The 57,671-nt window shown below is 44.1% G+C and carries 50 protein-coding genes and 2 riboswitches (1 of these 52 running past the window's edge); of the genes, 14 read left to right on the top strand and 36 right to left on the bottom strand.

The window, feature by feature from the left end:
- Positions 1 to 149: the beginning of a MalY/PatB family protein gene (locus tag OCV70_RS15255; RefSeq protein WP_262579837.1), read on the bottom strand. 1,081 nt of this gene lie to the left of the window's left edge; 149 of the gene's 1,230 nt are visible here — the first part of the coding sequence; its start codon is at positions 147 to 149; its stop codon lies beyond the left edge, outside the window.
- 3 nt (positions 150 to 152) lie between these two features.
- Complete coding sequence (locus tag OCV70_RS15250) at positions 153 to 818, bottom strand: Crp/Fnr family transcriptional regulator (RefSeq protein WP_021925473.1); 666 nt, start codon at positions 816 to 818, stop codon at positions 153 to 155.
- Between the two features lie 183 nt (positions 819 to 1,001).
- On the opposite strand from OCV70_RS15250, the gene hcp reads away from it, so the two are divergent.
- Both hcp and OCV70_RS15240 read left to right on the top strand, forming a co-directional pair.
- Positions 1,002 to 2,597, top strand: coding sequence for a hydroxylamine reductase (gene hcp / locus OCV70_RS15245; protein WP_262579836.1), 1,596 nt, complete (start codon positions 1,002 to 1,004; stop codon positions 2,595 to 2,597).
- An 18-nt stretch (positions 2,598 to 2,615) separates the two neighbouring features.
- Positions 2,616 to 3,428 (top strand): 4Fe-4S binding protein, encoded by an 813-nt coding sequence (locus OCV70_RS15240; RefSeq protein WP_021925471.1) that lies wholly within the window; start codon positions 2,616 to 2,618, stop codon positions 3,426 to 3,428.
- A 206-nt stretch (positions 3,429 to 3,634) separates the two neighbouring features.
- Here OCV70_RS15240 and OCV70_RS15235 read toward each other — a convergent pair whose 3' ends face one another.
- The 7 genes from OCV70_RS15235 to OCV70_RS15205 form a co-directional block, all read right to left on the bottom strand.
- Positions 3,635 to 4,432: an HAD family hydrolase gene (locus OCV70_RS15235; protein WP_186901707.1), complete on the bottom strand. Its 798-nt coding sequence runs from the start codon at positions 4,430 to 4,432 to the stop codon at positions 3,635 to 3,637.
- 43 nt (positions 4,433 to 4,475) lie between these two features.
- Positions 4,476 to 5,225 (bottom strand): DeoR/GlpR family DNA-binding transcription regulator, encoded by a 750-nt coding sequence (locus OCV70_RS15230; protein WP_021925469.1) that lies wholly within the window; start codon positions 5,223 to 5,225, stop codon positions 4,476 to 4,478.
- The gene (ptsP, locus tag OCV70_RS15225; RefSeq protein WP_021925468.1) at positions 5,219 to 6,868 is read right to left on the bottom strand and encodes a phosphoenolpyruvate--protein phosphotransferase; all 1,650 of its coding nucleotides are present in this window, start codon (positions 6,866 to 6,868) and stop codon (positions 5,219 to 5,221) included. The genes OCV70_RS15230 and ptsP overlap by 7 nt, the downstream gene beginning before the upstream one ends.
- Positions 6,869 to 6,939: 71 nt before the next feature.
- Positions 6,940 to 7,197, bottom strand: a complete 258-nt coding sequence (locus OCV70_RS15220; protein WP_021925467.1) for an HPr family phosphocarrier protein — start codon at positions 7,195 to 7,197, stop codon at positions 6,940 to 6,942.
- Between the two features lie 139 nt (positions 7,198 to 7,336).
- Positions 7,337 to 9,250 (bottom strand): PTS fructose transporter subunit IIABC, encoded by a 1,914-nt coding sequence (locus tag OCV70_RS15215; RefSeq protein ID WP_262579835.1) that lies wholly within the window; start codon positions 9,248 to 9,250, stop codon positions 7,337 to 7,339.
- 20 nt (positions 9,251 to 9,270) lie between these two features.
- Entirely contained in the window at positions 9,271 to 10,179 is a 909-nt protein-coding gene (gene pfkB / locus OCV70_RS15210) for a 1-phosphofructokinase (protein ID WP_173765450.1), read from the bottom strand.
- A gap of 361 nt (positions 10,180 to 10,540) precedes the next feature.
- Positions 10,541 to 14,245 carry an ABC transporter ATP-binding protein/permease gene (locus OCV70_RS15205; RefSeq protein ID WP_262579834.1) on the bottom strand — a complete coding sequence of 1,235 codons (3,705 nt, stop codon included), beginning with the start codon at positions 14,243 to 14,245 and terminating at the stop codon, positions 10,541 to 10,543.
- Positions 14,246 to 14,592: 347 nt separating this feature from the next.
- Between OCV70_RS15205 and OCV70_RS15200 the strand changes: the two genes are divergently transcribed.
- Positions 14,593 to 15,159: a flavodoxin family protein gene (locus OCV70_RS15200; protein ID WP_021925463.1), complete on the top strand. Its 567-nt coding sequence runs from the start codon at positions 14,593 to 14,595 to the stop codon at positions 15,157 to 15,159.
- Positions 15,160 to 15,180: 21 nt separating this feature from the next.
- Entirely contained in the window at positions 15,181 to 16,578 is a 1,398-nt protein-coding gene (locus tag OCV70_RS15195) for an alanine/glycine:cation symporter family protein (RefSeq protein ID WP_117854190.1), read from the top strand.
- A gap of 118 nt (positions 16,579 to 16,696) precedes the next feature.
- Here OCV70_RS15195 and OCV70_RS15190 read toward each other — a convergent pair whose 3' ends face one another.
- Positions 16,697 to 17,284, bottom strand: a complete 588-nt coding sequence (locus tag OCV70_RS15190) for a hypothetical protein (RefSeq protein ID WP_243000313.1) — start codon at positions 17,282 to 17,284, stop codon at positions 16,697 to 16,699.
- A 51-nt stretch (positions 17,285 to 17,335) separates the two neighbouring features.
- Entirely contained in the window at positions 17,336 to 18,625 is a 1,290-nt protein-coding gene (locus OCV70_RS15185) for a sirohydrochlorin cobaltochelatase (RefSeq protein ID WP_262579833.1), read from the bottom strand.
- Between the two features lie 256 nt (positions 18,626 to 18,881).
- Positions 18,882 to 19,057: riboswitch (cobalamin riboswitch) on the bottom strand.
- Positions 19,058 to 19,339: 282 nt separating this feature from the next.
- Between OCV70_RS15185 and OCV70_RS15180 the strand changes: the two genes are divergently transcribed.
- The 3 genes from OCV70_RS15180 to OCV70_RS15170 all read left to right on the top strand — a co-directional run bounded on the left by OCV70_RS15180 (position 19,340) and on the right by OCV70_RS15170 (position 24,384).
- Positions 19,340 to 19,720: a metal-sensing transcriptional repressor gene (locus tag OCV70_RS15180; protein ID WP_262579832.1), complete on the top strand. Its 381-nt coding sequence runs from the start codon at positions 19,340 to 19,342 to the stop codon at positions 19,718 to 19,720.
- 248 nt (positions 19,721 to 19,968) lie between these two features.
- Positions 19,969 to 22,512, top strand: a complete 2,544-nt coding sequence (locus OCV70_RS15175; protein WP_262579831.1) for a heavy metal translocating P-type ATPase — start codon at positions 19,969 to 19,971, stop codon at positions 22,510 to 22,512.
- A gap of 288 nt (positions 22,513 to 22,800) precedes the next feature.
- On the top strand, positions 22,801 to 24,384 hold the full coding sequence (locus tag OCV70_RS15170) for a glucose-6-phosphate isomerase (protein WP_021925457.1): 1,584 nt from the start codon (positions 22,801 to 22,803) through the stop codon (positions 24,382 to 24,384).
- 93 nt (positions 24,385 to 24,477) lie between these two features.
- On the opposite strand, the gene eutJ is transcribed toward OCV70_RS15170, so the two are convergent.
- From eutJ to OCV70_RS15080, 18 genes are all read right to left on the bottom strand, one after another.
- A complete protein-coding gene (eutJ, locus tag OCV70_RS15165; RefSeq protein WP_186901699.1) occupies positions 24,478 to 25,326 on the bottom strand; it encodes an ethanolamine utilization protein EutJ in 849 nt (282 codons plus the stop codon).
- 107 nt (positions 25,327 to 25,433) lie between these two features.
- Positions 25,434 to 25,808, bottom strand: a complete 375-nt coding sequence (locus OCV70_RS15160; RefSeq protein WP_262579830.1) for a hypothetical protein — start codon at positions 25,806 to 25,808, stop codon at positions 25,434 to 25,436.
- Between the two features lie 341 nt (positions 25,809 to 26,149).
- The gene (locus tag OCV70_RS15155) at positions 26,150 to 26,569 is read right to left on the bottom strand and encodes a hypothetical protein (RefSeq protein ID WP_262579829.1); all 420 of its coding nucleotides are present in this window, start codon (positions 26,567 to 26,569) and stop codon (positions 26,150 to 26,152) included.
- Between the two features lie 20 nt (positions 26,570 to 26,589).
- Positions 26,590 to 27,219 carry a hypothetical protein gene (locus OCV70_RS15150; RefSeq protein WP_262579828.1) on the bottom strand — a complete coding sequence of 210 codons (630 nt, stop codon included), beginning with the start codon at positions 27,217 to 27,219 and terminating at the stop codon, positions 26,590 to 26,592.
- Complete coding sequence (locus OCV70_RS15145; protein ID WP_262579827.1) at positions 27,203 to 28,120, bottom strand: hypothetical protein; 918 nt, start codon at positions 28,118 to 28,120, stop codon at positions 27,203 to 27,205. The genes OCV70_RS15150 and OCV70_RS15145 overlap by 17 nt, the downstream gene beginning before the upstream one ends.
- Positions 28,113 to 28,835 carry a hypothetical protein gene (locus OCV70_RS15140; RefSeq protein WP_262579826.1) on the bottom strand — a complete coding sequence of 241 codons (723 nt, stop codon included), beginning with the start codon at positions 28,833 to 28,835 and terminating at the stop codon, positions 28,113 to 28,115. The genes OCV70_RS15145 and OCV70_RS15140 overlap by 8 nt, the downstream gene beginning before the upstream one ends.
- Positions 28,832 to 29,485, bottom strand: a complete 654-nt coding sequence (locus OCV70_RS15135; RefSeq protein ID WP_262579825.1) for a signal peptidase I — start codon at positions 29,483 to 29,485, stop codon at positions 28,832 to 28,834. The genes OCV70_RS15140 and OCV70_RS15135 overlap by 4 nt, the downstream gene beginning before the upstream one ends.
- Positions 29,486 to 29,755: 270 nt before the next feature.
- Complete coding sequence (locus OCV70_RS15130; RefSeq protein ID WP_262579824.1) at positions 29,756 to 30,916, bottom strand: LicD family protein; 1,161 nt, start codon at positions 30,914 to 30,916, stop codon at positions 29,756 to 29,758.
- 19 nt (positions 30,917 to 30,935) lie between these two features.
- The gene (locus OCV70_RS15125; protein ID WP_262579823.1) at positions 30,936 to 33,218 is read right to left on the bottom strand and encodes a LicD family protein; all 2,283 of its coding nucleotides are present in this window, start codon (positions 33,216 to 33,218) and stop codon (positions 30,936 to 30,938) included.
- Positions 33,219 to 33,288: 70 nt separating this feature from the next.
- Entirely contained in the window at positions 33,289 to 35,673 is a 2,385-nt protein-coding gene (locus tag OCV70_RS15120; RefSeq protein ID WP_262579822.1) for a glycosyltransferase, read from the bottom strand.
- Complete coding sequence (locus tag OCV70_RS15115; RefSeq protein WP_262579820.1) at positions 35,651 to 36,820, bottom strand: CDP-glycerol glycerophosphotransferase family protein; 1,170 nt, start codon at positions 36,818 to 36,820, stop codon at positions 35,651 to 35,653. The genes OCV70_RS15120 and OCV70_RS15115 overlap by 23 nt, the downstream gene beginning before the upstream one ends.
- A 14-nt stretch (positions 36,821 to 36,834) precedes the next feature.
- On the bottom strand, positions 36,835 to 37,929 hold the full coding sequence (locus OCV70_RS15110; RefSeq protein WP_117854168.1) for an acyltransferase family protein: 1,095 nt from the start codon (positions 37,927 to 37,929) through the stop codon (positions 36,835 to 36,837).
- Between the two features lie 15 nt (positions 37,930 to 37,944).
- Positions 37,945 to 39,675, bottom strand: coding sequence for a CDP-glycerol glycerophosphotransferase family protein (locus OCV70_RS15105; RefSeq protein WP_178105355.1), 1,731 nt, complete (start codon positions 39,673 to 39,675; stop codon positions 37,945 to 37,947).
- Positions 39,662 to 41,908, bottom strand: coding sequence for a CDP-glycerol glycerophosphotransferase family protein (locus OCV70_RS15100; RefSeq protein WP_262579819.1), 2,247 nt, complete (start codon positions 41,906 to 41,908; stop codon positions 39,662 to 39,664). The genes OCV70_RS15105 and OCV70_RS15100 overlap by 14 nt, the downstream gene beginning before the upstream one ends.
- A gap of 167 nt (positions 41,909 to 42,075) precedes the next feature.
- The gene (gene tagD, locus OCV70_RS15095; RefSeq protein WP_021925443.1) at positions 42,076 to 42,489 is read right to left on the bottom strand and encodes a glycerol-3-phosphate cytidylyltransferase; all 414 of its coding nucleotides are present in this window, start codon (positions 42,487 to 42,489) and stop codon (positions 42,076 to 42,078) included.
- Between the two features lie 45 nt (positions 42,490 to 42,534).
- Positions 42,535 to 43,635, bottom strand: coding sequence for a glycerol dehydrogenase (locus tag OCV70_RS15090; RefSeq protein ID WP_173765493.1), 1,101 nt, complete (start codon positions 43,633 to 43,635; stop codon positions 42,535 to 42,537).
- A gap of 150 nt (positions 43,636 to 43,785) precedes the next feature.
- The gene (locus OCV70_RS15085) at positions 43,786 to 43,962 is read right to left on the bottom strand and encodes a hypothetical protein (RefSeq protein ID WP_288217402.1); all 177 of its coding nucleotides are present in this window, start codon (positions 43,960 to 43,962) and stop codon (positions 43,786 to 43,788) included.
- Between the two features lie 28 nt (positions 43,963 to 43,990).
- Positions 43,991 to 44,266: a hypothetical protein gene (locus OCV70_RS15080; protein WP_334292270.1), complete on the bottom strand. Its 276-nt coding sequence runs from the start codon at positions 44,264 to 44,266 to the stop codon at positions 43,991 to 43,993.
- Between the two features lie 149 nt (positions 44,267 to 44,415).
- A riboswitch (THF riboswitch) is annotated at positions 44,416 to 44,513 on the top strand.
- A gap of 70 nt (positions 44,514 to 44,583) precedes the next feature.
- Between OCV70_RS15080 and OCV70_RS15075 the strand changes: the two genes are divergently transcribed.
- From OCV70_RS15075 to OCV70_RS15065, 3 genes are all read left to right on the top strand, one after another.
- Positions 44,584 to 45,150: a folate family ECF transporter S component gene (locus OCV70_RS15075; protein WP_117854164.1), complete on the top strand. Its 567-nt coding sequence runs from the start codon at positions 44,584 to 44,586 to the stop codon at positions 45,148 to 45,150.
- Positions 45,151 to 45,382: 232 nt separating this feature from the next.
- The gene (locus tag OCV70_RS15070) at positions 45,383 to 45,556 is read left to right on the top strand and encodes a hypothetical protein (protein WP_015541274.1); all 174 of its coding nucleotides are present in this window, start codon (positions 45,383 to 45,385) and stop codon (positions 45,554 to 45,556) included.
- Complete coding sequence (locus tag OCV70_RS15065; protein ID WP_117854163.1) at positions 45,543 to 45,881, top strand: type II toxin-antitoxin system RelE/ParE family toxin; 339 nt, start codon at positions 45,543 to 45,545, stop codon at positions 45,879 to 45,881. Before OCV70_RS15070 ends, OCV70_RS15065 begins: the two co-directional genes overlap by 14 nt.
- A gap of 171 nt (positions 45,882 to 46,052) precedes the next feature.
- Here OCV70_RS15065 and OCV70_RS15060 read toward each other — a convergent pair whose 3' ends face one another.
- Entirely contained in the window at positions 46,053 to 46,445 is a 393-nt protein-coding gene (locus OCV70_RS15060) for an MmcQ/YjbR family DNA-binding protein (protein ID WP_117854162.1), read from the bottom strand.
- Positions 46,446 to 46,844: 399 nt separating this feature from the next.
- On the opposite strand from OCV70_RS15060, the gene OCV70_RS15055 reads away from it, so the two are divergent.
- On the top strand, positions 46,845 to 47,186 hold the full coding sequence (locus tag OCV70_RS15055; RefSeq protein WP_173765497.1) for a plasmid mobilization protein: 342 nt from the start codon (positions 46,845 to 46,847) through the stop codon (positions 47,184 to 47,186).
- Positions 47,135 to 48,514, top strand: a complete 1,380-nt coding sequence (locus tag OCV70_RS15050) for a relaxase/mobilization nuclease domain-containing protein (RefSeq protein ID WP_262579815.1) — start codon at positions 47,135 to 47,137, stop codon at positions 48,512 to 48,514. The genes OCV70_RS15055 and OCV70_RS15050 overlap by 52 nt, the downstream gene beginning before the upstream one ends.
- Before the next feature lie 23 nt (positions 48,515 to 48,537).
- Here the strand turns inward: OCV70_RS15050 and OCV70_RS15045 are convergent, their stop codons facing one another.
- Complete coding sequence (locus tag OCV70_RS15045) at positions 48,538 to 48,951, bottom strand: winged helix-turn-helix domain-containing protein (protein WP_005426519.1); 414 nt, start codon at positions 48,949 to 48,951, stop codon at positions 48,538 to 48,540.
- Between the two features lie 118 nt (positions 48,952 to 49,069).
- Here OCV70_RS15045 and OCV70_RS15040 point away from each other — a divergent pair, with 118 nt between their 5' ends.
- Both OCV70_RS15040 and OCV70_RS15035 read left to right on the top strand, forming a co-directional pair.
- The gene (locus tag OCV70_RS15040; protein ID WP_092073165.1) at positions 49,070 to 49,444 is read left to right on the top strand and encodes a BlaI/MecI/CopY family transcriptional regulator; all 375 of its coding nucleotides are present in this window, start codon (positions 49,070 to 49,072) and stop codon (positions 49,442 to 49,444) included.
- Positions 49,445 to 49,454: 10 nt separating this feature from the next.
- Positions 49,455 to 51,251, top strand: coding sequence for a BlaR1 family beta-lactam sensor/signal transducer (locus OCV70_RS15035; protein ID WP_262579814.1), 1,797 nt, complete (start codon positions 49,455 to 49,457; stop codon positions 51,249 to 51,251).
- 27 nt (positions 51,252 to 51,278) lie between these two features.
- Here the strand turns inward: OCV70_RS15035 and OCV70_RS15030 are convergent, their stop codons facing one another.
- The 5 genes from OCV70_RS15030 to OCV70_RS15010 all read right to left on the bottom strand — a co-directional run bounded on the left by OCV70_RS15030 (position 51,279) and on the right by OCV70_RS15010 (position 57,574).
- Positions 51,279 to 52,526: a DUF6070 family protein gene (locus tag OCV70_RS15030; RefSeq protein WP_262579813.1), complete on the bottom strand. Its 1,248-nt coding sequence runs from the start codon at positions 52,524 to 52,526 to the stop codon at positions 51,279 to 51,281.
- Entirely contained in the window at positions 52,513 to 53,670 is a 1,158-nt protein-coding gene (locus tag OCV70_RS15025; RefSeq protein ID WP_118063462.1) for a DUF6070 family protein, read from the bottom strand. The genes OCV70_RS15030 and OCV70_RS15025 overlap by 14 nt, the downstream gene beginning before the upstream one ends.
- Positions 53,671 to 53,710: 40 nt before the next feature.
- Positions 53,711 to 55,813 carry a penicillin-binding transpeptidase domain-containing protein gene (locus OCV70_RS15020; RefSeq protein WP_262579812.1) on the bottom strand — a complete coding sequence of 701 codons (2,103 nt, stop codon included), beginning with the start codon at positions 55,811 to 55,813 and terminating at the stop codon, positions 53,711 to 53,713.
- A gap of 429 nt (positions 55,814 to 56,242) precedes the next feature.
- The gene (locus OCV70_RS15015) at positions 56,243 to 57,184 is read right to left on the bottom strand and encodes a DUF1848 domain-containing protein (RefSeq protein ID WP_117854156.1); all 942 of its coding nucleotides are present in this window, start codon (positions 57,182 to 57,184) and stop codon (positions 56,243 to 56,245) included.
- The gene (locus tag OCV70_RS15010; protein WP_147343027.1) at positions 57,185 to 57,574 is read right to left on the bottom strand and encodes a hypothetical protein; all 390 of its coding nucleotides are present in this window, start codon (positions 57,572 to 57,574) and stop codon (positions 57,185 to 57,187) included.
- Between the last annotated feature and the right edge of the window lie 97 nt (positions 57,575 to 57,671).

Here is a 57,671-nt window from a genome sequence, read left to right as displayed (position 1 = left end):
GCAACCCACATAGGGATCCAGTCCATCCCTTCTTTCAGTGTGGCAGCCGCAAAATACTCATGATTAAAGCAGCCCTCCACATAAGGAGCGTCCACTGCAATGGCATCCTTTCCCCTGCGGTCCAAAATACTTGTAAAATCGTACTTCATCTTTTAATCCTCCTGTTCCAGATAATGAATCTGGTTTCTGTTTACTTCAATCATGCCTTCTTTTCGCATTTTCCCAAGCTCATTGGACAGAGCACTTCTGTCCACTCCCAGATAATCCGCAAGCTCCTGCCGGTTAAAGGGAATAATAAACCGACTGCTGCCCTGCTGCACCATCTCCTGGGAAAAATAGGAGATCAGCCTTCCCCGGATGGATTTTGGCGCAGTGTGAAGGCTTCGTCTGGAAAGCTCCAGATTTTTTTTTGCCATGACCATCAGCATGTTGCGGATCAGCTTCTCGTGACAGGGACAGGTATCCGGGCAGGTGCGGAAAATTTTTCCCACTTCAAGGAACAAAATCTGGCAGTCCTCCGCAGCCGTCACCCCTACCAGCAGCTTTTCCCCGGGAATGCAGGCGTAAGTTTCCCCAAACACCTGACCCGGAGCGATCCGGTTCAGAATAGTTTTGTTTCCCATCATATCAATGCTCTCAATATGAACACTGCCTGACAGCACAAGTCCCATAGCTTTCATCTGGTCCCCAACCTGACAGATTACGCTTCCCTTAGGATAGCTTTTTGGCTCCGCATTCAGACAGGAAAGCATATGCTGAGTTTCCTCCGGACTGGTTCCCTGGAAAAGAAATGTTCTGGAAAGAAATTCAAAATTCATTTTTTCTCCTTTTGTTGTTTTAACAACATACTTGTTGTCTGAATTATATTATAGTGCACATGTAAAGTCAAGGACGAAGCAGAAATGGAAAGCTTTTCGTGATTGTTTCCTCTGCTGTCCGCGGCTTTTAACCAGAACTATTCCTTATATAAATATAAAACACTACACAGGAGGTTATCTACTATGGAAAAAAATATGTTTTGTTTTCAGTGTGAGCAGACTGCCGGATGTACTGGCTGTACAGGTGCCAAAGGGGTCTGTGGAAAAACCGCTGACACCGCCCGTCTTCAGGATGAGCTTACCGGCGCGCTGATCGGGCTTGCACACGCGGCAGACGAAAATGCTCCTCTTTCCGATTCCACATGGAAGCTGATGGTGGAAGGACTTTTCGCCACTCTTACCAACGTAAGCTTCGATGACAAAGCCATTGCAGAGCTTACAGACCGTGTCCATCAGGAAAAAGCCCGCCTTCGCCCGGACTGCGGCGGCTGCGCTTCCCCATGCGGACACAATGACGATTACGACATGAACCGCCTTTGGAATGCACAGGAAGATATCCGCTCCCTGAAATCCCTGATTCTTTTTGGAATCCGCGGAATGGCGGCTTACGCTTACCATGCGCTGACGCTTGGATATACCGATCCGGAGGTATATGAATTTTTCGGAAAAGCACTTTTCGCGCTGGGCGAAAACTGGGATATGGACCTGCTGCTTCCCATTGTCATGGAAGTAGGCAAATACAATCTTTCCTGCATGGAGCTTCTGGACCGGGCAAACACCACCACATACGGCACACCTTCCCCGGTGACCGTACCCCTGACTGTGGAAAAAGGACCTTTCATCGTCATCACCGGACATGACCTCCACGACTTGAAACTGCTTCTGGAGCAGACTGAGGGAAAAGGAATCAACATTTACACCCACGGGGAAATGCTTCCCTGCCACGCTTATCCGGAACTGAAAAAATACAGCCACTTAAAAGGAAACTTCGGTACTGCATGGCAGAATCAGCAGAAGGAATTTGCAAATCTTCCGGCGCCGATCCTTTTCACAACCAACTGCCTGATGCCGCCGAAACCAAGCTACATGGACCGTGTCTTTACCACCGGAACTGTAACTTTCCCGGGAACCGTGCATATTGACGGGGAAAAGGATTTCACTCCGGTGATCCAGCGTGCACTGGAGCTTGGCGGATATGAGGAGGATCAGCAGTTTACAGGAATCAATGGCGGCACTTCCCTGACCACAGGCTTTGGACACGGCACTATTCTCGGGGTTGCTGACCAGGTAATCGATGCCGTGAAAAAAGGCGCCATCCGTCATTTCTTCCTGGTGGCAGGCTGTGACGGCGCAAGAAGCGGGCGCAATTATTACACTGATTTCGTGAAGCAGACTCCTGCTGATTCCGTGATCCTTACTCTGGCCTGCGGAAAATACCGTTTCAACGATCTGGATCTTGGAACCATTGGAGGTCTTCCGAGACTGATGGATATGGGACAGTGCAACGATGCTTATGGTGCCATCAAGGTGGCAGTGGCTCTTGCAGAGGCATTTGGATGTGGCGTCAATGAGCTTCCTCTTTCCATGGTGCTCTCCTGGTATGAGCAGAAGGCAGTTTCCATTTTGCTTACCCTGCTGCATCTTGGAATCAAGAACATCCGCCTTGGCCCGACCCTGCCGGCATTCCTTTCCCCAAATGTACTGAATTACCTGGTAGAGAATTTCGGGATTGCGGCGATTACTACACCGGAGGAAGATCTGGCCACACTGCTGGGATAATAACGGAGGAAAAATTTCATGATCAGAAAAATCATTCATATAGATGAAGAAAAATGCAACGGCTGCGGGCTTTGTGCCCGGGCCTGCCACGAAAGTGCCATCGGCATGGTGGACGGAAAGGCGAAGCTCCTTCGGGAGGATTACTGTGACGGTCTGGGGGACTGCCTCCCAGCCTGTCCCACAAATGCCATTTCCTTTGTAGAAAGAGAAGCGGCTGCCTACGATGAAGCCGCAGTTCTGGAAAATAAGAAGAAACTGGAAGCTGCTTCTGCTGCCCCGGCTCACACCGGATGCCCGGGAAGCATGGCAAAACTGCTGCACAGGGGAAATGCGGCTCAGGCAAAATCATCTTCCCTTTTTGGCAGCCGCAGCAATAGCAGTCAGAATACACCTGTTTCCAATCAACAGTTTTCTTCTGATAAAAACATGACTGCAGGCATTCAGCCTGGCTGTAATATGCCGGCAGAATCCCAGCTTCAGCAGTGGCCGGTACAGATTAAGCTTGTACCTGTAAATGCGCCTTACTTTGACGGAGCACACCTTCTCATTGCAGCAGATTGTACTGCCTACGCCTATGCAAATTTCCACCAGGATTTCATTAAGGGAAAGATTACCCTGATCGGATGTCCAAAACTGGATTCTATAGACTACAGCCAGAAGCTTACAGAGATCATCCGCCAGAACGATATTAAGAGCGTGACCATCGTGCGCATGGAAGTCCCCTGCTGCGGCGGAATCCAGCAGGCTGCCGTAAATGCCATGAAAGCAAGCGGAAAATTCCTTCCATGGCAGGTGTATACCATTTCCACGGATGGAAGAATTCTGCCCTGACACGCACCAGGATTCCCCTTTATTCCTCAAACTTAATATCTTAAATTTAAACATGCCCGAATGATGAAACAAGCCCCTCCGAACTGCCTATTATGCAGCCTGGAGAGGGCTTGTTATTCACATACTACAATCACTAATTGAATCGAATTCGATAGGTTTAAAATTCGGATTATAAATTTGTTCCCACAAGCCAAATTATTTAAATTCTACAATTCCAGAATCATCTTCAGCACATTCAGCACGCTGTCCGGACCGGGTTTTTCCAGGACATACTTTGCGGCTTGCTTGGCTTCCTCACGGGCGGTGGTAACGGCGTAGCTTTTGCCTGCTTCGGTGAGCATGCTCACATCATTGCAGTTGTCCCCAAATGCCACCACTTCTTCTTTCTTAGTAATCCCTAGACGAGCACAGAGTTTCTGTAATGCATTTCCTTTTCCGGAATGGATGTCTACAAAATCTACCCAGTAATCCCCAGACGCCATAATCTGAATCCGGTCACCGAAAATTTTCTTGGCTTCCTCGGCGCCTGCCGCAGCATCTACTTTCTCATTGTACATGGCAACCTTGGTCATGGTCTCCGGTGCATGCAATACATCATCTACTTCATTTACATGAAGCTTGTACCCCTCACGCAGCTTCTTCACAAACGCCTGATCCGCACGCTCCACATACGCCTGGGCACTTCCTGCAGTCATAAAGGAGGCATCTTCCTGGCTTCTGACGTATTCCACTACATCTTTCAGAACATCTGCCGGGATTGCCATTTTCTCAATAATCTCTCCCTGGAAGGAAATGATTCCACCGTTTCCTGCAATAAAATAAATATCGTCCTTTACAGGTGCAAAGACTCTGGCAATACTGTCATATTCCCTTCCGCTGACTGCCGCAAAAACGATTCCTTTTGCCTTTAATTTGTGGATAATATCATAAATCTCCGGATTGATATCCATAGTTCCTTCCTGAAGAAGCGTTCCATCCAGATCGGATGCAATTAATTTTATCATTCTTTTCAAGCCTCTTTCGTTTCTTAACACCCTCTGTTATTTTTTATTCCTTCGGCACCTCTACAAGGTTAGAACAGTCCTCATATCCTGCCGGAATCTTATCTGTGATCACGGTGGAACGGTAGAAATCCGCAAAGGTCACAGAACTGATATTGTCAAACTTGGAGCTGTCGCAAAGCACGTAGCACTCCCGGCACTGCTGCATGGCTGCTGACTTTACTGCTGCCTCATTGGCATCCGGGGTGGTGCATCCGCTCTTCTTGGTAATCCCGTTAGTTCCGAAAAATCCCTTGGTAAAATGGTATTCCCGAAGGGTATTCATCGCCTGATTGCCGATTACCGCCTCTGTGGATCCTTTCAATTCTCCTCCTACAAGAAAAACCTTAAAGCCCCTTTCTGCCAGAGACTGGGCATGTGCTACTGCATTGGTGACAAAGACCGCTCTTGTCACCTGGAGAAACTTCAGCATATCTCCGGTGGTGGTTCCTGCATCAATATACACAAAGTCCTCGTCCTGGATCAGACCCGCTGCATATCTTGCAATCCTATGCTTCTCCTCCAGCTTCAGTCCCATTTTCTCTGCTACGGAATATTCGTATGCAGTTACCCGCTCCTTCAATTCCACGGCGCCGCCGAAAACCTTCTCCAGCTTGCCTTCCTTGTCAAGTGCTGTGATATCCCTTCGCACTGTAGATTCTGATGTATCGAGAAGATCCCGCACCTCTGTTACGGTAATGCTTCCCTTTTCCCGCAGAAGCTTCAGGATGATCTCATGCCGTTGCTGTGTTAACATTCTTTTCCCGCCTTATATTCTCCAACATTTGTTTCCAGAATGATCTTGCGGAGCGGCAGAATGCTTCCCGGAGAAACAGAAAGCTCATCCACTCCCATTGCCAGAAACTCTTTCGTAAGTGACTGGTCTGCACCAAGCTCTCCACAGATTCCAGCCCAGATACCAGCCTTATGTGCATTCTCCACAACCATGGAGATCATACGAAGCACTGCCGGATGATGAGGATCAAAGAACGGATCCAGCTGTGGATTCTGACGGTCGATTGCCATGGTATACTGGCTCAGATCATTGGTTCCGATACTAAAGAAATCCACTTCCTTCGCCAGATTATCACTAATGATGGCTGCTGCCGGAGTCTCGATCATAATACCCTGCTCGGGATTGCCAAATTCTACGCCCTGGCTGGTCAGCTCCTGCTTCACTTCTTCCACGATCTTCTTGATCTGGCGTACCTCCTGCACGCTGGTGATCATAGGGTACATAATGGCAATCCTGCCAAATACACTGGCACGGAATAAAGCCCGAAGCTGTGTCTTGAAAATCTCCGGTCTGGTCAGGCAGATACGGATAGCCCTGCAGCCAAGTGCCGGATTCTCCTCATGCTCCATATGGAAATAATCGCACTGCTTATCTGCACCGATATCCAGTGTACGGATAATCACACGTTTCCCCGCCATCGTCTGTGCAACCTGTCTGTAAATCTGGAACTGCTCCTCCTCTGTAGGGAAATCCTCTTTCTCCAGATAGATAAATTCGCTTCTGAAAAGTCCGATTCCGCCTGCATCATTCTGGATCACAGTTGCCAGGTCCTTGATGTTTCCTATATTAGCGTACAACATCACTTTCTGTCCGTCAAGTGTAACATTGTCCTTTCCCTTCAGGGTCTGGAGAAGCTGCTTTCTGGAAAGATCCTCTTCCTGTCGTTTCTTCATTTCCTCAAGAGTCTTCTCATCTGGGTCTACATAGAAGGTACCGCTTGCGCCATCCACAATTCCAAGCTTCCCATCCATCACACTATCAAGAGTCATGGAAGTATTCACAAGTGCAGGGATTGCCATGGTTCTTGCCAGAATAGCAGTATGGGAATTCAGGGAGCCCTTCACTGTGACAAAAGAAAGAACCTTATCCTTGTCCAACTGAACAGTCTCTGAAGGAGCCAGATCCTCTGCTACAATGATCTTTGGCTCGTCTGCGTCCACACTGCCTGTGTCTTCCCCATTCAAGATGGTGAGAAGACGCTCTGAAATATCCCGGACATCTGCAGCACGCTCCCGCATGTAGTCGTCATCCATGGCAGAAAACATCTGTGCGTAATTGTCTCCTGTGGTTGCCACTGCATACTCTGCATTCACGCCCTGGCTGCGGACAATGTTCTCTACGGATTCATTGTATCCGTCATCCTCCATCATCATCTGATGGACTTCAAAAATCGCGGCGTTGGCTTCTCCCACTTCTTTCAAGGCTTTGTCATAGAGGCCTTGGAGCTGGCGGATTCCTTCTGCCTTGGCTTTCCCATAGCGCGCCATCTCCTGATCCGGGTCTTCCACCTTCACGCGCTTTACCTGCTGCTCCTTCTTCTGATATACACTGATCTTACCGATGGCAATTCCGCCAAATACACTTTTTCCGTTATATACCTGCATGTTTTCTCTCCCACAAATACTTGTAAAAAACAGGACATACCCGCAGGTATGTCCGTCTCTTTCGCTGCCTCTTACAGAGTCTCCTGCATGAATTTGCTTACTGCCTCGTATGCGGCATCTTCATCTGCGCCTTCAAATGTAAGGGTGACCTCGTCCCCTTTCTTAACTGCCAGTCCCATCACTCCGAAGATTGCCTTGCAGTTCATAGCCTTGCCGCCCTTGGCGATCTTAATGTCAGAGGAAAAAGCCTTTACTGCCTTTACCAGTTCTCCAGCCGGACGTGCGTGGATTCCTTCCGGATCTGTTACTACATACTTAAATTCTCTCATGATGATTTCCTCCGTTTTTGTAATTTTATTTTTCTGCTATTTCTATAATTTCTTTATATCGACTTCCGGGTTCTCTGTCAACCCAAAAGCTATTTTTTATTATTTAGTTCTGCCTGCGCAGCCGTTATAATTGATAATCTTACGCGTTTTTCTTCTTCAGCAGTCCCAGAAGCACTGCAGAAACTACAGTTCCCACAACCAGTGCCACCAGATACATCACTGCATTTCCCATAACCGGGACTACAAAGATTCCGCCGTGGGGTGCCATTAAGGTACATCCAAATGCCATGGACATGGCCCCTGCAAGACCGGAACCAACGATGCAGGCCGGAAGCACATGAAGAGGATCCGCTGCTGCAAAAGGAATAGCGCCCTCTGTGATAAAGGCAAGTCCCATAATAAAGTTGGTAGGACCGGACTCTCGTTCTTCCTTTGTAAATTTATCCTTAAAAAGGAGAGTAGCAAGTGCGATAGCACATGGCGGAACCATACCGCCTACCATAACGGCTGCCATAATATCATAGTTACCTGCTGCAATCGCTGCAGATCCGAATACATAAGCTGCTTTGTTAAATGGACCGCCCATATCGATTGCCATCATTCCGCCAAGGATCAGACCAAGTACGATCTTGCTGGAGCTTCCCATAGATGTCAGTCCATTATTCAGTGCAGTATTAATACCGCCCATGATCGGCTCAACTACAAACAGCATCAGTAATCCCATTACCAGAATACCAACAACCGGATAGATCAGAACCGGAGCGATTTTCTCAAGGGCTTCCGGAAGCTTCTCGCATGCCTTGCGAAGTCCCAGGATAATATAGCCTGCTGCAAAACCAGCTACCAGAGCACCAAGAAAACCGGATGTTCCATTGGCTGCCATCATACCGCCTACAAAACCAAGTGCAAGAGCCGGTCTGTCACCGATGGCCATAGCAATAAATCCAGCCAGCACCGGAAGCATAAATCCAAATGCCACATCTCCGATCTGCTTGAACATAGCTGCTGCCGGAGTGATGGTACCGAAGTTAGCACGTTCTGCCACATCCAGGGCATTCATATCAACCAGAAGTCCATCGATCAAAAACGCAATGGCAATGAGAATACCGCCGCCAACTACAAAGGGGAGCATATGGGAAACACCGTTCATCAGCTGTGTGTAAAGCTGGTGTCCCACTCCGCCGCCGGACTTGCCGGAGTTCTGCTGGGCAGCTGCTGCATTGCCGCTGTGATAAACAGGGGCATTTCCTGACATGGCAAGCTCGATCAGCTCGTCCGCCTTATTGATTCCATCGGAAACCTGGCGCTGAATCACCTTCTTGCCGTCAAAACGATCCATGGGAACCTGGGCGTCTGCGGCCACAATGATGCAGTCTGCATCCTGAATCTCCTGGGCAGTAAGCACGTTCTTGGCACCGCCGGATCCTCTTGTCTCAATCTTCACAAAGCAGTTCTTCGCCTTGGCTGCCTTCTCAATTCCCTCAGCTGCCATGTAGGTGTGGGCGATTCCGGTGGGACAGGAGGTAACAGCCAGGATCTTAAACTGATCCTCAGAAGCCTCTCCCATGTCTGCCAGACGTTCATCCACACTCTTCTTCTCTTCATCTGCCTGATCAATGATCTGAAGGAATTCCTCCGGTGTCTTCGCAGCGCGAAGGCTGGCAGTAAACTCCTCATCCATCAGCATCATGGAAAGCTTGCTGAGCACATCCAGATGTACATTGTCCTCTGTGTTAGGCGCAGCGATCAAAAACAACAGTGTAACAGGCTCTCCGTCCAGGGAATCAAAATCAACTCCACCCGGAATGACCATGGCTGCAAGGCCCGGCTTATCTACTGCATCACATTTGCCATGAGGAATGGCAATTCCCTCACCGATTCCTGTAGTACTCTCTTCCTCTCTTGCATAAACCTGCTTCCGGTAAGCTGCCTCATCATTAATCTTACCGCTTCTGGTCATAAGTGCCACCGCAGCATCCAGGGTCTGGGATTTGTCTGCGGGAGCAGCATCCAGTGAAATACTTCTCACATCCAGTAAGTCTGTAATTCTCATTTCTACCTTTCCTCCTGATTCTATCCGATGATCTGCTGATAGACAGCCTCAATCTCTTCTCTGGTAGCAAGATTCTCAGAAAATGCGCTGGCACTTCCGGCTGCAATTCCCATGTGGAATGCATACTGATAATCCTGCTTCTCCATGTAGCCTGCCATAAATCCGGCTACCATAGAATCACCGGCTCCGACACCATTGATCAGCTTGCCCTTAGGTGCAGGTTCCTCATAAACCCTTCCATTCTCATCAATCAGAACAGCACCCTCTCCTGCCATGGAAATCAGCACATTCACAGCACCCATCTCCTGCAGCTTCTTCCCGTAAGGAATCACAGACTGGCGGGTATCCAGCTTCACGCCAAAGATTTCTCCAAGCTCATGGTTATTAGGTTTAATAAGAAATGGGTGGTAGGGAAGAACCTTCATGAGAAGATCCCTGGTGGCATCTACCACGATCCGCACTCCTCTGCCATCCAGCATGGCCATAATCTTCTGGTATGCATCGTCCGGCATGGAGGATGGAATGCTGCCGGAAAGGAAAAGCACATCACCCTCTCCAAGCTCTCCCAACTGCTTCATCAGCATGTCTACCTTGTCTGTGCCGATTCTTGGTCCCTGACCATTGATCTCAGTACCATCAATGCTCTTCAGCTTCAGGTTGATTCTGGAAAAGCCCTCCCCCACCTGGATAAAACCATTCTTCACACCCATAGTCTCAAGTCTGCGTATAATCTCATCTCCGGTGAAGCCTGCTGTAAATCCAAGGGCTGTACTCTCGATTCCCAGATTCATAAGAACCGTAGATACGTTAATTCCCTTGCCTCCCGGCAGAAGCATCTCCGAACTGGTACGATTGGTAAGTCCAAGCCGGAAGTCCTCTACCGACACAATATAATCCAGTGACGGATTAAAAGTCACAGTGTAAATCATCTCTGCCTCCTGCTTACTTTTGCTTGTTTTTGATTTGTTGTGCTTATTATACTTTCCGATACGGTCAAAGTCAATCAATCTTTTTCACAAGATTTGACCGTTTGATTTATCACATTTGCACAATTATGAATTATTTTGACTGAATTTGATTTTTCTATGGAATATCATCCAAACGTGAGCAGATACATTTTCCCTGTTCTTTATAGTAGTATCCACAAATCTTTCTTTTTACTCTCAAGCCAGCAAAATCTTTCCCCGGCCAAACACAGGATTGCCCAGAATTCCGGGCGCAAAAAAAGCACAGGAACCAGAATTTTTTCTGATTTCTGCGCTTTTTTATAAAAACTGTCATCTCTGTTTTTTAATCTGTTCGAAGCGCTGTCACCGGATCGCTCTTCGCCGCTTTTCGTGACGGAATCAGACCGCCCAGCAAAGTAAGCACCACGCTTAATCCCACAAGCACCAGCGCTGCCACAGGCGGAAGGGATGCCTTCACGTTCACGCCGTCCGCCAAGGAACGGATTAGGCTGTTGGCTGGAATAAGAAGCAGCAGGGTGATTCCGATTCCCATTGCCCCTGCGCAAAAGCCGATAATAAAGGTTTCCGCATTGAACACCTGAGACACATTGTGTTTGGAGGCACCAATTGCTCTTAGAATACCGATCTCTTTTTTCCGCTCCAGAACACTGATGTAGGTGATAACACCGATCATAATGGAGGAAACCACAAGGGAAATAGCCACAAAAGCAACCAGCACGTAGCTGATAATATTCACAATATCCGTCACAGAGGACATCAAGGTTCCCACAAGGTCCGTATAGGTAATCACCTTCTCATCCTCTCCTGCTGCCTCCATATCTGCATTATACTGATCCAAGATGTTCACGATCTGGGATTTGCACTCGAAATCTTTTGGATAAATATTGATTCCACCTGGAACATTCAGGTCTGCGTATCCAAGCTTTTTCAGATTTCCGTCATAGGAAGCATTTTCATGTGACATCAAAGACATCATCAGCTCGGAAAGGTCATCCTCATTCATATTCATCTGGATGGCATTTGCAAAAGCCTCTGGATCAATGGCAAAGGCATTTTCCATACTGCTTCCCATCTGTCCCATTGCCTGGCTCATGGCTGTGGTAATGCTGGAGGTCACGCTTGTCATCACAGACTGAAGCGCACCCTGCATACTGTCGCTGATGGAGCCCATCATCTGCTCCATGGCAGTCTGGATTCCCTGTGTGAGCTGTGTTTCCACCTGGCTCATCACATCCGTGAATTTCGACTCAATGGCTTTGGTGATGGCATCGGAAAAAGCAGTCATCATATTTGTCATGTAGGTTTCCATTGCAGAGGAAAACTGCTTCTCCGCCTCACTGGTGTCGATCATGGAGGTCAGCCCCTTCATCAGACGGTTCTGTCCATCCTCAGACTGCATATATTCCACAAAATAGGTTCCAAGATTGGCCGGGTCCGGAAGCTGGTTAGCTTTGGCATATTCCGGATAGGCCTGGATCACATCTTTCATAAGAAGCTCTTTGATCTGGTCTGCTGTGATCGTCACCGTCACGCTTCCCTGAATCAGCTCATTGGCCTCCTGCCGGATCTGCTGCTGGATGTCGCTCTGGCTAAGAAATCCCAGAATGCTGGCAGCATCTGCTTTTTCTATTCCATTGGCCCTGGCATATTCCTGGTACTGATTCATCAGCTTCACTGCAGCGGCGATCATTTTTTCTGTGGAAACGTCCACCTTGATATTGTCATTCACCAGCTGCTCAATGTCTGCAGACAGCCTGTCATTTACTTCACTGGAACTAAGAAACTGCTGAATGGCCGACTGCATTTTTGACAGATCCGCCTCCGGCTTATCCTGAATGCTCTCCTGGTATCCTTTCAGAACATCCTTCAGAAGCGCAGTGGCTTTTTCCTCTGTAAAATCAAACTTCACAGACTTCAATGCCTCACTCATATCCGGAACCTGATCTGCTGGAAGTTCCTTCAAAATCTCTTCCGGGTCAATGGCATCGGATAGATCCAGATTCAAGTCTCCAAAGCTGATCAAACTGGAAAAATCAGGCATGCTGCTTTCGGACAGATCCGGCATATCCATGCTCATTCCCGAGAGAGCCATGCTGGAAAGATCCATATTAAAAGCACTTTCATCGATCTGAAAGGCCTCCTTCAGGGCATCCTCATTGATGCCAAAAAGAGATTCCATATTAAATTTGCTTTCCTCCTGGTCTTCCTTCCCAAACGCCTCCCCTGTAAAAACATTGATTTTTTCATTTTCCAGCTGCTGCTTTACAATGTCACTGGACGCTGCCTTTTGGATCACATGTCTGGTAAGTGCCGGCGTATAGCCAATTCCTGCTGTGAGCATAGATGCTGTGGCACCTTCTGCAGGCTGTACGATTCCTACAATAGTAAGGTCCTCCCCATCTGCCACCAGTTTTTTCATGTAAGCACTGTTGTCAGATTTGTCCTTCCAGACCTTGTATTCTGAATCATATTCGTAATAATCCGTACTGTTTACAAGCTTGAAGCTGGTTCCGAGAATCTGATCACAGGAATAGGTTTCTCCATTCTCTGGCGCCTCAACTGCTTCCTCTGCCATAAATTTCTGCACCATATCATCCAGCTCTTTACTGTCCCGAAGGCCCAGTGTGTACTGGAGAAAATCGCTGATATCTCCATGTGAGGTAAGCACCAGCACACATTCCTGGTAATTTTCCGGCCATCTGCCGGCTTTCACATCATACTGATTTTTGTACAATTCTTCATTCTCCGGCATTTCGTAGAACACATCTGTACTCATGGTAGAAGACATAATGCTGTTGGAGGAACCGGAGCCAAGACCCATTGAGGAAAAGGATTTGTCCGGATTTACCTGGCGGATGCCGTTTTTTTCCTGGCGGAAAATCTGCGGGGAAACTAAATAGCTGTATTCCACAGAATTAGCATACTGGTCCACCTGACTTTCGTCACTGTCCAGAAACGTTTTCAGAGATTCCAGATCATTGGAATTCATCTTGGAAAACATATTGGTGACCATCTGCGCCACCCCTACCTCTCCTTCTTTTTTCTCACTCTGGGCAGACGCCGCCCCCATCATCATGGAAGTCAGATCCACCCCTGTGCTCTGAATCTGCAGAGGATACTCGGAAAGGGTCTCCTCCTCCATGTCTGTGATGTATTTGTCTACGCCATTAGATATGGAAAGAATCAGGGCAATTCCGATGATGCCGATAGAGCCGGCAAAGGAAGTGAGAAGGGTTCTTGCCTTTTTTGTCTTCAGGTTCTGAAAGCTAAGAGACAATGCAGTGAAAAAAGACATAGAGGATTTTCCCATGTTCTTGTGAACAGGTGCTGCCATCTGCTTTGTATCCATCTCAAAGGGATCTGTATCTGACAGGATTTTTCCATCCTTCACAGTCACGATTCTGGTTGCGTAAAGCTGGGCAAGCTCTGGATTGTGGGTTACCATTACTACAAGGCGCTCCTTTGCAACCTCTTTCAGAAGCTCCATAACCTGAACGCTGGTATCAGAATCCAAGGCCCCTGTCGGTTCATCCGCGAGAAGAATCTCCGGGTCATTGACCAGGGCACGGGCAATGGCTACTCGCTGCATCTGTCCGCCGGACATCTGACTGGGACGCTTGTGAAGCTGGGCACCAAGCCCCACTTTCTCAAGAGCTTCTTTGGCTCTGCGCCGTCTCTCGTTTTTGGAGACGCCGGAAATGGTCAGAGCAAGCTCCACATTGGCCAGCACAGTCTGATGGGGAATCAGGTTATAGCTTTGAAAAACAAAGCCAATGGTGTGATTTCTGTAGGAATCCCAATCCCTGTCCTTATATTTCCTGGTGGAAATTCCATTGATGATCAGGTCTCCGCTGTCGTAACGGTCCAGGCCACCGATAATATTCAAAAGGGTGGTCTTGCCAGAACCGCTTGGACCTAAAATTGCCACAAATTCATTGTCCCGAAGGCTAAGACTCACTCCGTCCAGGGCTCTTTGCACCAGATTTCCGGTTCTGTATTCTTTATGTATGTCTTTAATCTGAAGCACTTGCAAATTCCTTTCTGCTGTTTATATGGTATGAGTGTCAAAAGGTCTTTTGGCACTCATTTGATCCCCGGATTGCTACGCAGCTACGCTGCTCCCGCAATCCTCCAAATATTCGAAATCCGCTGATTTACTGCGTAAATCGCTACTTTCTCATATTTGGCGTGTCCCAAGTTCAAACGCCTTATCGTGCAAGCACGAACGGCTTTTTGACCTTTTGACACTGGTATCATTTAATTTTTCTATTATATCCTGTAAATGTGAATATACTGTGTCTTGAAATTGAACCACGCCTATCGTATAATAAAGAAATATATTAACGCTTTAGCGAGATGAAAGGATGAAAGAACATGAAGGTTTTACTTTTAAACGGCAGCCCGCGTAAGGAAGGCTGTACCTTCACTGCACTTAGTGAGGTTGCAAAGACTCTGAATCAGAACGGAATTGATACCGAGATTTTCCAGGCAGGAGATCCTGATAAAGATAACGTAAAAGCGGCGGCGGCGAAATTAAAGGAGGCAGATGCTCTGGTTGTAGGTTCCCCGGTATACTGGGCTTCCCCCACAGGACAGATTATTGAGTTCATGGATAAGCTCTGCTCCATGGCAGGCAAAGACATGCTTCACAAGCCGGCTGCAGCAGTTGCCTCTGCAAGAAGAGCCGGAACTACTGCTACCCTGGATGTGCTTCAGAAATATTTCAGCTATCACGAGATGCCGGTTGTATCTGCAAACTACTGGAATATGGTACACGGCAATACTCCGGCAGAGGTACAGCAGGATGAAGAGGGATTACAGATCATGCGTACCCTGGGAAGCAATATGGCATGGCTTCTGAAATGTATCGAAGCAGGGAAAGCGGCGGGAATTACCACTCCACAGGCGGAGGATAAGATCAAAACAAACTTTATCCGATAAAAAACTTAAGAGAGGTATTTTATGCTGCAGATTATCGAAACCATTAATACAGCTGTCAATAATTTTATCTGGGGAGTTCCTGCAATGGTCTGTATTTTCGGCGTCGGACTTTACCTTAGCATCCGCACCGGTTTTCTTCAGATCCGCAAGTTCCCCTATGCGATCCGCACTACTCTTGGACGTATTTTCCGCAAGCGCAGCGCTTCCGACGGCGCTATCACTCCTTTCCAGGCTGTGTGTACGGCTCTTGCCGCCACAGTAGGTACCGGAAATATTGCCGGCGTGGCAGGTGCCATTGCCATCGGCGGACCCGGTGCTATTTTCTGGATGTGGGTCTCCGCACTTTTCGGAATGTGTACCAAATTCGCAGAGGTTACCCTTGCCGTTCATTTCCGTGAGATCAATGCAAACGGGGAACTGGTAGGAGGACCGATGTACTACATCAAAAACGGTCTTGGCAAAAAATGGAACTGGCTGGCTTATCTGTTTGCGGCCTTCGGCGTTCTCACCGTATTCGGAACAGGCAATGCCACACAGGTAAATACCATTACCACAGCTATTAACTCCGCACTTTTAAATTATAACATTATTAGCGAAAGCGCAGTTTCCACATCCAATCTGATCATCGGTATTGTGATCGCCATTCTGATCGCCATGATCCTTCTTGGTGGAATCAAGCGTATCGGCCAGGTAACAGAAAAGCTTGTTCCGTTTATGGCACTGCTTTACATTCTTCTTGGACTTGGAGTAATTCTTCTGAACATCCAGAATGTTCCGTCCGTATTTGTTTCTATTTTTAAGGGAGCTTTCCAGCCCTCCGCTGTAACCGGCGGTATTATCGGAAGCATGTTCCTCAGTATAAAAAAGGGTGTTTCCCGTGGTATCTTTTCCAATGAAGCCGGTCTTGGTACCGGATCCATTGCACATGCATGTGCAGATACCAAGAAGCCGGTAAAGCAAGGTATGTTCGGAATTTTTGAAGTATTTACAGATACCATCGTCATCTGTACTCTGACTGCACTTGTTATTCTGTGCAGCGGCGTTCCCATCACTTACGGAGAAGCCGCAGGTGCTGAGCTGACCATCCTTGGATTTACTTCTACATATGGAAACTGGGTATCCATTTTCACTGCAGTTGCAATGTGCTGCTTCGCTTTTTCCACAGCACTTGGATGGGGCCTTTACGGTGCACGCTGTATCGAATTCCTGTTTTCCGAAAAAGTAATCAAACCATTTATGGTTGTCTATGCTCTGGTTGCTATCCTTGGTGCCACTGCAAATCTTGGATTGATGTGGAATATTGCCGAAACCTTTAACGGTCTTATGGCAATCCCCAACCTGATTGCATTATTCCTGCTCTCCGGAACAGTTGTAAGACTGACAAAGGAATACTTTGCAGGAGAGGGAAAAGAAAATTAAAACAGATATATAAAAAGACAGGCTTCCCGGAATCAATATCATTTAACAGAAATGATATTGCCCGGGGCCTGTCTTTTTATAAGAAATATTGTAAGGGTTTACTTGTTAGCTGTGAAAATCAGTTTTTGGAATCCTCTGCTTCTTTTGCTTCAGCATCTGCTGTCTCGCTGTCATCCTCACCGATCACTACTGCGTTTTTCTCTTCCTCAGTCTGCTCTTTTGCATCTTTTACGCTGACCTTATGATCATACCATTTACCCTTTTTGCCAAGGATGGCAAGGTCAAACTCTTCGTCCAGCTTCTCAACCGGAACATTGAAGCCGTAAACCTCCTCTGACATTCCGTCACTGTAGGTAACAGTATCTGTAGTAGGCTGGATCAGTTCAGCTCCATCCTTCTGTGCGTCCTCAGCTGTTCCAAGGAAAAGATTTACGATATTCTTGGAGACAAGTGTAATATGAACGGTCATTTTGCCATCCTTCACTGTAAGAACTGCTCTTCCATTGCATGCCTCATTTACATGGAACATGCCGCTGTCTGTGTCAAATTCCACACCGTATACGCCGTCTTCAAGCTCAGCTTCTGCGGTGTCCTCTGCTTTGGCAGCTTCTGTCTGTGCCGCTTCAGCCCATACAGGTGCAACACTTCCTGCTGTCATAGTGGAAATACTTACTGCTGATAATAAAATGACTAATGAACGTTTCATAATAACTTTTCTCCTTACTTTTTGATGAATTGAAAATAAAACATCAACAGATTATTTTGCAATAGAATCAATTGCTTCCTGAGTATGCTCTACATAAAGCTGCTCAACTGCATCAATTCTTCCAAGTCCTTCGATCTGGCAATCGATCTCATCGAACTCTCCGGAAGCCTCGAACATGCTCTTCCAGGAATCCTCATCGTCACCGGCCATATCGTTGTTTGCATGGTCACCTGCAACAACCATAAGCGGACGAAGAACAACCTTCTTGAAGCCTGCATCTTTTACTTTGTCGATTACAACATCGCAAGCGGTATCTTCCGGCTCACCCTCTACAGTACCGATGAATGCGTTTGTAAATCCAAGCTTCTCCATCTGTGTCTGCATCTGGTTGTATGTAACATTTGCTGTGTGAGAGGTTCCGTGTCCCATGAATACGAATGCGGTTCCATCCTCAGCAGCAGCTTCCATGCTGTCATATCCTGCGCTCTTTACAGCTGCATCTGTAACTGCCTGTGCAACAGCAGCCTTGTCTTCGTTGATAGCAGTAGCGTCTGATCCAACCTCACCAAGCATTGGCTCAGCGATTGCTACAGACTCAAATTTATCTTTGTACTCATCGATAGCTTCTACCATCTCATCGTACTCTGCACCGTGCATAAGGTGTGTAGGCTGAACAACCAGATTCTTAACACCGTTTGCTACTGCACGGTCAAGTGCCTGCTGCATGTTGTCGATGTGCTCATCATCTCTTGCCTGTACATGGTTGATGATGATCTGAGCGGTAAATGCTCTTCTTACAGACCAGTCCGGGAAAGCTTCTGCAAGAGCATCCTCGATTCCTTTGATATCCTCAACACGGCTGTCGTTGAAGGAAGTACCAAAGCTTACTACAAGAAGCTCGTTCTCACCGATCTCATCCTGGTTACGAGGATCATCCTTGGAAGCATCTCCTGTATCGCGTCCGAAATATTCCGGGCTTGCTTCTTCTCCCTCTACCAGCTCTTTCTGAGCGTCTGTCAGAGCATCCCATGCTTCCTTAGCTTCCTTGCACTGTGCATCTGTGTCGTCTGTTCTCTCCTGAACATAGATTGCATCGATAAGTGCTGCAACTTTATCAGCTGCCTCCTGATCTGCGTCAGATGCCTCTGCATCATCTGCTGTCTCAGTGTCATCTGCTGCCTCAGCGTCATCTGCTGCTTCTGCATCGTCTGCGTCATCTGCTGCTTCGTCAGTTGTCTCCTCTGTTGCTTCCTCTGCAAATGCAACAGTTCCTGTTGCTGCAGTCATGCTTGCTGCCATGGATGCTGCAAGAAGCAGTGCTAATAAAGATTTTCTTTTCATTTCTTTTTCCTCTTTTTTCCTGTATTTCCGGATTGAATTATGTATAAGGACACGGCCCGGCAGGGCTTTTTCTACGGCAGGAAGCTTCTGTGATTCCTGCTTTGTAAAAAAGCAGCTGCAAACTCTGCAGCTGCACTTTCCTCATAAACACATTTCCTCCAAACAGGATTACAATGATATGAACGTCAAAAGCTCTTTTGACACTGGTATCATTCCTATATATTGCTATGAGAATAAGGTTCTGTGTACCGCAGACCCACAATTCCACGCCAAGGCAGTTCTCCTGACTTCGTTCAACACCGCTTCCCCTTCCCGGTTACCCAGTGGGCTCTGAAGCAGCTCCCTTACACAGTGACGGCATCGTTCCGGATTCTCACCGGATTCTCTCTTATGCATCATGTTCATAATGCGACCTTTGCGTTATATCATTATACATATTCGACTCGGATATCTAATAGATACCATAATTTTATGTATTTTTTATGAATGTATTATGGATATTTTATGAATATACAATCTATATCAATGGACTTTCAGACAGATATATTTTAACCTGCTGTAACTCCACAATGAAACAAAAAAGCCCTTGACAAATACCCTCAGGGGGTATATATTAAGTGCATAGGCAAGATACCCCCAATGGGTATTTGAAAGTTAAAACGCCGGTTCGCAGTTTCCGGCCAATCATTTGTTTAATAAGAAAGGAGCCTGCCTATGACAGCTGATCATAAATCCGAAGCCTGCTGCAGCCACACTGCAGCCGATACTGAACCCCTTTCCAGCCAGGAACCTGCACAGAAGGTCTGTTCCTGCTGCACCAAGCACACCTTGCGTTCCGAAGCGGAGCGAAGAAAGCTGGTCAACCGTCTGAAGCGTATTGAAGGCCAGATCCGGGGCATTATAGGAATGCTGGAGAACGATGCCTACTGCAATGACATCCTGATCCAGTCCGCCGCTGTAAATGCCGCAGTGAACGCCTTTAATAAAGAGCTTCTTGCCAACCATATCCGAACCTGCGTGGCAAGAGATATTCGGGAGGGTAAGGACGAGACCATTGATGAGCTTGTTGCAACACTGCAGAAGCTTATGAAATAAATGAGAGTATCAGGGTCAAAAGGTCAAAAAGCCGTTCGTGCTTGCACGATAAGGCGTTTGAACTTGGGACCCGCCGAACATGAGGAAGTAGCGATTTACGCAGTAAATCAGCGGATTCCGAATGTTCGAGAATTGCGGGAGCAGCTTTGCTGCGGAGCAATTCGCAGATATCAAGTTAGGGGCAAAAGTTCAAAAACCTTATCCAGCTTATATAATAAGGCGTGTCCCGTATAAGGAGGAATTTTATTATGGAACAATACAATGTCACCGGCATGAGCTGCGCAGCCTGCAGCGCCCGTGTAGAAAAAGCAGTCAGCAAGGTTCCGGGGGTTACCGCCTGCTCAGTGAGCCTGCTTACCAATTCCATGGGCGTTGAAGGTACCGCCACAGCCTCAGCCATTATTTCAGCTGTTGAACAAGCCGGGTACGGCTGCTCTTCTAAGAGCCAATCTGGTCAGAAGGAGTCTGTCTCCGATGCGGAGAAGGCCCTGGAGGATCACGAAACCCCGATTCTGAAGAAGCGCCTTATCGCATCTGTAGGCTTTCTTCTGGTCCTGATGTACTTCTCCATGGGACACATGATGTGGGGCTGGCCGCTGCCTGCATGGTTTGACGGCAACCACGTAGCCATGGGACTTGTTCAGCTGCTTCTGGCCGGAATCATCATGGTAATCAACCAGAAGTTTTTCATCAGCGGCTTTAAGAGCCTGTGGCACCGCTCTCCTAATATGGACACCCTGGTAGCCCTTGGCTCCATGGCATCCTTTGTGTGGAGCGTCTATGCACTGTTTGCCATGACCCGTGCACAGGTAGACGGCAATTCTGAGCTTGTAATGCACTACATGATGGAGTTTTACTTTGAATCCGCCGCCATGATCCTGACTTTGATCACAGTAGGAAAAATGCTGGAAGCCCGCTCCAAGGGCAAGACAACCGACGCCCTAAAGGGTCTGATGAAGCTTGCTCCCAAAACTGCCACAGTCATCCGAAACGGTGCGGAAGCCACCGTTCCCATTGACCAGGTGGTAAAAGACGATGTGTTTGTTGTACGTCCCGGCGAAAGCATTCCCGTTGACGGCGTGATCCTGGAAGGCTCCAGTGCAGTAAATGAGGCCGCCCTTACAGGAGAAAGCATCCCGGTAGATAAAGCAGCTGGAGACCGGATTTCTGCTGCCACTGTAAACCAGTCCGGTTTCATCAAATGTAAGGCAACCCGCGTAGGGGAAGATACTACCCTCTCCCAGATCATCAAAATGGTCAGCGACGCAGCGGCCACCAAGGCTCCTATTGCCAAGATCGCAGACCGGGTTTCCGGTGTTTTCGTACCTGCGGTTATCACCATTTCCATTATCACCACCATGATCTGGCTGCTTACCGGACATGAATTTGGCCACGCTCTTGCAAGAGGAATCTCCGTGCTTGTGATCAGCTGCCCCTGTGCCCTTGGTCTTGCCACCCCGGTTGCCATTATGGTAGGTAACGGAATGGGTGCCAAAAACGGCATTCTTTTCAAAACTGCTGTTTCTCTTGAGGAGGCTGGAAAGATCCAGATCGTTGCCCTTGACAAGACAGGAACCATCACAAGCGGACAGCCTGAGGTGACGGACATTCTCCCAGTAGAAGGCATCACCGAGAAAGAGCTTCTCACCCTTGCCTATGCTCTTGAGAAAAAAAGCGAGCATCCTCTTGCAAAGGCCGTTCTTGAAAAAGCCTTTGCACTTGGCCTTACTGCCCCGGAGGTTACAGATTTCCAGGCCCTTACCGGAAACGGACTTTCTGCCGCACTTGGTTCTGATAAGCTGATTGGCGGAAGCATGAAATACATCAGCACACTGGTTCCAGTCTCCAAAGCTCTTATGTCTCAGGCAGAAAAGCTTGCTGAGGCGGGCAAAACTCCCCTGCTTTTTGCCCGTAATAACCAGCTTCTTGGAATCATTGCTGTAGCAGACGTAATCAAGCCAGACAGCCCACAGGCTGTAAAAGAGCTTCAGAGCATGGGCATTCATGTGGTTATGCTTACCGGAGACAATGAGCGCACTGCCAGGGCGATCGGTGCACAGGCAGGGGTAGATCAGGTAATCGCAGGGGTTCTTCCTGATGGAAAGGAAAGCGTGATCCGCTCTCTGAAGGAAAAAGGCAAGGTTGCCATGGTTGGGGACGGAATCAATGACGCTCCGGCACTTACCCGTGCTGACATTGGTATTGCCATCGGTGCAGGTACCGATGTGGCTATTGATGCAGCGGATGTGGTTCTTATGAAGAGCCAGCTTTCCGACGTGCCAGCAGCCATCCGTCTTAGCCGTGCCACCCTTCGGAATATCCATGAAAACCTTTTCTGGGCATTCTTCTACAACGTAATCGGCATTCCGCTGGCAGCCGGCGTATGGATCCCCATCTTCGGCTGGACCTTGAACCCTATGTTCGGTGCCGCTGCCATGAGCCTTTCCAGCTTCTGCGTGGTAACCAATGCCCTGCGACTGAATCTGTTTAAGGTTCATAATGTAAGCAGCAATATCAATAATCCCAATGTAAGCAACAATATTAATAATACAAGCAAAAAGGAGAACACTACTATGATCAAAGTAACAGTTAACGTAACAGGAATGATGTGCGGACATTGCGAGGCACACGTAAACAAAGCCGTTGAGGCTGCATTTGGCGTACAGAATGTTGTTTCCTCCCATGAGGCAGGAACCACAACCTTCACAGCTCCGGAAAAAGTTGATGAAGATAAGCTTCGCCAGGTAATCACAGATGCAGGATATGAAGTAACCGGAATTACACAGGAGTAAGCTTCCCATTTCTTTTTTAAACTGCAGCACTCTCCCGGGAAATGATTGTTTCCCGGGAGAGCTTTTATTTGCCGGTACATCTTACAGAAAGCCTTTTTCAAACACGCTTTAATGTTCTTTTTTTCATATTTCTCATCAATTTTCCCGGAACAATGTTATTTTTTCACGAATCTTAAACCATGGATTGAAATTCCTGTTTTTTTTCAGTATAATAAAGCCGATATGGGTTTCGCCATGAGACTCTGACGAGACAACGTTGTCTCAACCATTTAAAGGAGGAATTATATTATGGCAACATGGAAAAATCTTGACACACTGGCTTCTTTTGACAAGCTTTGCAGTCTTAAGAATCATGTGGACATTGCAGCTGCTCTGTCCGGTGAAGAGGGTGGCAAGCGTGTAGCTGATTATAGTACACCAATGGCAGCTGGGCTGAATTACAACTATGCAGCCAAGGAAGTAGACGAGACTGTTTTATCCGCTCTTGCACAGCTTGCTGATGAGGCACAGCTGATTGACAAATTTGAGGAATTATATAACGGAGCTGTGATCAATACAGGTGAGAACCGTATGGTCCTTCATCACCTGGCACGCAGACAGCTGGGCAATCCGGTTGTTGTAGATGGTGTAGACAAACGTGAATTCTACGTTGCGCAGCAGAAGAAGGCTGCTGATTTTGCAAACAAGGTTCATGCCGGTGAGATCACAAACGAGGCTGGAGAGAAGTTCACCACTGTTGTTCAGATCGGTATCGGCGGAAGTGACCTTGGTCCTCGTGCTCTTTACATTGCACTTGAGAACTGGGCTAAGGCAAACAACACATTCAAAATGGAAGCCAGATTCATCAGCAACGTAGATCCTGATGATGCAGCTGCTGTTCTTGCTTCTGTTGACCTTGCACATTCCTTATTTATCGTTGTATCCAAATCCGGTACAACTCTTGAGACTCTGACTAACGAAGCATTTGTTAAGGATGCCCTGACTAAGGCAGGTCTGAATCCTTCCAAGCATATGCTTGCAGTTACAAGCGAGACCTCTCCTCTTGCAAAGAGCGAGGATTACCTTACCGCAATCTTTATGGATGATTATATCGGCGGACGTTACTCTTCTGTTTCAGCCGTAGGCGGTGCAATCCTTTCCCTTGCATTCGGACCGGAGGTATTTGCACAGCTTCTGGACGGTGCTGCTGCTGAGGATCAGCTTGCAACTAACCGTGACCTTATGAAAAACCCGGATATGCTGGACGCTCTGATCGGTATCTACGAGAGAAATGTTCAGGGATATCCTTCCACAGCTGTTCTTCCATATTCACAGGCATTAAGCCGTTTCCCTGCACATCTTCAGCAGTGTGATATGGAGTCCAATGGTAAAACCGTAAACCGCTTCAGTGAGCCGGTAAGCTATGTAACCGGTCCTGTTATCTTCGGTGAGCCAGGAACCAACGGACAGCATTCCTTCTATCAGCTGCTCCACCAGGGCTCTGATATCATTCCGCTTCAGTTCATCGGCTTTAAGAAGAGCCAGCTTGGAGTAGATGTTGACATTGAGAACAGTACCAGCCAGCAAAAGCTTTGCGCCAATGTTGCTGCTCAGATCATTGCATTTGCCTGCGGCAAGGAGGATGAGAACCTGAATAAGAATTTCAAGGGCAAACGTCCATCCAGCATTATCATCGGGGATGAGCTTACACCTGCCTCCCTTGGTGCTCTTCTTGCTCACTTTGAGAATAAGATCATGTTCCAGGGCTTTGTATGGAACCTGAACAGCTTTGACCAGGAGGGTGTTCAGCTTGGTAAAGTTCTCGCTAAGCGTGTCCTTGCGCATAATACAGATGGTGCCCTTAAGGTATTCAGCGATCTATTGAATATTTAATAATCATAGCGTTAGAGTTTTTGGAAATGACAAGAAAAGGATTGATCAGTTTTTTGACTGACCAATCCTTTTTTACAAGAGCCTGCTGCTCCTTTATATTTTGTTGTCTTTTTTCGGAGATAGCTTAGGCAGCTCACAGCAATAGGCAATTCCAAGAGGCGTAACAAGAAGTGGATGCACTGGCTGATAAACGGGAAGCTTCAGATGCTTCTCAAATACGGATGTAAATTCCCGGAACATGGAAGAGCCGCCTACAACGTAAATAGCCGGAACCTCATATCCTTTGAGGAATTTTTCTGTGATCAGAGCCATCTTCTCCACCGTAGCTTTAATTACAGGGAAAATTTCATCCTGCTTATCTGGCTGTCTTTTTAGCAGCTCCGCTTCTTCATAGGAAATACGATAATGTCCTGCAACCGTCATCGTCATATGGGTTCCACCAGTGGCCTCATCATCTGTATAAATGACTTTCCCATCCTTCAGAATGCTGATTCCTGTTGTACCGCCGCCAACATCCACAACCGCTCCGTCACGAATCTTAAGTACAGCCGCTGCGGCAGTTGGTTCATCTACAATATTAGTCACCTCAAAGCCGGCGCCCTCCAGCACATAGCCTATGCTCTTAACGCTCCCCTCTGATACACCGGGAGGAATTGCGGCAGCTGCATAAGTAAGCTCTGTGCCAAGCCGCTCCTCCAGTGTCTCCTTCAGCCTGGTTACCAGCTGTACACATTCATAATAGTTTACGATCACTCCGTCCTGAATGGCATGGGAGGGTGCAGAAATTCCGGCTATCGGGCGGTTTGAAGTATCTACAACAGCCAGAACTGTATTGGCAGTTCCAAGGTCCACACCAACCTTTAATCTTCCTTTGAAATTTTTACACTCACCTGTTTCCACAAGCTCTGCAAAATTTGAAAGTGTTCTGTTTTTTAAATCCATTTTCCAGCTCCGTTTTCCTTTTTCCTTATTTATTCTACTTATGATTGTAAAAGAATACAGGGGAAAATGCAATAAAAACATATCCGTTTGTTTATTTTACTATCACCTTATGCAATCTGTACGCCCCATCTTTTTTCCGGGGAAGCTGCTCTTCCGGCTTTCTCCGGAGCATAGATCCGGCCGCATCTCCAGCTTCCGGCACCATTGTCCATGTAGCTGATTTCTGCTCCGCCGGCAACCTTGCGTACCTGAATCTTCATTTCCAGCGGAAGTACCCGGCCAAACTGCAGGCTTATTTTTATCATATCATCCAGCTCTTCTTCCAGCTGCTTCCGATCAATCTGGACGTATATTTTCTCATCTGTAACCTTCGCTTCAAGCCACTCCTGGCCATCGGTGAAGTATTTCTGTCTTGCTTTTACAAACTCATCTATATAAGTATTGATCTCTGTTTTCTGTATTTTTGCCAATGCCTTTTTCATAACAAAAGCCTCCTTAACTAACATCCACATTTCTCTTTGTTCTTGTAAATAATTATAGAAGCTTATGTTAAATTTTATGTATTACCAATGTTAAACATCGTTAAAACTTTTGTTTTTAAAGCGGACATTCGCATCCGCTTCGCTACTTGCTCATGAACACACTCTGATTTTAATCCCATTCCTAGTGTGCCGACAAGTTGATTTCTAGAACAATCTTGCGTCTAAATTTCTTATTTCTGCGTTGTCGTCGGTCGCCGTAGCCACCGCTACGCCTCCTTCCTCCGCCTTGAAATAAAAAATTTATCCTGCAAGATTGTTACAAGAATCAACTTGTCGACACACTAGTCATGGAACGGACTGATTGGAATTTCATTTAATTCTGAAACAAATCCGTAATCCACCATGTCCTCTTCCTCCCAGGTGGTTCCATCGAAGAAGGCTGTAGGTGCCTCTCTAAAATCTGACGGCAGAATGATATCGGTGCTCTGCAGCATATCTGCATTCTGCGCAGTGTCGGCGTCCTGCACTATGTCTGCATTCTGCGCAGTGTCGGCAGCCTGCACTATGTCGGCGTTCTGCACTGTGTCCGTAGTGCTGTCATTTCCTATTTTAGCTGAATGTATGATATCAATCCGGGATTCCTGGTACTGGTATTTTGCGCAAACAGTTTGAAGCTGGCAGGTAAAAAATATGCCGGCTCCCATTGCCAGAAGAAAAGCTGCGCCTGGTACCTGCCCTTTTACAAAGTAAAATTTTTTCACGGGTTTTACCTTCCTGTTTCTCAATCCTTCTGCTCCATATTCACATTGATCCTGATAAAGTCCTCCGTGTCCATAGGTTCCCACTGGCAGTCATCCTCCCACGAAACCATCAGCTGGTATTTATGCTCTGTGGGGCAGCCTTCTGGAAGCAGCATTTTATCTGTCTGAAAAATGTGGGTTTTCTCCTGAGGGCTTTCCTGAAATGATGCTATTTCCTTCCAGCTTCCTTCCCATTCACTTTCTTCCAAAAGGGTGCAGCGCAGAGGGAGCGCCCCTGCGGTAACAACCTCTATGCTGTAGGTCTGGCTGGTCTGGCTGATGCCATTGGTGCTTTGATTGGATACCAGAATGGAATATATGGCCTGGCTGCCAGGTGCCCATGTCTCTGGCAGCTCTCCTTCCGGGCAGATGGACACCTTATGCTCAAATCCTGCCACCTTCATGTGGGAATCCTCAACAGCCAGCAAAATGTATTTGGCGTAAGTATCTGTGGGAAGCGCCACCAGCAAAAGCATAAAAGACAGAAGCACCATAAGCGGCGGCGTCAGTGAGGGAAGCCGTATTATACGTGACAGTGACAGCTGCGAAAGCCGTGCTGCATCCAGACGCAGTTTTCTTTTTTTGTGATTATTGTTATTGTTTTTTATCATAGCTGCGCCTCTTTCGAAACCACATAAGGATTAAGCACATGGTGATAACAGGTGCGGTAAATACTAATGCTGTAAGCCAGCTTCCAGGTGACATGTGATCTGCTGTTTTCACAGAATTCCTGTGTTCGGTTTGTTCACTGTTCTGGCTGTGTTCGCTGTTCTTGCTGCTTTTCTTTTCAGGTTTCCCATCTCCTGTATTGCCGGAAATGCTCTGGGCGGCTTCTGTATGGATTACAATGGTATGAAGGGTGTCCTCTGCTTTGTTTCCAAAGAAGGTGTCCTCTTCATCTTTCCCGCGCTCGTAAGCCCATCGCCAGTAAAGGATGTATTTCTTCTTTTCTCCGGAAAGAAGAGAGCCTTCCTGAAGAAACCTGTCCATCTGTTCCGGACTGCTCCACCTATCCTGACTTCCTATAAGCCATCCATTTTCCCCTGCCAGCCTTAGTTCAAGGGGACTTTTGAGTGTTTCCACGTCCCAGCCGGCTTTCAGCCAAACCTTATAATCCATTTTTGTTTTCCCTGTATTTTGAAGAAAAAAGGTGTAGTCTCCGCTGGTTCCGGGGGCAATCACCTTGTCCTGGCTTTCGCTTTGCACGGTGAGCTCCCCGGCCTGGTTTCTGTCTCCAGTCTGAAAGATCTGAACAGCAGTATCTGTTGTCCAGATCTGCCGGTTATCCCAGGTCTGAAAACCTTCTGCAGCCTTTGCACTCCCATCTTCTTTTACTGTCTCACTGTTTTTAAGAATGCCCTCCCTGACTGCAGATTTGCTCCTTGCATTTATGTTTTTTCCTTCTGTAAGGCAGATAACATTCCCATTACGCACATTTTCTTTGGAATTTTTATTCAACCAGGGAAGCAGAAGAAGCAGGCACAACAGGAGCAGGAATTTTTGTTTAGTCAATCTGAGTTACCGTTGTTTTCATGCTCAGCTCCACTGTGGAGGCTTTGTTCGCTGCTGCCTGATCGCCCAGATATGTATCTTTCTCATCGCTGTTTCCGTTGTATGCCCACTCCCAGGAGACATTCACAAAACCATCCGCACCGATTCCAGACAGATCTGTATTTGCAGCATAATTTTTAGAATATCCCTTGATTGCATTTTCAACAGCTGTTTTCAATTCAGCTATACTGGAACTTCCATTTGCAATCGCTGCTCCTGTTGAATCTTTAACACCCTTCATGCCGTATTTTTTATCCCCAACCTTGAAAATAATTGGAAAATATTCCGACGATGCACTCCTCTCATCTGTATACTCCCACCCATTTAAAGTCAGTGTAGGTTCATAGGATACCTTCACCGCAACCTCCGGCTTTCCGGTAATCGTGGCATTCAGCAATTCCCCTTTGGTCCCCGGTGCAACTACGTGGTCATCCTCTCCGCCACTACTTATAACTGATTTCGCAATAGTTCCAACTGCCTCATCATCAGTGGCATACTCACTTGCAAACATCGTCCCGTTTGCAGTGACAGTCACTCCGAATTTCGCCGCTCTGGCACTGTCTGTGCCGGTTCCGCTTGTAATATACTTGGCAAATGATCCTGAAATCACGCTCATGGTCAATAAAGTGGTCACACCGGCTCCTGCTGCAATCCGCATTGCTTTGTTTTTCATCATAATTTGCATTCTCCCTTCAATCCTGACTTTTCTTCTCGTTCTGCCCGCAGGACATCCAGTTCTGCCAGCAATGCTTCTGTACTTTTTTCCTTCTCTTTTTTCTGTCTCAGATCACAGCTTTTGTCATAAGCTGCCATCAAAAGCAAAGGACAAACCACACATAACAGTATTCCCTTTGTGCTCTGCATAAACATTGCCGTATTTCCAAGTCCGGGAAGCCGCCAGCAGTAAATCCCTGCCAGATTTTCGCTTCTTACCGGCTTTTCATCTTCTGTATTGTTGGCGTCGCCTTTTGTTATCCAGGCAAGGGCGCCCGTCTCATCTGTAATGATTTCTGTCACTCTGTGTGTAACGGTAGCCGTCCCGTTTCCCTCAGGGTCATAGAAGCAGATTACATCCCCTGTCTTTATATTTTTGGCATTTACTTTGCGGCAGATCACCAGATCTCCGGAAGCCAGCTGGGGATTCATACTATCTGTCAGGATAACCATGGGAAATATTCCGCCAATATCCGGCACCTCATTTTTGTTTGTAATACTTTTGATAATAAGGGTACAGTTGATAAGCAGAAGTGGAATCAGAATGAAACAGAAGAGGGATCCGACCAGAGTGCAGATCCGATGAACAACAGAAGTTCTCTTTTTTCTCATTTTTCCCTCCAGATTTGTGACAAGCTTTATTATAACAGGACAAAGCCAAAAAAGGACGGATTTGCACATTCCTCAGCTTTTTAATCACAAAACGCATTTTTGGAACATTTTGGGCAAAAAAAGCCCCGGATATTCGGGGACTTCCATGTTTTTTCGACATTTCGTCCTCCCATCCGGGGATGTGTAAAGCGGACATTCCAGGTCCGCTTCGCTACTTGCTCATAAACGCAGTCGCTTCGCGATCTGTCAGTAGGAGCTTTCGCTTCTATATCAGCTGAATTTTTTAATCTTATTTAGCAAGCCCTTTTTACCTGTAGCCAAAAGAAGCTGTAAATAAATCTGAAAAATCTCCTGATCCGGCGCATAAAGCTCACCGGCTTCCAGATATTTCTTCATGATTTTGTCATAGTCCTTCAATTCCTCTGACAGCCTGGGGTAATCCCTGTTTTCCATAAGGTTGAGAAGATATTCCTTTTTTCCTGCGTAAACCTCTGCCAGATTCACCCCTTCGCCCTTCAGCTTCACATAATTCCAGGACCAGTCCAGATATTCACGGGATTTTCGCCCTTTTCTATCTTTGTTGTACTGATCCCTTCTTTCTTTTACAAGGGTCTTAACCAGCCCGGAATATCTGGCAAGAAACTCCTGGCAGGGAATATTGGTGCTTGTGATAACCGTCATAGAGGGAATATAGGGCTCCGTCAGCTTATTCATGTAGCCCTTTCCAAACCAGATTTTCAGATAGGGATCCACTGCATCAGGCACACTTAAGGATACTCCCTCCAGCTCTACTCTTCTGGTTTTTTTAAATATTTTTTTCGGGTAATACAAGGTGGCGCCCTTAAGACGGACTACGTAGTCTTTTCCCTTACATTCCTTCTGGTTTTCATAAAGCTTTTGATACAGATATTTGGAAAGTCTGTCTCTTCCGCCAACCATAAGAATTGCCACCGGAAGCTTGCACAGCTTCTCCTTCCAGGTAAATTTCTGGGAACGCCCGTCGCAAAACTGGATCCAGCCCATTTCCAGGCAGCGCAGCCACAAATGGAGCTTCCTGGAGCTTTCCTTTCCTCTAAGGGGATAAATGTCGATCCCGATTCCCGGATATTCGTAATTTCGTCCCTCGTCCATTCGAAAGCACAGAGAATTTTTGTCCTCATACCGAAGGAAAAATCCGGGAAAGCGCTTGTTCTCATACATGGATTCCAGAGCCCTGTCTTCCCTTTCTTCCTTAAGGTATGCAAGGCGAAACCGCTCCATATCAGACAGCTTCATCAAAATTCCTCCCGCCAGAGGGCTTTTTGGCATCTCGTCCCCATACACTGCGTGTACCGCCAGACGTGGTGCCAGATAGTATTCAATTTTATTTTTCGTGCAAAGCCTGTCCACTTCTTCAAGAAGAGAAAGCAGCACCTGCTGTTCTTTGTTCAATGTACCTGTTTTCCTTTCCTCAGACAATCGCCTTTAACAGTTCTGTGATTTCCTCCAGGCTTTCGTATTTGCCAAGCCATGCATCCAGAAATTCCGTAAGGTCCTGCTTTCTTCCAAAGGAGCGGATATAGCTGCTTCCGTCCTTCAAATCCTTCAGTACCCTATCTGCTCCTTCTATACGGACATATTCAGGAGCGTCTTTTTTCAGTGCCTTTCTGTAATAAGAAAAGGCCTCCCGTGTTTTTCCCTGTTTGTAAAGAATATCTCCTGCTATAAGAAAAGCTGCAGGCTTACATTCCTCTTTACTCTCCTGCTCCAGGGCTTGAGAAAGAAGCTCTTCCAGCTTCTGCATATCCTCTGTATAAAGCAGCTCTGTACCAAGCTTAGCCAGTTTCCTGGAAAATCCAAGCTTTTCTGCCCCGTATGCGCATATATCCAGGTAAACCATATTTTCGATTTTAAGCTTTCCTGTTTTTTCTGATTTTCCCTGCAAAAGCTTTTCTTTTATATCTTTTAAAAATTCCCTGATCTCCTCCGGTCTGTTCAGGCCTTCCAGCTTCATCTGGCAGAAATATCCGTCAATGCTCTCATCCTCCGGCAAAAGCTCCTTCCACAATGCGGCAAGCTCCACTGCTTCTTGTACTTTTCCCTTTTCTACCAGGCTCTTGCAGGTTTCCATAGCAGACATTTTATGTTCTTTCAGAAATTTATCCAGCTCCAGCTGAGTCATTCCGTTGGTGGTTTTGCTTCTCACGGCTGCATACACCTCAAGCGCCTCACGGCATTTTCCCCGCAGCCACAGCAGATCTCCCTTATATTTCAGGAAATATCCGTCCTCAGGAAACAGTTCCAGACAATGGGAAAGAAATTCTTCCGCTTCTTCTGAATGCTTCTCTTTCTTTGCCCTTTCCATCAGAAAACGGATCTTAAACTTCAGGAAGGAAGGATTGTCCGGATATTTTTCCAGAAGCTGATCCATTTCCCACTCTGCTGCCCTGTTTTCACCAAATTCGTAATGGCAGGCCCCACTTCTGAAGGTAAGAATATCCTGTAAAAGTGCCTCCATGGCAGGAGAAAGCCCCTGCAGCTTTTCCCGGACTCTGAGCATTCTGTATGCTTTGGACACCTTCTCGGAATAAAGAAGGGTCAGCATAGCTGCCATAAAAACCTCTTCCTTTATATCAATCAGAACCGGATGATAGAAATTATAAATATGCACAAATTCTTCTCTTCCGATAAAATCTGCGCTAAGCTGCACCCGGAAATAATCTCCGAAAATCCGGTTCAGGGTATGGAAATCTCTTTTTTCCAGAAGAGCTTCCAAAGAACCCTTCTTTTGCTCCAGCCTGTTCATCAGATCCTGGGCAGTAACCTCCCCTAACAGCTCCTGTCTTTTGCATATGAGCCTGTGGGAGCGTTTTGCAGTGGCCATGTAGTAAATCTTGCGGAACACCGCATCTTTTCGCAGACGGAAGGTATCCAGCTTAGGCATATATTCTTTTCGGAATTCCTCATAATTCATATGGTGACACTCCACTGCGTCATGAGATTCCCTTTCCCCGTGAGGGGGAATATAGGACCATTCATCCCCGTAATGCCAGATCAGGTAATCACTGACTTTATTGGGGATCATTACATCTACGCCCTCAAATCTGCCATATTTAACAGGGAACATCATGTCCTTATCAAACAGGAAGGGGCAGCCGCCCCAGCGCATTGCATAGCGGCTGCATTCCTCTTCTTTGTAGGAAAACATGATTTTTTCCAGCTTTTTCAAGGTTTTCTCTTTTCCAAGGAAGAGATAGGAAAAAAGATATTTCAGATACAGATGAACCGGTACCTCGTAACGGTTTCCATACACCACTGCTATGTTGATCAAATCTGAATAGATCATCAGGTGTGTTCTGTATTTTTCGTATTCCCTGTCATCATCCGGAATAGGGTCCAGAGTCAGTACGTCAATGATCTCTCCTGCCTTGTCCTTCCCGATGATCTGGTGTCTGTGAATGGCACAGGTGTCTGTAGAGGCATATCTTGGGAAGGTGTTGGTATAGCTTCTGTCCACATCCACACACTGGAACGCACGGTTTGGCGGAAGCACCTGGTCGGATAGCTCTACCAGCTTGTTCCAGTCGTCTCTTGGCATATAGATATCCACATCGTCATCCCAGGGAATAAAGCCTTCGTTTCGCGCCACACCGATGAGACTGCCTCCGGCCATTACATATCTCAGGTTATGCTTTTTACACATTTCGTCAATCTCCCGAAACAATTTCAGAAGATATTGCTGTTTTTCAGTCATTTACTTTCCTCTCATAATAAAGCTTCCTCGCAGCACACCTTTTCTTGCTGCAAGCGTTTTCTCTTTTGTCTCAGGTCTTCTGCAAAAGGGTTTCAAACAGCTCCAGGGATTTTCGGTTGTTTTCCCTGCAATCAATCTTTGGTGCCTTGCATTCTCCCCTTTCAAAGGCCTCCATACCTTTCAAAACACCCAAGACAGAGGGCTCTGCCAGCATTCCGCCATAGTCCTCACAAAAGCAGCGTGCTCCCGGGACATTTGTTGCCACAAAGGGAACCCCCAGTACTGCTGCCTCAAACAGGACTACAGGAAGGCCTTCATAATCTGAGGATAAAACCAGCAGATCACTTGCCTTCAATATGGGCATAGGATTTCGTATACTTCGAATCAGAATAATATGGCTGCCGGCAGCGCTGTTTTTTGCCAGTTGGCAGGTCTGTTCATAGAGATTTCCCGCTCCGCCGATTATAATCAGCCATGTATTTTTGTTTTTCTTCCAGAAAAGCTCAAAGGCCTGGATCAGACGATTATGCTGCTTTTCCTGGGAAAAGCGTCCGATATTGATAAATTTTTGGTCGCTGCCATTTAGCACCTCCTGAAGCTTCTTAAGGGAAACAGTACATTTTGTCTCCTGGTCAAAGCAGATAGCTTCCCCGGACCGCCTTTCGATTCCTTCGTAATCCTGGCAGTTGGGAATGACGGTAATATTGTCCTCGCGGCCTCCAATTGCAGCCACAGCACCTGCAATGTCCCGGCTTACCGCAGCCACATGGTCATAGGAGGCATAGGCGTCATGAAGCACATATTTATTTGGATTTTTCTTTCTCTCAATCTCTTTTCCCATGTCATTGTGCACCCAGATGGTTCTTGGAAAAGGTGCCTGCTCAAACATGGAAATCATGTAATTTTCGTAGCCGTTAAAGTGAAGAACCGCCTGAAATTCTGAATTTCCAAAATGCTTTTTCCACTCTCTTGCGTAGGCGTGGGCAAGCCGTCTGGTGCGGATTCCAAACTTCATGTAAAGGCCCTGGCAGATGGCGGTGACCACATCCATGTTCATCTCGCTTCCAAGGGGATACACATTGGCATCCTGGGGAAGGCAGTCAAGGCGCCAGGGGGCTTCCTTCAGGGAATTCATGCGGTAGGAAATAAAGTAGTTGTACTCCTCCTTGTCCAGCTCTTTCATCAGATTGAGAAAGGAGGTGGTAATTCCGTTCTGCTGGAAATCCCCTGCATAGAGCAGCACGTTCTTCTTCTGATTTCCCACAGCAGATGCGGTGGCACAGCAGTTTTCCCCAAGGATCACATGATGGCACAGCTTTTTGATTCCGCTGCCGTGCTCATAGGTTCCATATTTCTGGCGTAAAGCCTCGTCCAGCTGATCCGCAGGCGTCTGCAGAAGCTCTGCCACCTCCTGAGGGGTTCGCACCAGCGGGAAGGGATAATTCCGGATGTCCTCATACATGCCCCGGCTTCCTGCATAATCCTCAATGTCATAGGCAAAGAGAATAATCTTTTTGCCGGAGTTGGCAAAGTCGTACATGACGCTGGAATAGTCGGTGATCAGCACATCGCACATGTTCAGAACTTCGTAAGAGTCATAGCCCTCCGGGAATTTCTGGATGTGCTGATAGCTGGAAAGATCCAGAGCGTCTCCCACAAAGGGATGAAGCTTCACCAGAAGAAGCTGTTTTTCGTTAAGGCGCTGATCCAGAATGTCCAGATAGCCCTGCATCTCCTTCACAGAATCCTGACTGTCTACTGCGTCTGCTTTTCCGCGGAAGGTGGGCATATAGACCGATACCTGCAGATTCTCGAAGCCAAATTCCTTCTTCAGCGCCTCCCCTTTTTCCGGGTGGAAAAAGATCTCATTTCGCGGATAGCACTCGTGAATGTACTGGCCCTTGTACAGATTATCCAGCATGTAGGCGCCCCGCATTTTTTCCTCCATAAACACATTGGAAAAAAGCAGGTAATCGGACATGAGAAGATTTCGCATTACATTTCCCATGCTGTAACGCTCCTCCACATTGTCCCTGCCCATGCATTTTAGCGGAGTTCCATGCCACACGTTCAGGTAGATCTGCCCGTCCTTCTTGATAAAGCGGCCCGGGAAGGTGGAGTCGTTGATCAGATATTTTGCTCTGGAAAGCATCCGGTAATAGGAGATGCTTCCGAATTTCATCAGCTTGTCCACCTTCAGTCCGTAATGCTGCAGCTTTTTCTCTACGGAAGCTTTGTAGTCGCTGCGGCAGGCAAATACAATGGAATATTTCCGGTATTCTTCCTGATTTAACTCCCGCAGGATTGCAAAAATGTTGCTCTCCATTCCCCGTCCGCTTCTGGATTCCAGCAAAATGGTGTACGGGTCGATCCTGGTTTTCTCATAAAAGGTATTATAAAAAGGATACCAGGTACCGCTTTTTAGTTTTTTCTTAATTTTCGTCCATGCCGACATGCTTCTTTACCTCATCACAGATCTTTTTCATACAAGGCTTCTGGATCTCATTGAAAAACAGGTTGCATTCCTGTCGCTCCTTCTGATAGCGGTCTTTCCCATGGCAGATTTCTGCTATGGCTTCCAGGAATTTCTCCTGGCTGTCCGGCTTGGCGCCGGGAGTTACCTTGTCGTATTCGAAGTTCATTCCCCGGCCTTTCAGGTAGCGTTCCTTATCATAGGGAAGGAAGATCAACGGCCTATCCAGAAGCAGATAATCAATGTAAATGCTGGAATAATCCGTGATCAGAATATCAAAAATATCTGCGATATCCATAATGTCTTCTGCCTGCTCATTTCCCAGGTATCTTACCCGGTCAGAGAGGTAGGGGCCTGCATTTCCCTGCTCGCTGATGTGGGTGCGAAGGAAAATAACGGCGTCCTCTTTTTCCAGGAAAGCATCCAGAGCCTGCTTGTCATAATCTTTAAAGGGAAACAGGCTGGTCACGCCGTAGTCCCGGAAGGTCGGAGCATACAGGATGGTCTTTTTGCAGGAGGGAAGATCAGGGTACATGCTTCCCAGCACTTTCTCTTTGTCTGTCTTTGTAAAGAGCACGTCATTCCTCGGCTGGCCCCAAACCTTTATTTTGTCCGGGGAAATGCGAAAGCTCTCTGCCATCACGGGAATGAGACGGCTGGAACAGGTCAGCACAAAGGTGTAATTTTCCGAGAATATTTTCTTAAAATAGATCCTGGCAAGCTTAGAAAGATTGGGGTCCATCAGGGCAATCTTTTTCAGGGGAATTCCGTGCCACAGATTTACAATGGTCCTGTTTTTCCCAAGGCCGGTGCCATAGACTGGAAGCCCTGCGGAAGTAAACCACACCCCCGCCGACAGAACCTTCTTCATGCCCTCTTCGGAACAAGTTTCTATAAAATACTGCTCTCCGTACTCTTCCCCAAGCTTTCGCCTCAATTTCTCATCGTTGATCACAAAATAAGGGGTGATCTCCAGCAGATTGTCCTTTACATATTCAAACAGATAACGGGAATTGTAATTGTAGTGGGAGTTATCCGTAGACGAAAAAATCCACACTCCCGGATCCGGCTTCCCCTTCACCTTATGCTTCACCAGCTCTGCCTTCAAAAGGCTTTTCAGTTTCCCCATGTATGCTTCCTCTTTTAGTTTTTTTTCTTAAATTTCCCTGTAAGCCATGGAAAATATTGATTGATAATGGAAACTACACCGCATTCTATGAGCATCAGCTCTGCCAGAATGCCGGTACATTCCAGATAGTATCTTGGTCCTGCAGTCTCTGACAGGGTGTAGATTGCCTTCCATCCTTTGATCACAAGGACTTTGAAGCCCAGGGTTCCATGGGTTGCCATAATGATCAGGGAATTTTTTCCCGCAAATTCCAGATAAGTCATCTTCCACCATTTCTCCAGATATTCCAGAACCAGAATGGTTCCCATGGAGCCAAGAATTCCGTTTATGTAAAACATCAGATGACTGTCTCCGATTCGAAGCAGGTTGATGTCTACATGAAGGTTTCTCTGCGACAGGAAAATAGTGGCCACGAACATCACCGCACCGATGACAAATCGCAGATTTCTCTCTTTGATTTTGCTAAAAAGCATAAAGCAGAGATACCCTGCCCCGATAAACCAGAATCCCAGAATTCCCTTACTCACTGCCAGGATGGGAAATGACACGATTTTGTACTGTCTTTCGGTGAGCATGGCCTTCAGCATTGGAAGCAGAGTGTCTGAAGTGTACACCGTGATAACCACAGACAGGATTCCGCTGGCGATCCGCACAAGATTGCTCTTTGCTTTCATTACCAGGATAAAGATCACCTGCGCAAAAAACAAAGCCGGCAGGAACCACAGAGCACTGATTCCTCTCAGGCTCAGTGTGGTGTAGGCCTGGTACACAAATTTCGAATACATCTGTGCGCGTCCGGTGCCTTTCATAAGGCAAACCAGCATATTATACAGCATTACAATGGCACTGTATCCAAAATATGGAATCATAAGACTTTTGAAATGCTTCCATATATACTGGCTGGCACTCATCTTGCGAAATGACTGGCGCATGCAGAGCAGGTAGCCGGAAACAATGAAAAATATGGGGATTTTGTATGCTGCAAACCATAGGTCTATGGGATTTCCCAGAGAAGTAATATGCCCAAACACCACCATTGTGATTCCCCAGCCTTTTGCTGCATCCAGATATTTCTTTCGCTCTTTTGAGCTGTTTGGTAATTCGCTCATTTCTTTTCCTTTCCCTCAGCAGCCTCTGGACTTCAGAAATTCCAGAGTACGCCTGCTGTTGTTATGATCTGTGTATGCAAAATGCTCCTTTCGCATCTGTGCATACCTTTCTTTTTCCTTAAAATTATTTTCTATATATTCTTTTATATTCTTTACGAGGCATTCCTGATCCAGACATCTGTCTCCGAATAAGTCCCTGGTCATATCAATATAGCTTCCATTTGCCTGCTGATACAGGTCATAGTCAAACTGATAGAACAGAACCGGCTTAGCCAGATAGTGGACGTCCCAGCTCACACTGGAATAGTCGGTGATCAGCATGGAGCATTTCATGATCAGCTCGTTTAAGGGCTGGCTGCCCTGGACGATCAGCTTTACCTGGTCATTTTCTGTTTGAAATGCTTCCAGGAATTCCTTCATTTTGGGATGAATGTGGAAAATGATCTTCACATTGTTTTCCCGCAGGAATGCTCCCAATTCTGGATTTTCCAGCAGCTGCCGGTACCGTCTGCAGTACTCACTTTCCCGGAATACTTCATCGGACTGCTCTTCCAGCCAGGGGCGCCAGGTGGGCATGATCAGGATGTTTTTCTCATCTGGTCTGGCTTTATTTTCCAGGACATCCCATCTAGTAAAGCCAAGAATAGGCACGTTTTCTTTGGCATATCCGAAGTTCTCTGTGACGATCTTCTGCTCAAACTCTGAGGTGACGGCAAAATAGGTCATAGGGGCGGAACCGTTTTTTCCGAATAGTTTGTCTACCCGTTTCAGGGCAGTTACGCCGTGCTGCAAAAACAGCATTTTCTTCTGACTAATCTGCCTGGTAATAATATTAGGCTTAGGCTTCCACGCAAATCCATGATTTCTGGCATCTGAAGCCACATAAATCCGGGCTGCCAACATGTACAACATATGTCTTGCACTCATAAAAGGAACCAGATTCCGGCCATATTTTTTCATCTGCGGCCACTGGAGTGACTTCTTGTCCAGAATGAAATAAATATGCTTTTTTTCTTTTTCCGGAAGATTTTCCATACAGTATTTGAAAAAATAGGAACCGTTATCCTGGGCTTCTGTACAGTATTTCTCATAAATCACCCATATTTTTTTCCTGTTCCACACTGGCTTTGTGAGCATGTAAAACAGATAGATGACATTCTCTTTCACTGCCGTAGCGGTACTGTCGTATGAGGCCCGAAGCCGATCATGGAGCGTAAGCATATGATTCGTACTTGCCATTGGAAATAAAATATGATTCCCCTTTGGAATCTCGTAATTTCCAAAGAGAAGCTTCAGCCGTGTGACCCCATCCAGAATTACAGGCAAAATTTCTCCCTCTTCGGTGTAAAGATACACATCCCAGTCACCCTCCCATAAAGTCATATTCCCTGTGCTGCCCCAGATCCGGATCTGAAACGGCTGCCTGCCGGAGGCCTGCTGCTCTTCTGAAAACTGATGCCTTCCTGAAAAATGCCTTTCTTTTCCTTTCGGAAGCAACTCATATTCCAGCGGATATTCTGCCGGTCGGACAATATTTCGGGATTTCAGCACTGCTTTCTCAATTTTCAAAGCTTTGCCCGCCTGCGCATATACCGTAAAATCAGAGCCTTTTAATTTCAGCCTTGTCACAGTAATAATTCGATTCCCACTACATTCGCTGTTGCTTTGCATTCTTCTGCCGTTACCAGCTTCGCTGGTTTTCCTAATCCTTCTGCTGCTCCCTGTCCCGCCGTTATTCCTGCTCATCTGCTTTCTCTTCTTCCTTCTTTTTGCCCCATTTTTCCACAATGGCATCGCAGATTCGCCTGCTGTTCTGATCGTCAAAATATTTGTAGAAGTTAGTGCGCATAGCATCGTACTGGGGTTTGATCACGAAATGACCGGCTGCGCATTCTTCCATATAAGTAAGAAGCCCGTCCACATTGTCCGCACACTCTCCGAATAATTCCTTACTCATATCCAAATAGCTTCCGTGTGCTTCCTCGTATTTTTCCCGGTCAAACTGGAAGAATACAACAGGTTTATCCAGGTAAAATACATCCCAGCACACACTGGAATAGTCGGTTACCAGCATTTTGCAGCGCATCATCAGCTCATTGGCAGGCTCTTCCCCAAATGCGATCAGGCGGATTCTCTTGGATTCCACGGAAAAGTCCTGCATAAATTCACGGAACTTGGAGTGAAGATAAAAATTAGCGCACAGGTCGTTCTTTTCCAGGAAATCGTGGAAACGCCTGGAATTCAGAAGCTCCATGTAGTTCCGGAAATAATCGCTTTTTTTGAATTCCTCTGCCGTTGCATTTTCCAGCCAGGATCTCCAGGTAGGCATGATCAGGATTTCCCGAAGGCCTTCTGATTTATCCTCCAGCACATCCCATCTGGCAAAACCGCTGTTTACGATCTCGTCCTCTGCGTATCCGAAATATTTCTCTATGATTCCTTTCTCGAAATCAGAGGTTACCACGAAAAGATTGCAGGAACCTGCTTTTCCCTTGCCATAGAAGAAATCCACTTTCTTCAGGGCGGTTACGCCGTGCTGGAGAAATACAAGATCCTTTCTTCTCAGGTAGCGCTTCAGGATACTGCCTCTCTGACGCATAGCGTACAAATGATTTCGGGTGTCTGTGCTCACCAGAAGCTTCGCTGCCTGCATGTAGATCATATGGCGGATGCTCATGAAATCCACTACCCGATTTTTGTACGGACGCAGCTTCTCACGGTCCGGTGCATTCTTATCGATCACATAATAAATGTGATTTTTCTGCCTCTTTTCTTCCCCGTTTTCCATGCAGTATTTGAAGAAATAGTAGCCGTTGTCCTGGGCCATCATGCAGAATTTCTCATATACCAGCTGAATCTGCTGGCTGTCCCAGTAAGGCTTTAACAGGCGGTAAAGGAAAAATGCGACCATTTCCTTCATACGGAAGTCCCATCTGTCATATTCGCCTTCCTCGCGATACTGGAATGCAAGATTCTTGGATGACGTATTGTAGGGATACAGGAAAAATCCGTTTTCTTTTTTATATTTTCCGCTGTATAAAAACGCGGTGAATAAGCGGTAATTTCTGGTCATGGATACAGAAGCTTCATATCTGTCCCCGGTTTTCGGATTCAAAAATACCACCAGCACATCCCAGTACAGGCTTTTCCACTCCACCTGGTCCAGATCCAGCTCTGCCTCAAAGCGGCGCAGATTATTTCTCAGTCTGTTTTTTCTGATCGTAAAGCTGTACGCTTCCCGTTCTACCTCCAGCTTGCTTCTGAATCGAAACAGGACCTTGTCAGGGAAATAGCCATATTTATCTGCATCTGTAACCAGTCTGAGCTTCAGAAGGTTCTTATTGATGGTAAGATAGCGCAGATGGCACATCTGTGTCATTTTGTGGATTCGCCAGTTGGCGCAAAGTCCGAACAGCCATCTTCCTTTTTGATCCATGTAGACGCACAGGGTGTATGCAATGTCTTTGGCGCCCTCCTGGGTTAACAGGAGCTTTTCAGAGCAGGCCTGCTCACAGATCCAGGCTTTTTTCCCTTTCTGCAGATCCTTGTCCTGCTTTGCCCGGCCTTTATCAGCCAGACGGTATCGGAAATATTGTCCATCTGCTATGGTCTCCAGAAGGATTCGCACGCTTTTATTTCTTCCATATTCCATGGCAGGAAGAAGGATACTGGTATCAATGGTAAATTCACAGTCGCTCTGTACATCCGTTACAGGCAGAATATAAATTTCCTGATTTTTTACCCCGGCAAGAAGCACCCTTACCTGCTCAAAATCAGAGAGCTTCTTTTCCTTAAGCGTTACCTTTACCTTCCCGCTTCTATCCCCGCACACATCTGCCAGAATATCGTATGTTCCATTCAGATTAAATGCAGGTGTTTCTTCATATACAATCTGTCCATCCTCATTCTGGTTCCAGCAGCAATATTGCATGGTTTCCTTATTTAGATAGCAGTCTTCCAGATTGATCTTTGTTTCCATATTTATTTCCTCACGTAGATGTCCCCAAATTTTATCATATCATTACTATATTATAAAGAAATCTTTACGAAAGTCAATGTTTGCGGCAGGAAACTGCACTTTCCAGCACAAAAAAGACTGCCGCCAGGGATAGTATTTCCCATTTGCGGCAGTTTCATTTTGTTTTCTTATCTGTTATCGTTTTCTTTCTTCATATTCAGATCATTTTTGATCTGTGTGGAGGAGATTTCCGGTGTGCGTGGAAGATAAATGACTTCGCAGCCTTCCTCCTTGAGAAAATCAAATTTTCCCTTCCAGTCATCTCCCATCACAAAGGTATCCACATGATATTCCTTTACATCTGTCCGTTTCTGCTCCCAGTTTTCTTCAGGGATCACAAGATCCACATACCGGATGGCTTCCAGCAGCTGTTTTCTTTTTTCATAGGAAAAATAGCATTTCTTCTGCTTCTCATTCCAGTTGAATTCGTCTGTGGAAAGTCCCACGATCAGATAGTCTCCATACTCCTTGGCTCTGCGAAGCAGGTTAATGTGCCCATAGTGAAGCAAATCAAAGGTTCCATAGGTAATTACTCTTTTCATTTTATCAGAAAATCTCCTCAATTGCATTATTCCGTTAATTTAGTCTTAGTTTTCTCCAAGATAATATCTGCCATATGCATCTGCTGCTTTCATTGCTGCAAATACCGTTTCCGGTGTTACTTCAAATGGCATGTTGTGAAGGGTATCGTTCTCAGAGCATGCGGTTTTAGCTACTTCCATGAGCTGTTCATCTGTGACGTTTTCTGCGCCAAGCTCTTTTAAGGTGACTGGAAGGCCTACTTCGATGCACCATAAAATGATGTCCTCTAATTCTTCCTGTGGAACATTCTCCAGAACCAGCTGGGTGAGAGTTCCAAAAGCAACCTTTTCTCCGTGATACATGTGGTGGCACTCTTCCAGAACAGTGAATCCGTTGTGGATTGCATGTGCGCCTGCAAGTCCGGCACTTTCAAAACCGATTCCGGATAACAGGGTGTTTGCCTCGATAACCTTCTCTACAGCAGGTGTGCATACCCCGGCTTCCAGTGCGATTTTGGCTTTTATACCTTCTTCCATCAGGGTATCAAAGCAAAGCTTTGCAAGGGCCATAGCGGCTTCTGTGGTCTTACCCCCTGCACAGGAGGCTGCGCCGCTTTGTTTGCATGCTCTTGCTTCGAAATAAGTTGCAAGGGCATCTCCCATTCCTGCTACTGTGAGACGAACAGGTGATTTCGCAATAATATCTGTGTCCATAAGCACCAGATTTGGATTTGCAGGAAGGAACAGGTATTTTTCAAAAACACCCTCCTCTGTGTATACAACGGATAATGCACTGCATGGTGCATCTGTGGAAGCAATAGTCGGGCAGATAAACACCGGTGTTTTTGCATAGTATGCCACTGCCTTGGCTGTATCAAAAATCTTGCCTCCGCCAATACCGATGGTAAGGTCACAGCCGCTTTCTTTCACAATTTCTACCAGACGGTTGATCTCGCTATTGCAGCACTCTCCGTTAAAATAATCAAAAACCACATCGCAGTCGCTTGCCGCAAAGCTGTCCTCGATCATTTTTCCAATTCTCTTATAACCGCCTTTACTGATCAGAACCAGGGCTTTCTTTCCGCAGTTCGCTGCATAGGTTCCGATGTTTTTCATTTCTCCTGCGCCCTGTAAATATTTGGAAGGGCTGATCAATACTTTTGCCATTTTTTATTCGCTCCTTTTTTTGTATTTTATGGAAGCCAACCTCCGCCTCTGGCTCGCGCCGGATTTTACTTGTTAAAAAATCCATTTTCATTATAACATCGCCAGGGGAATTTACAAGCCCCCTCAAGCTTACGATCAACCTCTTTTCAGCTAAACTCCAGCACCATCTGCCCGTCGAGGAGGCGGGATCGCAAGTGTGGTATGAAGTGCTTTCTCGTAGGTTCGCTTTGTCATGCAGCCGCTGCAGTCGGCGCCGTAAGCAGCCAGTTCCTGTCCTTCCCCGCATGGGTAAACCGTCATTCCATGGGCAGCCGCGATCTGGATCATATTTTTCCCAAGATATAAACGGTCCGCCTTAGAGCGTGTTTGAAAAATCATAACGCAATATACAAAACGCCAAGCGTACCCAGACCGCAATGGCTGGAAACCACACCGCCTCTACTGTTTCCCGGTCACAGCCGGAATGGGTGATAAACACACGTTCCGGTCTCGCATTTTTTAAGTCATTTTCCATATTTTTTACGTAGGACATGATCACAGAAGCAATTTTCCCCCGATATTTTTTGAAAGCATTCATAGCACCATTTCCCACCACGATCTTCGGATGCAGCTTTAAAACACCGCCTGCCATGGCCGCTACCGCATTGCAGCGTCCACCGCGGTATAAATAGGATTGTCAATAGGTATTGGTATTCCTGAAGCCCGCATTTTTATCTAACTTTACGTATTTTTTACTTGCTTTTTTCAGCAATCTGCTATATACTGTCCCTTGTAAAGTAATGCAGAGTAAGTTCATGAGCGTAAAGTGCCTTCCGGATGGAGAGTTGCCGGAGGACGAAAAGAGAAATCTTGCGGTTCGTGGATTGCTTCTCGCTGCAACAGAAGATAAATATGAATCCATAGATTATCTCCTATTGTGAGCGAAAAAGAAAAGGAGGTAATTTTTTTATGGAGAAAACAAAGAACATGTTTCTCACTTCAGCCAAAGAGCTGAAAACCACTTCTACCCTGGCAGTCTGTGCAATGCTCGCTGCCCTGGCACTGATCTTAAATTCAGTCGCTTCTATCAACATCGGTCCCTATGTAAAAATTGGATTTTCCGGTATTCCAAATCAGATTGCGGATTATCTGTTTGGACCTGTTACAGGATGCCTGTTCGCTGGTGTGCTGGATATTGTGAAATTCTTTATCCGCCCTGATGGACCATTTTTCTTTGGCTTCACCTTTAATGCAATGCTCGCGGCATTTATTTACGGATGTTTTTACTACAAGCATAAACTCACCTTCCGCCGTGTACTGATTGCAAAACTGGTAGTGGTTCTGATCGTAAATGTCCTGTTAAACACCTTATGGCTGGACATGCTCTACGGAAAGGGCTTCCTGGCAATCCTTCCAATGCGTACGGTAAAGAACCTGATCATGTGGCCAATTGATTCCTTTATCTTCTTTACTATCACAAGATTGATTGAGCAGACAGGGATTTTTAATCTTTTTAGAAAACCGGCTGTAAACTGATTTTATTTGTAAAGTAAGCGCTTAATTTTCTATGGTACTCGAAAGTTAAGCGCTTACTGTATTTCCTGCCTCATATCTTTCCTTAATCCAACAACGGATATATAATTCTTGGTCTGACGGACGCTCCTGCAAAATAATTCAATTGTATTGCTGCCCATTCTATGCTAAACTATGGATAGATACTTCTGAACAACATACACTATTTATAAACCGTATGATTGGAGTGATTTTCATGGAATTAACAAAAAAAGTCCCTACAACCGATAAAAGCCAGGAAAACAATCATCTTCTCCGCATGTTAGACCGGGGAATTGATGATATGGAAGCTGGTCGTGAATTGCCGCTGGAAGATGCTTTTCGCAAAATCACAGAATTAAGGGATGCACGAAGAAATGCAAGAATATAAAATTATTTTAACCTGGGAAGCAATTTACGATGTCACAGACATTGCAGATTATATTGAAGAAGAATTCAGCCAGCAACGTGCTGACCGTTTTCAATCTGATCTGAAAGAACAAATGCAGAATTTAAGCCAGTTCAGTACTGCCTTTCCCCGAACTCAAATTCTGTACAGAGGATATTCCATACATAAAAGATCTTTTCCGCCATCTATTATTTTTTATATTATAATGGAACAAACAAAAGAGATTCATATTCTCCGAGTGCTGCGCCATGAACGAGATTGGGAAAATATCCTGCTGCAAAGATCAACTTATACATATCCAGAATAAATACCTGGGAGCCGATCAGAGATTTTTCTGAAAGGCTTCCTTTTTAATTACTTCCCACTGTCAAGTCAAGCGGATATTCGCAATCCGCTTCGCTACTTGCTCATAACCGAATGCTGCTTCGCAGCTTATCAGGAGTGGCTAGCACCACTCCTGATACAAGCAAGTCCCAAACTACTGCTTATTGTTTTGCGAAATTGAAGCAGGGGACTTGCTTGATTCGGTTAAATCATAACTCATATCCAGGAAATCCAGCGTCTTGGCTTCACTGACAGATTCATCCAGAAGAATCGTAATCCAGTGCCGCTTATTCATATGATACCCCGGTAAAAATCCATACGTTTGAATTAACATCCCAACCAGATCAGGGTCACATTTTACATCCAGGATATTAATTTTTCCATCTTCTTCTAATCCCAGTGTTTTCTTTTCCACTGCCATAATTATAGCATACCATTTTCCATTTTTATGTCGAAGCACCGCAGAATCAGGATCTTTTTTCCATAAATATTCCGGTTCCGTTCCATATTGCTCTTTCACATATTGAAAAATTTCCTCACGTTTCAAATTTATCCCTCACTTACGATTTCTTGCTCTGATTATACGCTATCAAGATTATATTCTCAACCACTTCTCACAGTTCCATTTATGTCTTATAGCTTTTGCATAGCCTGCTTTGCAGACTACACCCCAAAAGAAGCAAGCACTGCCAGTGTCATGACAACTGGCTCATTTTGTCAAATTCCCTTTCCGGTTCATTCTACCAAAATGTATCAGGGAGTATCCCTGGCCCTCTCATATTTTATAATTTCTTAATTTGACGCTTTCACCCAGTCCTGTTAAAATAACTTACAGATACATCTGTCCAAACCAACAAAAAACCAAGTACCATAACTGTCATAGCCGAACTGGTTAGACAGTTTTTTGTACTCTTTTTTATAGAAAAAAACGAATTGGAGGATTTCAATGAGCAAACGTACCAGAATTCATCCCGTACAATTTTATTTGAATGATGACGAACAATACATTTTAGAAGAGAAATATCGTCTTTCCAGAATGAAAAGCAAATCTGCCTTTCTACGGAAAATGATCTTATATGGATTTGTATATGAAGTAGACTACTCTCATATCCGAAAAATGAATACCCTGCTGGGCAATATCAGCAGCAATTTGAATCAGATCACCCATCGTATAAACAGTACCAATACAATTTACCAAAAGGATCTGGACGATATAAAGGAGTTAATAGAAAAAATATGGCAGTTACAAAAATCCATGGTATCAAAACAACCGTTGATAAAGCAATAGAATACATCTGTAATCCAGATAAAACAGACCAGAATCTATATATTTCTTCCTTTGCCTGCTCTCCCGAAACAGCCGCTCTTGATTTTAAATACACTTTGGATCATACACATGATTGCAGAGATCCGCACAATACAAATAAGGCATTTCATCTGATTCAGGCATTTTCCCCTGATGAAGTTTCCTATGAGGAAGCCCATCAAATAGGCAAAGAACTTGCGGATCGCTTACTGGATGGAAAATACTCCTATGTCCTGACAACACATATTGATAAAGGTCATGTACATAACCATTTAATTTTCTGTTCTGCAGATAATATCACTTTTTCTCATTATCATGACTGTAAAAAGAATTACTGGAAAATACGAAATCTCAGCGACACTTTATGCCAGGAACATAACCTGTCCACAATTATGCCAGATGGTAAAAAAGGAATGAAATACAATGAATGGGCTGCAAATAAATCTGAATCCAGTAAAAAAGCGCAGCTGCGAAAAGATATCAACCAGACAATCCGAATCGTTTCCACTTACTCAGAATTTCTTGCATTTATGGAAGCTAAAGGATATGAAATAAAAAACGCAGAATTTGGCGAAAACAGCAGAAAATACATTACCTTTCGTTCTCCCGATATGTCCCGTCCAGTGCGTGGAAGTACTAAATCTTTAGGAAAAAATTTTACTAAGGAACGTATCAAAGAACGTATTGAGAATAAACTCCAGAGAACTGCCATTTCTTCTGTTCGCAAGAAGTTAATAGACACCAACGCTCCCAATATAACAGGAAACATCGGCCTTCAGAAATGGGCAAATAAGGAAAATTTAAAGATTGTTTCTACTACATATAGCCAGATGCTTACACATAATCTACATAATTTTTCAGAACTTGAAAGCCGCATAACCTTGTTACATATGCAACAAAAGGAGGTAAATACCACTGTCGTCTCTCTTGAATCACAGATCCGACATCTTCGAGAACTGCTAAAATACGCTGAACAATATCAGAAAAATAAAATTTATAACGACCATTATAAAAGCTCAAAAGATTCGGATCGTTATTTCCGTAAATATGAATCTCAAATTATCCTTTTCGCTGGTGCCGAGCATATTTTACAGGAAAATGGTATAGACCTGAAACAGCTCAATACCAATAAGTTACAGGCTCAAATTTCAGAGCTTATTTCCAGAAAGAAGTCAATAAATACTCAATATGTTTCCTTTCGGAAAGAAATGAAAGAATTGGAATTGATACATCAAAACTTGTCCAAGTATCTAAAACCGGATGATCCTGAAATAGAAAAATCTTCCCATAACAAACTTCCTTCTTTGTAAAACCATAATAATAGGCAGCGATTTCACTCGCTGCCTAAATTCCCGTTAAACCGATATCCTACACCTCGTACTGTTTGTATATATAATGGTTGTCCAGGATCATCTTCTATTTTTTCTCTGATATTGCAGATATGTCGCATAACCACATTATAATCACCGGAATAAGGTTCATTCCATACCAGATCATAAACCATTTCTTTTCCAAATATTCTACCTGGACTTTTCGCTAAAAGAAGTAAAATATCATATTCATATTTTGAAAGATGAACATCACTATCATTCTTTTTAACAATTCGTTCCTGTAGATATATTTTTAATTCTCCAAACCTTATAATTTCCGGTATGAATTGGTTTTTATGTTCCCAGCTAGTCAATATGTTTTCACTTATGCTTCCATTAGCATCTGTGATTCTCTCAATAATTTCTATCTTTTTCACCTTTATTGCCTCTACATTATTAATTTTATATTCTATATATCATCTGCCATTTGACTTTTTTCTTCTACAAGTAATATAATATATTTATTACATATGTAGGATTTAGCAGGAGGATTTTATTATGTCACTACCCCAAATTTCAGAAGCCGAATTTGAAGTTATGAAAATTGTATGGAAATATGCTCCCATCAATACAAATGAAATTACAGAAAAACTTACTCTAACTACCAGCTGGAGTCCAAAAACAATTCAAACTCTTATCAAGAGACTTGTTTCCAAAAAAGCTCTTTCCTACGAAAAACAAAGCCGGGTATTTGTCTATACTCCATTAGTCCAAGAAGATGAATATATACGCCAGGAAAGCAATTCTTTTTTAAAGCGATATTATAATGGAAATCTTTCTTCTATGCTGGCTTCTTACCTTGAAGACGATAAGCTCTCTTCAACAGAAATTGATAACTTACGCCATTTATTATCAAAACATCAGAAATAGGAGGTTTTGAATGAGCAACTGGATCATCCACTTTTTAATCAGTAATATCTTCATATGTATTTTTACACTTGTAATAATCGGAACAAAAAAACTTCTGAAAAAATATTTATCTGCGGCTACACAGTACCATCTCTGTTTTCTTTTATTTTTATTACTTGCCGTGCCATTTTTTCCTGTACAGATTCATGGCTCACAACTTTTTTCATGGTTACATTTTTTTCAAACTGACTCAGGACTTAACTCTGGTACCGACACGCTATCCGAACTTACCAGTAATACACAAAATATTTTGTTAAACCAGGTGAATGATTTTTCAGTTTCCATCAGTAGTCAATTTTCTGGAGGCTTGAATACCATACTCTTTCTAATATGGATAACGGGTGTTATGATTATGTCAGTCCTCACCCTTCATTCATTAAACTATGTACGTTCCATAAAAAGATCTGCTCTCCCGCTTCAAAATCAGCAGGTAAAAACTATTTATTACAATTGTTTAAAGGAACTTAAAATCTCTCACCCAGTATCAATCTACAGTACTGCATTTTTAAAATCACCAGTTTTAATCGGAATAATACATCCCAGAATTTACATTCCCATCCATTTAATTTCCGAACTGAATCCTGATGATATGCGTTTTATGCTGCTACACGAATTACAGCATTACCGTCACAAAGATACATTTATTGGCTTCCTCATGGTCATAAGTAATATACTCTACTGGTTTAACCCTTTTGTTTGGTACACTTTAAAAGAAATTCTCTGTGACCGTGAAATAGCCTGTGATTCTGCTGTATTGCAGATGATTTCTGCTGATGAATACCAAGCTTATGGAACTACACTGATTAATTTTGCAGAAAAAATATCCTCTTTTTCCTCTCCACTGGCAGTTGGAATGTCCGGAAATTTCAGGCAGATGAAACGACGTATTCTCAACATCGCCGTTTTTAGGAAAGAAACTCTTTATCAAAAAATGAGAGCATTGATAATTTATCTGGTCATTAGTGCTGTTTTTATTGGATGTACACCCATTTTATCCATTGATGCCTCTACTCAAAGCGTATATCATTTTAGTGATACAGACAAAAATATCTCCCTGTTAGATATATCCGAAACATTTGGAACATATGATGGATCATTTGTTTTGTATGACAATAATTTGGATTCCTGGAAAATATACGATCTTGAAGAAGCCACCAAACGTATTCCGCCAGAGTCTACCTACAAAATATACGATGCATTATTAGGGTTGGAATCCGGAATCATCACACCAGAACACTCTTCCATGACATGGAATGGTGATGCCTTTCCTTTTCCATCCTGGGAAGCTGATCAGGATTTAAACTCTGCTATGCAAAATTCCGTTAACTGGTATTTCCAGGCAATTGATTCGCAGCTCGGAATTAACAGAGTCCAGGAATTTTTGAATAAAATAGAATATGGAAACCAGACAACCAGTTCAAATCTGGATTTATACTGGTCCGATTTTTCATTAAAAATCTCGCCTTTAGAGCAAGTAACATTATTGAAAAAATTTAACACAAATGAATTCCATCTAAATTCCCAAAATGTATTTTCTGTTAAAAATGCTATAAAAATTGCCAGTACACCTAATGGTAATTTCTACGGAAAAACTGGAACCGGTCGTGTCAACGGACAGGATATCAACGGCTGGTTTATCGGATATGTAGAAACTTCCGATAACAGCTATTATTTTGCAACCAATATCCAAAGTGATTCTAATGCAACTGGAAAAAAAGCATTTGAAATCACTTCTGATATCTTAAAAAAATTACATATATGGAATTAACAAATATGAAAGGGCTGATAGTTGTTATCAGTTCTTTCTTTTTATTCTATATTGATATTTGGGAACTTCTTTCGTACCATTATTCAGAATTTTATTCCCCATATATTTAAAACTCTTATCATCGTTGAACTTAACAGTCAGCTCACTTGTAATAACGGCATCATTACATATAAATGTATCACATACAGCATCAACAACCAGCACACTGTTTCCCTCTCCGCTATCTCTTATTTCAACGACCTCCGGTAAAGATGTTCCAAAATAAGTAGGGCTATAATTTAAACAGCCTAATCGTTCCCAGTCATAAGTTTGATGTTCCGAATCAAATACTGCCCATTTTTTAATTTGCTCCGCTGTTATCGGCAAAAACTCCATTATCAGATTTTCAAACTCTTCTGCCGGAATTCCACTTGAGTTACCTGAAAACTCATATCTCTCCCCGTATTTCATTCGATATAAATATTCATATAAACCATTATAATCTAACCCTTCCATATCAGATCTATCCCAATCAGAACATAAAAGATTATTCCCCTGATATCCAAGCAAATACACACACCTCTTTGAAACTTCCCTGCATTCATCACTTAAAGGTTTAATTCTTATCATAGAACTGCCATCAACCGCTTCTGATACTTCCGGATATTTTGGAACACATAGCGTATAACCAAACCAGCCTTTTTCTGTATATTTCCATTCTTCTATCCTTGTATACGAAACATATACAATAGATGGATTGTCGTTCATACCCCAAACAACTTTCACAGCCAACAAATACATATCTGTCCCATCATAATTGAATTTGAGTCTTTCTATCCCACCATCCCTGTTAATCCTATATAAGACGATATCTCCTGGCAGATCCTGTTCTGCCTTGAAAAGAAATTCTTCCATTTTAGAATAATTAGCCATATTTGAATACGGCGCTGATGTAATAACAGGGACATTTTTTTCCTTTAATACTTCCTGCATTTCTTCCATTACTGTCTCAGAAACTACTACATTCGATGAAGTTCCTTTATCCGCCTTTTGATAAATGGCTTTCATCTGATTCATAACATTCTTACAATCTTCAATAGCTTCTTCTTTCACGACTTCATCTACTGGCAAATCATATCCTCTTTCTTGTACAGCATAATTCGCAGTTTCCTGTGAAATATATTCTAAATCAGCCCCTTTACATTTTGTATTTCCTATGAAAAAGCATCCCAAAATAAATAAAACACTCACCATCTTTTTCAGTTTTCTTTTTGTACTCATATCAATTATCTCCATAACATTCCTCCCACTTTTCGTCTGATAATCTTTCCGTATACCAGGTAACCTCTATTTCTGACCTTGATACATAATTGGATACATATTGAAATCTATCTTTATCTAACAGCCGAATGGTTACGCTATGACAAAACGCCTGATCTAATTCTTTTTGTGGCCATACCGCATTTACTTCCAGTGTTATTGTTCCATCTTGATTTTCTATGTAGGAAACAACTTCCGGATATGGAATATATGGTGTGGGAGCAAAATCATATACGATTCCTCTGGTTCGATACCGATATGTCTGTGTTTCCGTGTGAAATACCGTTCCTGTCTGCAGTATCTCTGCGCTTATATTAAAATATTTTTGAAATATCGCTTCAAATGATTCTTTTGGGATTTCATAAGTCTTTCCTTCCTTAAATTCATCAGTTTTTTCTTCCATTGAAAGTAAACGGTCAAAAACATCATAAAAATTTATTCCATCATAATTTTTTTCACTCCAATTAGAAGTAAACAATTTATTAAGTGTATATCCAAAAGGAAGTATATATTTTCGATTCAGCTCCCTGCATTTTTTATTTAACGGCACTACCCGAAAGGCCCGATATCCAGACGGTCCATCATATCCAGCCGGATGATATTCTTCCATAAAGAAATACCCGTTTTCTGTATATTTCCATGAATTAGCTCTAAACTCATGATAATATGTTTCCTGCCAAGTGTCCTCTTTCCATTTAAAAGAGCTTACTTCAACGTCTATTTTCCCCTGTTTGGTTTTCAGATCATACCGGATAAAATGATCCCCTGCTATAACTTGAAATATAGTAGTTTTTCCATTTTTCTCTTTTTCTGCTTTTTTCAAAAAATCATCTACTTTAATACTTTGAACCATATCCAGCTGATTGTAGGAATCAATTACTGCATATCCATATTTTCCAAAATAATCCATACTTTTTTGTATTGTACTCAGCTCATATAGTGCATTTTCTTTCACAGCATTCTCATATATGTTCCGATAGCCTTCTGCTAGCATTTCACACTCTCTGTAAATTTTTTCTTTCGTATCTTCAATTGTCTTTTTCTGCTCTTTCTTTATGCCACATCCACTACAGACAGCAAGAAAAATAACTCCCACAAATATTTTCCAAATTTTTTTCATATCATTTTCCTCTTACATTTGTAATATTTAAAGGTAAAAATTATTCATTACCAAGATATTCATCCAGTATCGCCTTATCCTTTTCCACCACATAACCGCTTCCTCCAATATCTTTCACATTCTCTACCATACTGATGAGCAAAATAGGATTCTTTGTATCTCTATCTGTAGTAAAAACTGTAAACCAGCCAATTTCTGTTCCAGATGTATCTTCTTTTGTAGCTTTCAGTTCCGCTGTTCCGGTTTTTCCTGCTAATCTAATGTCTTCCCGGCATGCTCCATAACCAGTTCCTTCCGGGTTATTCACTACACCCTCTAACCCCTCCATAACCTCCGAAACAATTTGTGGTGAAAAAGCATCTTTTATCCAGATTTCACTGGAAGTGCTTCCACCATCCGCGTGAAGATATGGCTTTATCATATTTCCATCATTTAGAAAAGCCGTATAAATGCTTGCAAGATGCAAAGGATTTACCAGAATCTGTCCCTGTCCATACCCACTGTCAGCAAGCTGGATTTCTGTTTCTATCTTGTCCATATTAGAATATTGGGACTCTGACATTTTAATATCAAATGGAAGTTCCTGATTAAATCCTATTTGATTTAGAGACTGCATCAGTTGATCCGCACCAATTTTTAATGCTGCTTTTGCAAAATAAATATTATCTGAATAAATAAGCGCATTTTTCAAGATCACAGGTTCATAATCATGAAGTGTAGTCACTGTATAATCTCCCCACGAGGAATCTTTCTGCCACGCCAGACCCTCATTTCCAAAATCGTCATTTGCAGTAAATGCCCCCACTTTTAATCCAATTGCAGCAATTACAGGTTTAAAAGTTGAGCCAGGACACCATGTCTGGCGAAAGCGGTTGTATAAAGGCCTGTCTTCATTTTCATTTAATGCACTCCACTGGCTGTTGTCCATTCCACGTACAAAATCATTATTATCATAAGATGGCGTACTTACCAACGCCAATACTTCCCCTGTATAAGGATTCAAAGCTACAGAACATCCTCTGTCTTCTTTAAATTGTTCATAAAGAGTACTTTGAAGATCACCATCAATCGTAGTATGGATATCTTCTCCATCTTTTCTAGGCTCATATGCAATAACACTTTTTTTATTTCCATTTGCATCTACAATACAGATTTCACACCCATCTGTTCCTTTTAGTTCTTTTTCATAAAGCGTTTCCAGTCCAGTCTTTCCAATCACACTGTTTGTACGATACCCTTCCCCTTTATGTTCCTGCAAATCTTCGGCTGTAACCGCCTGTACATACCCTACCAGATGAGAGGCAGCTTCTTTTAGATAATAAGTTCGTACTTTTACATCAGATAACATAATACCTGGAATCTTCAATAATGTGTCCTGCTTTTCTTTTTCTTCCAGAACAGTTTTATCCGGATTCACTGTCAAAAGATCGACCTCTTGTATTTTAGGAATTGTTGCTACTGGTACAAAAGAATCTGCTTTTACCCAACCGGCTTTTAACTTATCCTCAATTTCGTCTGCTCCAATTCCAAGATACTCTGCCAGTTTTTTTATTGTATCTTCTCTGTTCTCCATCCTGCCCGGAACAATTCCTACCGAAGATGCAGTTCCCTCTCCAGCCAACTGACGACCATTTCTGTCTAAAATATCTCCTCTCTTTGCCTCTTCTGACGTTACCTGAACTTTATCCGTTGCAGATAACTCTGGAAAAATCAACTGATCCTGCCAGATTAAATGATATCCTGTCCAATCATGTGAAAATACCGCATCGTTGGTAAATTCTACATTTCCTGCAGCAGTCTGCATATTTGTTGTATAGGAAACTGCCGCATTTCCGTTTTCTTGTCTTTTTACTGTAATATCGGTTATGGACAGATCAGACATCTCAATGCCTTCATATATTTTAGAATTTCGTTCTATAAATTCTTCCTTACTGTTCATGCTGCTTTTTTTCTGATCCAGCATGGCATACATTTGCTCATATTCCCCTTTTTCAATATATTTCATATATTCCATTAGTCTTTTTTCAGGAACATTACAATTCATTATTGTTACAATACCGATTCCACCACCAATCAATATACCGCTAAATAAAACTATTTTTGTGATAGTCTTCGTGTGTTTTTTCCTTTTCGTTTTTCTCATATAGTTTTATTTCTCCTTTTTTCGTATTTTCTTAAATATTACACTTGTAATATTTAAACGTCAAGTTTTTTCTTAGGTTTATATATGTAAACAAGAGGAAAGATTTGGATAAAAAAAGAAAGGGCATCTCAAAGCCCTCTTTGATAAAGAACTTTACCGACACCCTGAGGTAATGGTTTCTCCGGATGTTTCCCAAACGCTATAATCACTCTCCAGAAGAACCAAAAACGATTTTTAATTTTCTCTCAGAAAAAAAGAACTACTCTAAATCTTGGGCGGAAAGATTTATCTGGCTGTTTTCTGGTACACATTTGTATGTTTTATTCTCCATATTCATCTTGTTTTGCATTTTTGTGTATCTCATCTAAAATTTTTAGAGCCAAAATGGAGCCAATTATACTCCAGCAAATATATGATGTAATTATGCATTCACATATCAAAAATGCTTAGCTGTGTTTCTTTTAATGAACCCACTTTTCTGATAGTAATTTTGTCATCTTCTTGGACTTGACCACATAGAAGTGGTGACGATGGATCATATTTGGCAGCATTTGTTTCTACGCTTTTTGAACTATAATTTGCATAACAATATGCACATCCATTTTTACATGTATTATAAGTACCTATTTCAACACTTTCAACACATCCGCATTCTATACGCTGATTTTTGTCTTTGCCAACATTGAGTTTACATCCAATTATTTTTTCAATTAATTCTCTATCTATGCAGCAATTATGAACTATACCACATTCATCCAAATCTATTTTTTCTGCACAGCTTCCAATCTTAATATTATTATCCGCTGCTATCTTACTTAATTCCATAGCAAATTTTCTCAGCTCATCATCATTTAATTCATAACTCGACAAGCCCTCCATATTTTTTTTATTCTTAGGATATAAATCAACAAAGCTAATCACGCATTTTTCTGTGTATCCGCTTAAAGCTTCGGCAATACTTTTAAATGCCTTCAAATGATATTCTTTCGTATATCTATCAGAAAAGAATATAGGATCATATCTCCAAATCACTTTTTGTTTACCAATTTTTTCAGATAGATTTTGAAATACCGGAATCATTTTTGTTTTTTTATTTGGCAAATTAGCCTCAACATCATTTCCGTATCCAGTTAATGTGAATTGAAAATAATAATTATAATCTTTTATCTCGTCTAACCTCTTCATCATTGGCAAAGGATTCTTTGTCCAAAACACTATGCAATCTACAACATCTGGAGTGATTTTTATTTCACTTATCTGATGAGCATTCATAGGATTACGAACATATAAAAATCCTTCTTTTATTCTATTATAAAACCATTCCGAATAATAATTAGGAATATCCGTTCTTCTACTTACACTTAATATCATCTAATCCACCCTTTCAAACATAATAACCTGATATCTAATATGCTTTACTCTTAAAACAGGCCATCTGCTTAAATATTTCTGACAATCAGATTGACAATTCTTTTCTTGGATTTTGTAATTCGCACATTCCATATACAAATTTTTCACAAACTCCAATGCCACTGAAGGATACTGAAAATCGTCATCTAATGAGACAATGCCATTATCACAATTAAAATATGTATATTGAGTATATGGCCATTTTGTTTTAAACCCATTCTTACCTATCGCTTCAATTATACATTTTGTTTTTTGCATATCTCTATCCATACTTCCCTGATCTTCTCTAAGAGAAATACAAACAAAAAATCTATTTTTTTGTATCTTCTTTGATGAAAAGCTATTTGCCATAGCATTCAGTTTGCAAATTCTGCCCGAACGGTACGCCTATTCTGAAATTAGCGGTACATCCATTCTGATTTAGCGGTATGCGTTTTCTGCTCAAAGC

This window comes from Blautia acetigignens (genome assembly GCF_025566865.1).
GTDB classification, from domain to species: Bacteria; Bacillota; Clostridia; order Lachnospirales; family Lachnospiraceae; genus Blautia_A; species Blautia_A acetigignens.
Note: the sequence above shows the minus strand (reverse complement) of the source record. Positions and strands in the feature narration are given on the sequence as shown.

What these genes read in the sequence shown, in the direction of transcription:
- OCV70_RS15250 (WP_021925473.1), bottom strand. Translation starts at nt 818, where the DNA reads ATGAATTTTGAATTTCTTTCCAGAACATTTCTTTTCCAGGGAACCAGT.
- hcp (WP_262579836.1), top strand. Translation starts at nt 1,002, where the DNA reads ATGGAAAAAAATATGTTTTGTTTTCAGTGTGAGCAGACTGCCGGATGT.
- OCV70_RS15240 (WP_021925471.1), top strand. Translation starts at nt 2,616, where the DNA reads ATGATCAGAAAAATCATTCATATAGATGAAGAAAAATGCAACGGCTGC.
- OCV70_RS15235 (WP_186901707.1), bottom strand. Translation starts at nt 4,432, where the DNA reads ATGATAAAATTAATTGCATCCGATCTGGATGGAACGCTTCTTCAGGAA.
- OCV70_RS15230 (WP_021925469.1), bottom strand. Translation starts at nt 5,225, where the DNA reads ATGTTAACACAGCAACGGCATGAGATCATCCTGAAGCTTCTGCGGGAA.
- ptsP (WP_021925468.1), bottom strand. Translation starts at nt 6,868, where the DNA reads ATGCAGGTATATAACGGAAAAAGTGTATTTGGCGGAATTGCCATCGGT.
- OCV70_RS15220 (WP_021925467.1), bottom strand. Translation starts at nt 7,197, where the DNA reads ATGAGAGAATTTAAGTATGTAGTAACAGATCCGGAAGGAATCCACGCA.
- OCV70_RS15215 (WP_262579835.1), bottom strand. Translation starts at nt 9,250, where the DNA reads ATGAGAATTACAGACTTACTGGATGTGAGAAGTATTTCACTGGATGCT.
- pfkB (WP_173765450.1), bottom strand. Translation starts at nt 10,179, where the DNA reads ATGATTTACACTGTGACTTTTAATCCGTCACTGGATTATATTGTGTCG.
- OCV70_RS15200 (WP_021925463.1), top strand. Translation starts at nt 14,593, where the DNA reads ATGAAGGTTTTACTTTTAAACGGCAGCCCGCGTAAGGAAGGCTGTACC.
- OCV70_RS15195 (WP_117854190.1), top strand. Translation starts at nt 15,181, where the DNA reads ATGCTGCAGATTATCGAAACCATTAATACAGCTGTCAATAATTTTATC.
- OCV70_RS15190 (WP_243000313.1), bottom strand. Translation starts at nt 17,284, where the DNA reads ATGAAACGTTCATTAGTCATTTTATTATCAGCAGTAAGTATTTCCACT.
- OCV70_RS15185 (WP_262579833.1), bottom strand. Translation starts at nt 18,625, where the DNA reads ATGAAAAGAAAATCTTTATTAGCACTGCTTCTTGCAGCATCCATGGCA.
- OCV70_RS15180 (WP_262579832.1), top strand. Translation starts at nt 19,340, where the DNA reads ATGACAGCTGATCATAAATCCGAAGCCTGCTGCAGCCACACTGCAGCC.
- OCV70_RS15175 (WP_262579831.1), top strand. Translation starts at nt 19,969, where the DNA reads ATGGAACAATACAATGTCACCGGCATGAGCTGCGCAGCCTGCAGCGCC.
- OCV70_RS15170 (WP_021925457.1), top strand. Translation starts at nt 22,801, where the DNA reads ATGGCAACATGGAAAAATCTTGACACACTGGCTTCTTTTGACAAGCTT.
- eutJ (WP_186901699.1), bottom strand. Translation starts at nt 25,326, where the DNA reads ATGGATTTAAAAAACAGAACACTTTCAAATTTTGCAGAGCTTGTGGAA.
- OCV70_RS15160 (WP_262579830.1), bottom strand. Translation starts at nt 25,808, where the DNA reads ATGAAAAAGGCATTGGCAAAAATACAGAAAACAGAGATCAATACTTAT.
- OCV70_RS15150 (WP_262579828.1), bottom strand. Translation starts at nt 27,219, where the DNA reads ATGATAAAAAACAATAACAATAATCACAAAAAAAGAAAACTGCGTCTG.
- OCV70_RS15140 (WP_262579826.1), bottom strand. Translation starts at nt 28,835, where the DNA reads ATGATGAAAAACAAAGCAATGCGGATTGCAGCAGGAGCCGGTGTGACC.
- OCV70_RS15135 (WP_262579825.1), bottom strand. Translation starts at nt 29,485, where the DNA reads ATGAGAAAAAAGAGAACTTCTGTTGTTCATCGGATCTGCACTCTGGTC.
- OCV70_RS15125 (WP_262579823.1), bottom strand. Translation starts at nt 33,218, where the DNA reads ATGACTGAAAAACAGCAATATCTTCTGAAATTGTTTCGGGAGATTGAC.
- OCV70_RS15120 (WP_262579822.1), bottom strand. Translation starts at nt 35,673, where the DNA reads ATGTCGGCATGGACGAAAATTAAGAAAAAACTAAAAAGCGGTACCTGG.
- OCV70_RS15115 (WP_262579820.1), bottom strand. Translation starts at nt 36,820, where the DNA reads ATGGGGAAACTGAAAAGCCTTTTGAAGGCAGAGCTGGTGAAGCATAAG.
- OCV70_RS15110 (WP_117854168.1), bottom strand. Translation starts at nt 37,929, where the DNA reads ATGAGCGAATTACCAAACAGCTCAAAAGAGCGAAAGAAATATCTGGAT.
- OCV70_RS15105 (WP_178105355.1), bottom strand. Translation starts at nt 39,675, where the DNA reads ATGAGCAGGAATAACGGCGGGACAGGGAGCAGCAGAAGGATTAGGAAA.
- OCV70_RS15100 (WP_262579819.1), bottom strand. Translation starts at nt 41,908, where the DNA reads ATGGAAACAAAGATCAATCTGGAAGACTGCTATCTAAATAAGGAAACC.
- tagD (WP_021925443.1), bottom strand. Translation starts at nt 42,489, where the DNA reads ATGAAAAGAGTAATTACCTATGGAACCTTTGATTTGCTTCACTATGGG.
- OCV70_RS15090 (WP_173765493.1), bottom strand. Translation starts at nt 43,635, where the DNA reads ATGGCAAAAGTATTGATCAGCCCTTCCAAATATTTACAGGGCGCAGGA.
- OCV70_RS15085 (WP_288217402.1), bottom strand. Translation starts at nt 43,962, where the DNA reads ATGATCCAGATCGCGGCTGCCCATGGAATGACGGTTTACCCATGCGGG.
- OCV70_RS15080 (WP_334292270.1), bottom strand. Translation starts at nt 44,266, where the DNA reads ATGGCAGGCGGTGTTTTAAAGCTGCATCCGAAGATCGTGGTGGGAAAT.
- OCV70_RS15075 (WP_117854164.1), top strand. Translation starts at nt 44,584, where the DNA reads ATGGAGAAAACAAAGAACATGTTTCTCACTTCAGCCAAAGAGCTGAAA.
- OCV70_RS15070 (WP_015541274.1), top strand. Translation starts at nt 45,383, where the DNA reads ATGGAATTAACAAAAAAAGTCCCTACAACCGATAAAAGCCAGGAAAAC.
- OCV70_RS15065 (WP_117854163.1), top strand. Translation starts at nt 45,543, where the DNA reads ATGCAAGAATATAAAATTATTTTAACCTGGGAAGCAATTTACGATGTC.
- OCV70_RS15055 (WP_173765497.1), top strand. Translation starts at nt 46,845, where the DNA reads ATGAGCAAACGTACCAGAATTCATCCCGTACAATTTTATTTGAATGAT.
- OCV70_RS15050 (WP_262579815.1), top strand. Translation starts at nt 47,135, where the DNA reads ATGGCAGTTACAAAAATCCATGGTATCAAAACAACCGTTGATAAAGCA.
- OCV70_RS15035 (WP_262579814.1), top strand. Translation starts at nt 49,455, where the DNA reads ATGAGCAACTGGATCATCCACTTTTTAATCAGTAATATCTTCATATGT.
- OCV70_RS15030 (WP_262579813.1), bottom strand. Translation starts at nt 52,526, where the DNA reads ATGGAGATAATTGATATGAGTACAAAAAGAAAACTGAAAAAGATGGTG.
- OCV70_RS15025 (WP_118063462.1), bottom strand. Translation starts at nt 53,670, where the DNA reads ATGAAAAAAATTTGGAAAATATTTGTGGGAGTTATTTTTCTTGCTGTC.
- OCV70_RS15020 (WP_262579812.1), bottom strand. Translation starts at nt 55,813, where the DNA reads ATGAGAAAAACGAAAAGGAAAAAACACACGAAGACTATCACAAAAATA.
- OCV70_RS15015 (WP_117854156.1), bottom strand. Translation starts at nt 57,184, where the DNA reads ATGATATTAAGTGTAAGTAGAAGAACGGATATTCCTAATTATTATTCG.
- OCV70_RS15010 (WP_147343027.1), bottom strand. Translation starts at nt 57,574, where the DNA reads ATGGCAAATAGCTTTTCATCAAAGAAGATACAAAAAAATAGATTTTTT.